The following is a 57,671-nucleotide window of genomic DNA, read 5'->3' as shown; positions in this document are numbered from 1 at the left end:
TACGCCACTTACCAGGAATTCCAGGAACGACGGACGCGTCACGGTACGACTGGAGGCCTTGCACAGCCCGGAGAGCTGCAGACGTGCCACCGATCGGTGCACCGCGCTGGTGCTGGTGACCAGCGCTTCGGCCAGCGGCTCGTACCGCTCCTCGGGGACGAGAAGCAGACGCAGTGCCACGGCGATGTCAAATGGGCGAAGAGTCGGCTGCGACGGCACAGGCGTCGAGGAGTTGAAGTGGCGAGCCACCGGGCGGGCGGTTCGCCTTAGCGGATGGGAATGATTGCTGGCAGCAGATGAGATCGCTGCCAGCTTCTGGAAATTCTAATGCGTGTTGTCCCTGACGGCGACCCGATCCACGGGTCAGGGCCGGATGGGCGGCGTTCCCCACGTATTGTTCGCGCGATCGATGTCGAGCAGCCGCTGCTCCGGGTCAAGCTCGATGCGGATGAGCGTCTTGTTGGGAAACGCATACTGGCGTGCGTAGTGGCGACTGTCGGTGCTCCACACTTCGGCGGGGTAGATGAACTCCTCGCTCGTTCCATCGGCAAAGCTGAAGCGCGCACGCACGGGCAAGACGCCACGCTCGCGATTGCCGAACAGCACCGCGACCCGCGTGGTGTCCCCGTCTTTCTTCACGATGACCGAGTCGATGCTCTGGTCAAATCGTGAGTTCTCGACAAACCATTCGCGCCAGAACCAGTCCAGCCGTCGTCCACCCACATCTTCCATGGTGCGGAAGAAGTCGCCAGGTGTGGGATGCTTGTACGCCCAGCGACGAATGTAGGTACGAAAGGCATCATCGAACGCCTGCGGGCCCATGATTTCCTGTCGCAGCAGCTGCAGCCCGACACTGGGCTTCACATACGACGCCTCGCCCAGCAGACGCGGATTGATGCGGTCAGGATTCATGTTCACCGGCTTGTCCGCGCCGCCGACCATGAACTGCTCCACCATGCGCCGCTCCTCGGCCGCACGCGCCATCTGGTCCCCCTTCTCCGGATAGCGCCGTCCCTCGGAGAAGGTGTTGATGAAGGTATTGAAGCCTTCATCCTGCCACATGTACACGCGTTCGTTACTGCCGACGATCATCGGGAACCACATGTGTCCGATCTCGTGCGTCACCACGTTGTACAAGTCGTACACATCGGCACTCTTGTTCTCCATGGCGATCATGGGGTATTCCATGCCGCTGATCGGTCCTTCCACCGCCGAGATGTGCGGCCAGGGATACGGGAACCACCGCTCGGAATACTCCATGATGGACATGCGCGACTGGTCGGCCGCATCGTGCCAGTTGACGGCGGCACTGGGGCGATAGTACGCGTAGGCCATGATGCCCTTCCAACTGGACGCATCCCACTGGAACTCCGGCGACGCGGCCCACACGGCGTCGCGCACATTCTTTGCCGCGAACTTCCAGGTGAGCATGCCGGTGGCTTTCGGTCGCGCCGATCCGTTCTTGAGTTCTTCGGCCGTGACCAGACGTACGGTGGTGTCGGACTTGGCCGCCACCGCGTGACGGCTGATTTGCGTGGGCGTAAGCACGTCGCGCGGATTCTGCAGCGCGCCGGTGGCGGCCACGATGTATCCCGCCGGCACGGTCACCGACAGCGTGTAATCGCCATAGTCGACGTAGAACTCGCCCTGCCCCAGATACGGCTCGATGTTCCAGCCACGCACATCGTCGTACACGGCGGCGCGCGGGAACCACTGGGCGATTTCGTACAACGAGCCTTCACGACCCATGCGATCGGCGCCGTGCTCAGGCACCGGGAACGTCCAGGTTGCCTCAATCGTCGCGGTGCGCCCGGGGGCCAACGGCGTCGCCAGATCGACTTTCATCATCGTCTCGTTGGGCCGACGCGCCAGCGCCACGCGCTTCGCGGCCGCGCCGGACACCGCCGGCATCACCTGATCCATCTTGGTGAATGCGTATCCCCCCTCGAAGCCCCGTGCGCCGAAACGCGAGTCCTGCGGAAAGATGTACGAGTTCAGTGACTTGTCGCGAAAGGCATTCTGTTCCACCTGCAGCCAAATGAAATGCAGCGTGTCCGGCGAGGCATTGGTGTAGCGCAGGGTCATCTCGCCGCGCAGCGTGTGCGTGGCCGTGTCCAGCGTGGCGGAAAGCGCGTAGTCGGCGCGATTCTGCCAATAGCGTGAGCCGGGCGCGCCACTGCCGGCGCGCTGCTCGTTGGCCGTGGGCAGGACCAGCGGCGCGAACACCGACGTGTCGCCCACGGACAGCGGACGAGGTCGCGGCGGCGCGGCCTGCGCGTGCACGGTTGTCGCGCCGAGGAGCGCGGTGGCGATCAGCACGGCGAAGGCCGGCGCCGGAACGGCGCACCGAGGGGAGCGAGAGGAGTATGACATCATGAAAATGTAGCGACTCGGCTGGCGCACGACCCGAGGGTCGAACACTTTTCGCCGATGACATCCAGCACCTCACCGTTTGACGCCGTGCCGGTCTTTCCAAAAGGGTTCCGCTGCGCCAGCCGCAACGTGGGCCTCAAGCCGTCGGCGCGCGACCTGACCCTGTTTGCCAGCGACGTGGACGCCACGGCCGCGGCCGTCTTCACGCGCAACCATTTCCCGGGCGCGCCAGTCATCCTCGGTCGCGAAACCATTCGTGGCGGCCGGCTGCGCGCGATCATCGCCAACAGCAAGGTGAGCAATGTGGCCACCGGGCGGCTTGGCGTGGAGCATGCGCGCCGGATGGCTGCCGCGGCTGCCGCCGAGCTGGGGACCACGGCCGACCGTGTGCTGGTCAGCTCCACCGGCGTGATTGGCGTCCCGTTGCCGATTGAAAAGATTGAAGCCGGTGTGGTGGGTATGGCGGGCGACCTGCAGGGCGACCCGATGATCGGCGCCGAAGGCATCATGACCACTGACACGCATCCCAAGGCGCTCTCGGCGCGCGTCGGCAATGCCACCATCACCTGGGTGGCAAAAGGGTCGGGGATGATCGAGCCCAACATGGCCACGATGCTGTCGTACATTTTCACCGACGCCGCCTTCGATGCCGCGACACTCGATAAACTGCTGCGCGATGCGGTGGCGCCGTCGTTCAATGCGCTGTCGGTGGACACGGATACCAGCACGTCGGATACGTGCGCCATGCTGGCCAACGGACTGGCCGGCGAGGTTGACGAGGCGGCATTCGCGGTGGTATTGCGCGCCGGCTGCATCCGCATGACGGAGATTCTCGCGCGCGATGGCGAGGGCGCCACGCGACTGATCCGCGTGTCGGTGCGCGGCGCGCTCACCGACGGTGAGGCGCACACTGTTGCCAAGTCCATCGTGAATTCGCCGCTCATCAAAACCATGGTGCATGGCGCCGATCCCAATGTCGGCCGCCTGCTGATGGCCATCGGCAAGTGCTTCGACTGCACCATCAATCCGGCAACCACGTCGGCGTCGATCAACGGCTTTCCGGTGGTTGCCGGCGGAGAACGGTTGCACTTTGACGATGCCGTGGTGCGGGATACGCTGTCGCGCGACGCCGTGGATCTGGACGTCGAGCTTGGCGTGGGCGACGGCAGCGCGCGTGCCTTTGGCTGCGATCTCACGAATGGGTATGTCGAGGAGAACGCCGCGTACTACAGCAGTTGATCGCGGCGTTCCGGGGCAGTCCTGCACGTCACGGGCTTGGCGCTGACTTCATCAGTGGTCATCGCGGTCTTCACCGCGCGAGGTGCTGGCAGTGCGTGCCCCCGTGCTATCGGTGTACGCCGACGCCGCACCATACCGGTACACGAGCTGTCCGCCGGAATGCCCAACCCGCCAGCCGGCCACCAGCAAGGCGACGGTTGCCACGGATGCCGCCGCTCGCGCGGCCGTGCCGATCTGGTCTTTGCGCAACCCCACCAGCGCGATCACCAGGGCGCCCACCGAGAGCGCGAGGAACGTCTCCGCGGCTTCCTCATGCGACTCGACCGGTGCCTCGGCCACCACGTTCTCGACTTTCTCTCCGGCCTGATCACCCGTGGCCAACGAGGCCCACGCACTCAGGGCCAGCATGGCGTGCAGCGCGGCAGCCACGCCCCACACCTTGATCGGCGCGGCGCCACGACGAATGGACCAGAGGGCCACGATGGCAGTCATCGGCAGGAGTATCACCAGCGCCATCGGAAGATGGACAATGGCGGGGTGCAACGGATTGGGAATGATGGATGTCCACATGCGAGACTCCGGCGTCGGTTGTGCGGTGCGCCCTGGGGCGGCTGGCGGAATGCCCTCCGATTGGCGACGCGATCACGTTCACCAGGGCCCGACCGCATTGATATCCGGCAAGTGTCCCGCTTGTGATGGCGCGATGACGCTCCGACATTTGCCGGAGGTCGAATCACGACACACTTCCTGCTCCCATGGCTGAAACACCTCGCCCGCTTTCGCTGCTCCTGATAATCGTTCTCAGCCTTGTCGTGGTGGGCGGCGCTCTCGATGTGTGGTCTGATGGACCCGATCGATGGTGGACGCTGCACGTGGCGCTGGAGCTCACGCTGATCGCCTTGAGTACCGGATGTCTGGTGTACTTCTGGCGCGCGTGGCGCGCGTCAGCGCTGGAGACGATGATGATCCGCTCGGCGCTCACGCAATCCGAGCGTACCCTGGCTGAGCGTCAGCGTGAGCGTGATCAGTGGCGGGCGAGCGCCGAGCAATCGCTGGCCGGACTGGGTCGCGCGATCGACGCGCAGTTCACCGCCTGGTCGCTCACGCCGACGGAGCGCGAAGTGGCGCTCCAATTGCTGCGCGGTGTTGGCCACAAACAGATTGCCGGACACAGCGGGCGCAGTGAACGCACCGTGCGTCAGCACGCCGTGGCGGTGTACGGCAAGGCTGGCGTGAGCGGCCGCGCCGAGCTGGCGGCGTTCTTCCTGCAGGACTTGACGCTTCCAACGATGACGGTCGAAGGTCGTTCACCGTCGTAGCCTTCGGGTCAGGCCGTCAGCAGGGTGGCGGTCACCATTTCCACAAACGCGCGCAATTCGATGGGCTTTTCAATGATCATGGTGACTTTCGCCCGGTCGCGCATTTCGGACGACGCGCCTGCGGCAAACCCGGTGACCATGATGGCCGGCACATCCACACCGGCCTCGCGGGCGCGCACCAGCAGGTCGATGCCGTTCAGCTCCGGCATCGCGAAATCCGTGACGATGCAGTCGCACTCGACCGTGCGATGTGTCAGCGCCGCGAGTGCTTCGCCGGCCGACGTGAAGAGCGTGACGTGATAGTGGGCGCGCTGCAGCGCCATCTGCAACAGTCGTCCAACCGCCGGTTCGTCATCCACCACCACCACGTGTCGGACCTGGGCGGGCATCGGATCGCCCGCAGGCCGGGCACTCTCAGCGCGCAGGTCGAGCTGAGGCAACAGCACCGTGACCGTAGTGCCCACGTGTTCCGCACTTTCCAGTGTCACGATGCCGCCGGCAGCGGTGACGATGCCGTGCACGACACTGAGTCCCAGTCCCGTGCCCTCGCCCACCGCCTTGGTGGTAAAGAAGGGCTCAAAGACCCGCGCCACGGCGTCCGGTGCGATTCCGCTGCCGTTATCGGAGATGCGCAAGCGCACGTAGTGCCCCGGCAGCAGGCCATGCGACGGCGCCATCTGTTCATCGAGGAGTATCGACGCGAGGTGCAGCATCACCTCGCCGCCGCGCTCTCGTACGGCATCCACGCTGTTGGTACACAGATTGAGCAACACCCGCTGCAACTGCCCGGCGTCTCCCAGCACAACCCGCGCCGCAGTCTCATCTTCCAGTTGCAGGCGGACGTTCGACGGCAATGTTGGCTGCATGAGTCGCGCCGTGGCCTCGGCCAGTTGCCGCAGGTCCACCGCACTGCGACGCGGCTCCTCAGGTCGACTGAAGGCCAGGATCTCCCGTACGATCTCGCGCGCCCGACGCGCCGCGTCGATGACCTGTCCCAGGTGCGCCGCCGCCGTTGAGTCGGCGGGCACTTCCTCGGCGGCCAGTTGGGCGTAGCCCATCATCGCCGCCACCAGATTGTTGAAGTCATGCGCGATGCCACCCGCCAGCGTTCCCAATGCGTTCATCTTCGAGTCGTGCTGCAACTTGGTTTGCAGCGCACGGTGCTCCGTGACATCGGACAACGTGCCGGCCAGCAGCTGTGGAACGCCTGCCTCGTTCCGTACGGCGCGCCCTCGCAACCGGAACCACCGCACGCCACGCACCGGCGTTCGCAGCGGCATTTCCAGATCCAGCGGCGCACCCTGACCCAGGTGTCGACGCACGGCATCCTTCAGCAACTCCAAGTCGTTCTCAGGCACCACCGTGGACACCCAATCGGTACTGACCGACGACTCATTGTGCGGACGACCGAGCAATTCCAGCAGCCGGGGCGACACCTCGGTGACGCGCGTGTGCATATCGTAGTGCCAGATCCCGTCGCTGGTGCCCTGCACGGCCAGCGCGTAGCGCTCTTCACTGCGACGGACACGCTCGGACAGGACCGACTGCTCGGTGATATCCTGGGCGGTTCCGACGAGACGAACGATCGTGCCGTGCTCGTCGCGGAGCGCGCCACCGTGGCTGCGAATCCGACGGTGTTGTCCATCGCGCAGCACGACGGCGTGTTCCAACGTGTACGTGGTTCCGTCGGCCAGAGCCCGTTCAATCGCGGTCAGAAGCGTCGGCCGATCCGCTTCTACAATGCGCCCAAGGTATTCGTCAAACGCGGGTCCCTGTCGCCCGCCTGCCTCGATGTCAAAGATGCGGAACAGCTCATCGGTCCAGACGATTTCGTTGGTGGCCGGCGCCCACGACCAACTGCCGATGCCCGCGATACGTTGCGCCTGCGCCAGTCGCCATTCCGACTCGCGCAGGGCGTCCATCTGTCGGCGGGCATCGGTAACATCATGCAGCACGCCAATCAGTCGCACGGCGCGCCCATGCTCGTTGCGGAACACCCGGGCGCGTGTTTCGATCAGCCGCCATTCCGTGGAACCCACGGGCCGGGCGCGCGCGTTCCAGGCCACGCGACCGTTCACCTCGGGCAGATTCCACGGCCTGAGCGCACCCTCCCGATCGTCGGGGTGCATCTGGGCAATGGTGGTCCGCACATCAATCGGCCCGTCAGGCAGGCCCAGCGCCGTTCGAAACCGCAACGAGCCGTACAGAATTCCAGTCGTCAGGTCGCAGTCAAAGACACCAGCGTCCGCCGCATCCAAGGCCAAGTCGGCGCGCTCCTCGCTGAGACGCAACGCTTCGCGCAAAGCCGCATCGGAGGCTGACGCGACGTCCATCAGCTCAATGTCCTTTGGTCTCGCGACGGCCCAGTACAGCGAAATCCTTGCCCCCTTCCCCGTCTGCGATGAGCGTGTCCATGCGCTGCGCCAGTGCCCGGAGCAGTGGCACCGGCTGCGCACTGGCCGTTTCCAGCATCAGACGGACGTCCTTGCGCGCGACATCGAGCGCGAAATTCGTGTCGAACTGATTGTCGCGCATCATGGCCCCCCGAAACGCCATCGCGCCCGCCGGATTCGTTTTGGCCAGCATGTCCATCGCCCCGCTGCGAGGCACACCGGCACTGTCCACCAGATGCATGATATCGGCGACCGTGCCTATCAGGCTCAGCACCATCGCGTTCCCCACCAACTTGTAGACGGCGGCGAGATCGGCCCGTTCGCCCACATGCCACAACTCACCAGTCATCGCGGACAGCCCGTCGTGGACACGCGCGACACGCTCGTTGGATCCCGCCACCAGCATCATTCCTTTGGCCGAGCGGGCTGCGGGCGGACCCATCATCACCGGGGCATGCAGATACGCCACGCCGACCGCGTCAAGCGCGGCGACGCGTGCCGCCGTTCGTGCCGGCAGCGTGGTGGTGTGATCGATGATCACGGCGTTCGGTGAGAGTCCCGGTCGCAGCTCGGCAATCGTGGCATCCACGGCATCGTCATCAAGCAGCACGAGATGCACCCGATCGGCGCCGCGCACGGCATCGCTCGGTGTGTCGGCAATGCGCGCGCCGAGCGCGGCCAGTGGTTCCGCCTTGCCGCGCGTGCGGTTCCACACGGTGACCGAGGATCCACCGCGCGAGAGCAAGCCCTCTGCGAAGGCGCTGCCGAGGAGGCCGGTACCGAGAACTGTTACGGAGGACATGGTAGACTGAGTAGAAAGTAGGGCGTACTGAGTACTTGGTACTTGGTACTTAGTACTTAGTACTTAGTCCTGAGTACTGGTTCCCGTCGGTGCTTCGTGGCCTGTTCAAAATCAAACGCCAGCGCGATCAGGCGTCCCTCGCTCCATGGCCGTCCGAAGAACGTCATGCCTGCCGGTAACCGCTGTTCGCGGGTGTAGCCCATCGGCACCGTGATCGCCGGGAATCCCGTGCTCGGCGAGAACAGCTGGCTGTTGTCGCCGTGGGGCGTATTCAGGTCGCCAATCAGTCGCGGCGGGTTGCTCCACGTCGGGTAGACCAGCGCGTCCAGTTTCAACGAGTCCATCAGTTGCACCACGGCCACGCGGAGTGCGGCGCGTACGCGTTCGCGACTCTGACAACCGGCGCTTTGCTCGGGTGACTCGGTGACCAGCGACGCGTCACGCAGGCGCTGTTCCACCGTGGGATGGAACTTGCGACTGCGCAGGATCTCGTCGATGGTCTTCACCGGTGCATTCGGACCACGCGCGGCGAAGTAGCGCTCCAAATCGGCGCGGAAGCGATTGCACCCGCCCTGCTGTCGTCGCTGAATGGCGTCGAGCGAATCCACACGGGCCGTATCGATGATCGTCGCACCGGCGGTGCGCAGCGCGCCAACCGCGCGCTCGAACACGGCCTTTACCTCAGGGTCCAACGTGGTGCGTTCGTACGCCTGCCGGAGAATGCCAATACGCGCACCGGCCAACGACCCGCGACGGAGGAACACGCGGTAGTCCGGCTCACGCTTCGCGTCGGCAGGCGCGGTGACGGTGTCCGCTGGGTCGCTGCCCACCACGACGTTGAACACCGCCACGGCGTCAGCGACCGTGCGCGCCATGGGGCCGGCGATGTCGGCCACGGCATTGAGCGGCACCACCCCGGCGCGCGACGTGAGTCCCATCGTGGAGCGGATGCCCACCAGCGCCTGATGCGCCGACGGCCCGCGAATGGAGTTGCCCGTGTCCGAACCCAAGCCTACTTCACCGAAGTTGGCGGCGACGGCCGCCGCGGTTCCGCCGCTGGAGCCGGCGGTGACACGATCGAGCGCATACGGATTGCGCGTGTAGCCCGGCAGAATAGAGCTCACCGTTTCGTACGGTGTGAACGCCCACTCGGCCAGATTCGACTTGGCCAGCACGATCGCGCCGGCGTCACGGATCTTGCGCACCATCGTGGCGTCCTGCGGCGGACGCCACCCTTCGAGGGCCAGTGATCCAGCAGTCGTTTGCAGATCGGTGGTTTCGAAATTGTCCTTGACGATCATGGGGATGCAATGCAGCGGCCCCACGGGTCCGGACTTCGCATAGCGCGTGTCGAGCGAATCGGCGACAGTGAGCGCCGACGGATTGATGGTCACCAACGCGTTGATGGCCGGACCGCGCTTGTCATACGCGGCGATGCGGTCGAGGTACCGCTGCACCAGGGCGTGGCAGGTCAGCGTACGGGCGCGGAACGCGGCGTGCACACTGGCGATGGTGGTTTCTTCAAGGCGGAACGCGGCGCGGGCGCGGGTGGGTTGCGCGGTCGCCGGCGCGACGGCCACGGACACCGCGGCCATCCACACGAACGCGACGAGTCGAGGCGATAGGCTGGGCATGCCCGAATCTAGTCCAGTGTTTCCGAAGTGTCTTGACATATCGCTGAGGGGGGAGCGGTGAGGGTCTGGAGGGGTGAGCAACAGAAGCGTAGAGCGTGAGAGGGGTGAGCCGGTGAGGGCAGATTCAGGTTCTGCCCTCGGCGGCTCACCCCTCGAGCGCTCAGCGCTTCTGTTGCTCACCCCTCCGGCCCCTCAGCGCTCCAACCTCGCCAGCAGCATGGAACATCACGCCATGGCGAATTGCGAATCCGGAATTTCACAACCCGTTGGAAGCACCCTCGACAACAGCGTGCAGGGTGAAAGGATGACGCGCTCCGACTGGCGCGTCACCACGCGCCCCTGCGTCAGGGCACGCCGCTCCACACGTTGTCCTTGGCATCCCGGTCCGGGAACCGTCCGTTCGGATCAAGCGTGAGTTTCTCGATTTTGCGGCCACCGAATACCAGATCGGCGGTGAATGTGCGCTTCCCCGAGAACCACACGTCCACCGGCCAGGTCATGACGGCCGTCACGCTGTCGGTCATCACCGCGTTCTTCATCGGCCGTATTGCCGGCCCCTTGGCGGCAAACTTCACCTCCAGCACCACCGGCGACGGCATCTGTCCGTCTTGCGCCACGGTGACCGTCGTGCGCATGCCCGCGGTCTTCACACTGGCAATGCGCCCATCCACGCTTTCCGTGGTGAACAGCCAGGAGTTCCAGAACCATCCCAGATCGCGACCCAGCGCCTTGCTCATGAAAAACATGTAGTCCCACGGCGAAGGATGCTTGAACAGCCACGCATTGGCCCATTCGCGATGCGCGCGCTGCACGGCGGTGTCACCGACAATGCCACCCAGCATCGACAACATCAGCGGTGTCTTCTGGTACGTGGTGAAGCCGTAAAAGCCCGGACCGGCGTAGTTGGCGTTCCACATCATCGGTGGCTCGGCTTCGTTGCCACTGGTGCGACCGTACGATTGCCCTGCGCCATTGAATGACGGCGCGCGCTTGGCGTTGTCGGCGTCGGACAACACGTTCATGTATTGATTGAATCCCTCGTCCATCCAGCCGTACCACGTTTCGTTGTTGCTCACCACCATCGGCCACCACTGGTGCCCCGTTTCGTGGTCGGCAGCGCCCTGGTTGGAGTTGATCACCATCGGGTATTCCATACCGGCGCTGGGACCGTCCTGCAGCGTGAGCTGCGGGAACTGATACGGGAACCACAATGCCGAATAGAACTCCAGCGCGTGGCGTGACAACTCGCCGGCACGCGCAAAGCTGGCAGCGCGTCCGGGCAGGAAATACATGTGAACAGGCACAACACCCTTGCCGGGAATGGTGGCGCGCGTGGTTTGCCACACGAACTTCTTCGCCGTAGCCCAGGCAAAGTCGTTCACGGTGTCGGCGTGAAACTTCCATGTCAGGCGACCGTTCGCACCACCCGCGGCGGTGGCCTGCCCGGGTCCTACTTCGTCGGGACCCACAATGGTGGTATTGGCGTTGCTGCCGAGTGCCTGCGACAGACGTTGCCGCGCCTGCGGTGTGAGCACCTCGTTGGGATTTTGCAGCACACCGGTGCCACTGACAATCCAGCCGGCCGGCACATCGATGCTCACGTCAAACGTGCCGAAGTTGTTGTAGAATTCCGACGGGCCGAGATACAGTTCGCTGTCCCACCCGCGCAGGTCGTCATACACCGAGACGCGTGGGTACCACTGTGTAGGCTGGAACAACGTGTCGGCCCACCGCTGCACCATGCGATGATTGGCCCCTGGTCCGCCGGGGATCTTGTGCGACCAATCGATGTCCAGTACCGCCGTCGCATTGGGCGCAATCGGTGCCGGCAGTCGAATGCGCGCCACCGTGGACTGCGGGTTCTGCAACACGGGCTCGGTTGGCGGCGGGGCGTTGGCGGCTCCACGTCCACCACCGGCCGCCGGAGGTGCGTTCAGATTGGCGGCCTTGCCATCCACTGCCAATCGTCTGATCACCATTCCATCCGTGACTTCCGCCGGCACCCACGGTGCGGCGTGCGGGGCATTGCCCAGAAAATGATTCGGGTCGAGTCGCAATCCAATCACCGACAGCGCGTCGGGGCTGTTGTTGTGAATCGTGATGTGCGCCGTACCGGTCAGACGCTGCGTGGACGGCTCAAGCGACACGGTGATGCGATAGTCGGTTCGCAACTGCCAGTACGCGCGCCCCGGGCGTCCCGTGGAATCGCGCGTGCCGGCGGCGTACGCACGCCGAATGGCATTGGTGATCGGGATGTCGCGACGAATGGCGCGATCCGGCGCGACAGCCGCGGCCGGTGCCACCTGCGCGAGCAACAGGCCAATCGGCGTGGACAGGCCGATCAACGCGCCCAACAGCAGCTGACGTGGCGCGCGCGACGCAAGACAAGACTTGGACATACGAGGACGTTCCTGAGCGGAAGGGGAAGATCCTCGAAATATGCCTCAGCTGCGGGGTTTCGTCAGCAGGAAATACATGGTTGGCGTGGCAATCAGTGACAGCACCACGGAAATGGTCAGCGCGCCTATGACCGCAATGGCCAGCGGCTGCAGCATGTCGGCCCCCGACCCGATGCCCCACGCCAGTGGCAGCATGCCCAACGCGGCCGCCAGTGACGTCATGAGCACCGGACGCAGCCGACGCCGGCCCGAGCGCACCAGCGCTTCGGCCAGGTCGACACCGTCGGCCCGGAGATGCTTCACAAAATCGAGCATCAGAATGCCGTTCTTGGCCACGATGCCCACACCGATGATGGCACCCAGGAACGACACCACATTGAACGACGTGCCGGTCAGCCACAGCGCCAGGACCGTACCGAACAACGCCAGCACCGCGCCAAAGACAATCGCAACGGGTTCCGCAAACGATCCGAACTCGAACAGCAGCACCGTGAACACCAACCCCACGGCCATCAACAGCACCACCAGCAGGTTCCGGAACGACTCCTGCTGCTGCTGATACAACCCCCCGAATTCCACCACACCGGCCGGGATCGTACTGTCGGCGGCGATGGCCTGACGAATCTCCGCGACGGCGCTGCCCATGTCGCGCCCTTCGGTGCGCGCCGTGACCGCCACATCCTGACGACTGTCCTCGCGACGCAGTTCCAATTGACCGGGCTCCTTCACCACATCAACCACCTGTGACAGCTTGACCAGCATGCCCGTCGATGTGCGGATGGGCAGGTTCATGATCTGCTCGACGGTCGCCAGGCGCGCTGTGTCCATCTTCACGCGGATGTCCACGATGCGATCGCCTTCCAGCACCGAAGATGCGGCGCGACCCAACACGGCGGCATTCACCGTGGCGGCGATATCATCCGATGACAATCCAAACCGGCGCGCATCGACCGCGCGCGCGTGCAGCGCCACCGTCGGTCCCGTGTACACCAATCCGTCAAACACATCCACGACGCCCGCAATCTTCTCGACCCGCGCCGCGATTTCCGGCGCCTTCTTCTTGAGCCACTCCTGATCGGTGGAGAACAACCGCACTTCAATCGGTTTGGGCGCCCACATCAGATCGCCAATCAAATCGCCCAGGACCTTGGGAAATTCCCACTCGGCGCCCGGCAACTCGGTGTTGAAGCGTTGCCGCAGCGCTGAAATCACGTCGTCCGTGGACCGCGCGCGATCGCGCTTCAACTTGACCAGGAAGTCGCCGGTGTTGGGCTCCGCGATCGCCAACGCCAACCGGGCACCGGTGCGTCGCGAGTAGCTGTCCACCTCCGGTATCGTCTGGATGATCGCTTCGGCCGCCAGCAATTGCCGATCGGTCTCCTCGAGACTCGTCCCGGCCGGCGTGACGTAGTCGATCACGAATCCACCCTCATCCATCACCGGCAGGAATTCGCTGTCGAGGCGACCATAGAGGAATACTCCCGCACCCAGAATTGCGGCGCAGATTCCCATCACGGCCCACGGTTGCCGCAACGCCGGACGTAGCGCGCTTTCATACAGCGCAATGGTCGCCTGCAACAGGCGGCCCACCGTCTCCTCGTGCACCGGTTCGTCGCCCGTCGTCCGCTCGCGCAACAGGTTGGCCGACAGCGCCGGAATCAGCGTCACCGCCAACACGAGCGAGGTGAGCAGCGCAACGACCATGGTGAGCGCCAGCGCGCGGAAGAACACGCCGGTCAGTCCGTCCAGCAGTGCCAGTGGCAGGAACACCACCACGGGCGTCAGCGTGGACCCGATGAGCGGGCGAATGATATCGCTGATTCCCGCTTCGACCGCGGCGACGGCGCCAAGGCCGCTCATGATCCGATGATGAATCGACTCCACCACCACGATCGCGTCGTCGATGACCAGCCCGATCGCCGCCGCGATACCGCCCAACGTCATCAGGTTGAACGTCAGGCCCATCAACCGCATGGCCACCAGGGTGGCGAGCACGGTCACCGGGATGACCGTGGTGGCGACCAACGTGGTGCGCCAGTTGCGCAGGAACGCATACAGAATGAGCAAGGACAGCAGGAGACCGAACACGATGGCTTCCCACACACTGGCCACCGAGGCGCGCACGATTTCCGACTGATCGTAGAAAAACGCCAGCTTCGTGTCAGGCGGCAGGTCACGCCGCAGTTCACTCACCTGTGCGCGAAGCGCCGTGGCAATGTCCAGAGTGCTGCCGTCGGGCTGACTGCGCACGTTCAACAGCACCGCCGGATGTCCATCGGCGGTGACCTTGTTGAACACCGGTTCCGGCGCGCGACGCACGACGGCGAAATCGCGCACCTGCACCGGATGCCCGTTGGGTGCCGACACCACGAAGTGCTCGATGTCGCGCAGCGACCGAATGCGTCCATCGACCATCGTCAGGTACAACGTGTGGTCTTCCTCGTGCAATCCCGCCGACGCGACAAGGTTGTTGGCTTCGAGCGCCAGCGCCACGTCACTCAGGCTGAGGCCGGCCGCCGTGAGCCGGATGGGATCAACGATGATGTGATATTCGGGCGTCCGGCCTCCCACGAGATCGACGCGCGCTACGCCGGGAATCTGCAGGAACTTCGGTTTGATGCGGTACCGCGCGGTCTCCCACAACTCGGTGATGTCACGCGTGTCGCTGACCAGGCTTACGCCAATGATCGGGAACGCTGCGAACGTCAGCCGCTGCACCCGCGTGTCCGCAGTGGCCGGGAGTGTGCTGCGAATCTGGGAGAGTCGGCCCAGCACGTACAGCTCGGACTGCACCATATCCACGGTCCACGTGAAGAACACGTTGATTTCGGCCGAGCCGCGACCGGTGGCCGACTTCACGGTCACGGCGCCCGGAATGTCCTTCATCGCTTCTTCGATGGGGCGCGTGATGCGCGCCATCATCTCGTCGGTCGGCATGATGCCGTTGTCGACCAAGATCACCACCCGCGGAAAGTTCGTCATGGGGAACACCGACGACGACAACGTCCAGGCGGCGGCGATCCCGGCAAAGCAGAGCGCCACACACAGGAAGATGATCGAGAGCGACGAGCGCGTCGCGAGCTTGCCGAGCACGCGCTAGCGCCGGATGATGTGCACGCGCGTTTTCTCGGGCAGGCTGTAGGCTTCGATGGTCACCACCAGCATGCCCTCCCGCAGCCCGTCGCCGGTGACTTCTATCAGGTCGCCATCGCGGATGCCCACGGTGACCGGAAGTCGTGAGGCCTGGTCGCCGTCGACCACCATGATCCACTGCCCTTCCCCCGGTCGAGTTACCACGCTGGCCACGGGAACGACCATGGCCTGGGGTTGCTCGTGCGTAACGATACGCAGATCGGTGAACTGGCCCGGCGCCAGTCCGCTGCCCGCGGGCAGTGACGCCTGCAGGCGATTCGTGCCGGTACGCGCATCCACTTCGCGGCTCACGACAGTCACCACGCCACGGCGCGCCGTACTGTCCATGCCGATCAACACCCGCTGGCCCGCCTTGAGCTGCGCGGCCTCGGCCACCGGGACATCGGCGGCAATCACCAGTCGATTCAAATCGACCAGTCGCGCCAGCACGGTGGCCGCATCAACCGACTGTCCAACCCGTGCCGAGAGACCCACCACGGTGCCGGATAATGGCGCCACCACCTCGAGGTAGGCGCGCGCGGTTTGCGCCGACGCCAGCGCGCTTCTGGCCTCATTCAGACGCTGCTCCGCTTCCTGAACCGCACGCGCTGACGTCCCGTCACTGGGCAGCAGCTGCCGTTGCCGCTGGGCCACCTGTTCGGCGAAGGCCATATCGCGCTCGGCCTTTTGCACGGCCACATCCGCCATGCGGCTTTCCAGGCGAAACAGCACGGCACCCTGACGCACCGACTGTCCTTCGCTGATCAGGATGGCCGTCAACACACCCGCCGCCTGCGGCGAGACCGTCGCACCGGCCGCGTTGACGCCGGCACGCATTGGCGCCGCCTCCACATAGCCGTAGGCCGTGACATACTGATGAAGCGTGGCACGTGTGACCGGCGCGGTGTGTACCGCGACGTCGGTCACGATGTCTGCTTCGGTGGGCTCGGCGCGACGCATGTATACGACGGCACTCACCGCCGCGACCACGGCGAACAGGCCCACCACCACACGCTTGCTCATGACGGCTGATCCTTCGCTGGGAGAGTGGTGGCACCACCACGGTTGGGCGTGGCAATTATCCACGGTTCGAGATCAAACGTTGACTGCATGGCATCCTCCAGCGCCCCCACCGTGAGTTGGGCGCGCGACACCACGTCAATACGCGCCAGCGCCGCGCTGACCAGTTCCAACTGCACACCAAGCAGTTGCAGTTTGGACAGTTCACCGGCGCGATACCCCGCCTCGGTGCTCCGCTGCTGGCGCCCTAGCGACGTGGTAATGCTGTCGGCCACGGACACCTGCAATCGCGTGAGTGCGGAGGCTGCGACCGCGCGATCCACCTCGACAATCACGCGGGCCTGCAGCGCGAGGAAGCGCGCCGCCATTTCCTCGCGACGCGCGCGCGCCTCGGCGATGGGGCCCTGATTGCGATTCAACAGCGCCACCGGCAACGACAACGACAGGCTCCACTTCACATCGGTCTGGTCCAACTGATACCCCGGGCCGAGGGTCAGGTCGGGATACTGGTTGCGGATTTCGAGTTTGAGGTTGGCCTGACTCACGTCGTAGTCGGCCAACGCGGCACGCACATCGGCGCGCTGCAGCAGCGCGACGCGCCGCACCTCGCGGTCGGGCACCAACGGCGCGGGCCGCGCGAACTCGTCGAACGTGAATCTCGTGGCGTCGAGCGCGACCGTGCTGACGCCGACAGCGGCCGCCAGCGCACTGCGGGCCTCCACGTGCCGCTGCTGCGCTGACAAGGCGGCGATGCGCGCGTCGGCCAGCGCCAGGCGAGCCTGCGTCACGTCAAACACCGCCACGTCACCGACGGCACGCTGGGCCTCGAGAATGCGCACCACCTCCGCCGCCAGTGACTGCCGCGTGGATTGCAGGGAGTCGATCGCGGTGGCGGCAAACAGCTCGACGTAGGCTTCACGCACGGCGCGGCGCACCTGCCAGGCGGTGGTCAGCACATTGAAGTGCGCCACCTCCGCCTGGGCGCGGGCCCGATCAACTCGTACGCCCCGCTTGCCAGCCATCTCGATTGGCAGGGCAAGAGACACCTGGGGCATCCACGGACTGATCTGCGTGGCTGGCGTGGTGGCGTCGAATCCCTCTCCAGCGCTCAGGGTGGGGTTCGGGCGCCCGCCGGCCGTAATGACGCCGCCCTGCGCTGACTGCCACTGGGCGCGGGCCACGTCGAGGGAGGGCGAGTAGAAAAAGGCCGCGAGGCTGAGCTGCCGCAGGTTCCATGTCGACAACGGCCAGGCTTCGACCGCGCGCCCGGCTTTCAGGAACTCACCAACCGCCGGCGCATCGAGACGTCGCGCTTCGAGGTCATCCAGCGTGCGCGAGGCCGAAAGCGGCACCGACACATAGTGCGCGCAGCCGGCCGAGAGCGACAGCAACGTCAGTACGATGCGAGCGGCACGCGCGAGGCACACACGATTCGTCAGCGGCAATCCGGAAGGCATCCCGAATCATACATCGCCGAACCTGACAGCACGCTGACAGCGACCGCCTACTCTTCGCTGCCGGCCACCTCGATCGGATGCCCGATTCCCCGCAGCTTCACGGCCATGTCCTTCTTTTCGACCGCGCGCACGTAGGCCTCCTCGGGCTCCACCTGGCGTGTCTTGACCAGCGTCAACAGGGCGTCGTTGAGCGTTTCCATTCCCAGCTTGCGCTGCGTCTGGATGATGTTGGGAATCTGCATGGTCTTGCCTTCCCGGATCATCGAACTGACGGCCTTGTTCACCAGCAGGATCTCACGCGCCGCGATGCGGCCACCGCCGATCTTCTTGCACAGGGTCTGTGAGATGACGCCCTTCAGCGATTCCGCCAGCATGATGCGGATCTGTTCCTGGCGGTCCGCCGGGAACTGGTCGACAATGCGGTTGATCGTGGAGGCCGCGGTGGACGTGTGCAGCGTGCCGAACACCAGATGCCCCGTTTCGGCCGTTTCAATGGCAATGGCAATGGTTTCCAGGTCACGGAGTTCGCCCACCAGCACGATGTCCGGATCTTCACGCAATGCGGCGCGCAAGGCGCTCTTGAATGACTGCGTGTGCACGCCCACCTGGCGCTGCGTGATCAGGCACTTCTTGCTCTGGTGCACAAACTCGATCGGATCTTCGATGGTGATGATGTGATCGCACCGGGTGCGATTGATCAGGTCGACGAGCGCGCACAACGTGGTGGACTTGCCGGATCCGGTGGGACCTGTCACCAGCACGAGGCCCTTGGTGAGATTGCACAGCGCCTGCACTTCCGGCGTGATCCCCATCTGCTCCACAGTGACCGTTCCCGTGGCGATGGTCCGAATGACGGCCGCCACGCCGTGCCGGTCGCGCAACACGTTCACCCGAAAGCGCGAGACACCGGCGATTTCGTAGGCGAAGTCGGTGTCCCAGTTTTCGTCGAACTCGCCTTTGTTCTTGTCGGGCATGATGGACCAGAGCATGCCGGAGATTTCCTCGCTCTCCACCGGCGCTTCACCATCGATGCGCAGCAGATCGCCACCGAGCCGGAGAATGGGCGGTTCACCCGTGCGCAGATGCAGGTCGGCCGCGCCGCGTTCCACCTGCAGACGCAGCAGCCGCTCCAGGGCGTCTCGGGCCGGTGATTCACCGTCGAACGAGCCATAGGGTCGGTCGGTGGCGCGACGCTTCAGGTGTCGTTGCGTGGTGGGGGCTTCCGGGTCGCGGGGACCTGCTTTGTCCACCCACTTGCGGATCATCAGCTTGAGCGTGGGCGACTCGTTGTCCTGCGCCACCAGATAGCGCTGCGCATTCCAGGTATACAGCAACCGAATGCCCTGCGCTTCGGCCACCCATTCGCGTTCATCGGGTGCCGCGACCTCCGACACCAGGGCGAGGACCTGCTGTCGGGTGAGGGCCTGTTGCGTCACCGCCTGCAGCCCCGTGGGGGTCTGGCAGCGGATCGGTTCGTCGGCTTCGAGGATGACGTGAGTGGCGGCACCGGCTTCAAGGCGCGGCAGCACACGGTCGAGTTGGGGCACGGCAGTTGAATGAAATGAGCCAGATCAGTGACGGTGGGCGACGCGTGCCAGTAGCGAAACGGCGCCCTTCCTCTCACCGTACTAGACGACGATCGGTGATCTGCGTTACACCGAGGGCCTTCGGCGTGACGCTCGTGCCGGAAAGGCCGCTGACCTGCCGTGCTTCCCGACCCTCGCATACTCCGGACCCTGTGGACTCAGACACGCCGCTGTCACCCGTTGCCGCCGCCGGACGCGTCTTTCCCTGTCGCCAGTGCGGGGCGTCGCTGCGCTTCGCGCCGTCTGTCGGCCAGTTGACCTGCGACAGTTGCGGCACGGTCAACGAACGGCCGGTTGTCGACGACGCGGCGCAATCGGCCACGCATGAAGAGCTGGACTATCTCGGATACCTGCGATTGCAGGCGGGCAACGAACCGGAGATCACGCCGCAGTTGGTGGATTGCCCGCAGTGCGGGGCGCAAACGCAGTTTGAACCGAATGTGGTGGCCGCGGTGTGCGCCTTCTGCGCCACGCCGTTGGTGTCGGCAGCGGCGCATGCGGAGCGCCGCATTCGCCCGCGGGCCGTAGTGCCGTTCGCCCTCGAGCCCAAGGGCGCGCAGGACGTGTTCCGACGCTGGATCGAGGGACGGTGGTTTGCCCCGAACGCGCTCAAGCAGAGCGTGCGCGCCGTCAACGGCGTGCGCGGCGTGTATCTGCCGTGCTGGACGTTCGATGCGCGCACCACCAGTGAGTATCAGGGTCAACGCGGTGTCGACCGCATCGTGCAGGATACGAAACGTGATGCGCAGGGGAACACCGTGGTCGTCCAGCGCACGGTGACCGATTGGTATGCCGCGTCGGGTACCGTGGCGTTGTCGTTTGACGACACGCTGGTGCCCGCCTCACGCAGCATTCCGGCGCACCTGGCCGATGTGCTGACGGATTGGGACGTGTCGGGCATGCAGCCCTTCTCCGACGACTTTGTCGCGGGCTTCACGGTGGAGGCCTATCAGCTGGGGCTGGAACCGGCGTTCGAGGAGGCCAAGAGCATTTTCGGCGCGGCCATTCTCGGCGCCGTCAAGCAGGACATCGGCGGCAATCACCAGCGGGTATCGAACATCGCGACACGCTACGACGACGTGAAATTCAAGCACATCCTGCTGCCCGTGTGGATCTGCTCGTATCAATTCAACGGGAGATCCTGGCGCGTGGTGGTGAATGGACAGACGGGCGCGGTCAAGGGCGATCGGCCGTGGTCGGCGTGGAAGATCGGGTTCGCGGTGGCGGCGGCACTGGCGGTGGCGGCGGTGATCTACCTCCTCAATCAAGGCTGAATCGCGCGCAGCGCGAGGATTGACATATCAATATTTATTGGTGTATTATGTTCGCATGCTGACCGCGCCACCTCCCCGATCAAGCCGCCTGACCGCCCGCCACCGCGCCCGCGCGGTCACGCTCTTCCACGCCCTGTCCGACGAAACACGTCTGGAAATCCTCGACATGCTGCGCGACGGGGAGCGCTGCGTGTGTGACCTGCAAGGCGCGCTGGATGCGGCCCAGTCGCGACTGTCGTTTCATCTGAAGGTCTTGCGGGAGGCCGGTCTGGTCAGCGACCGCAAGGAAGGCCGCTGGTCGTATTATGCCATCGTTCCAAACGCACTGGCAGAAGTGCATGACCTCGTGGTCGCGCAGCGCCCGACAACCATTCCGGGGCGGGCCAGGTTACCGGTGATCGGGCGGTGCTGCGGCTGACCGGCCGACACCCAGGATCAACGGTGTAGTTCGCCTACCCGCCGCACATCCCTCACGCGTTTTATCCATCAACGTTTGTTGATCAAAAGGAGATCGATATGTCCACTGTGCTGCCCATCGCCACCAGCCCTGCCGCCGAATCGGCGAACCTCACCCAAATCGTTCAGGACCGTTACGGTGCCGCCGCCCGCCGCGTGCTGGACAGCGCCACATCCGGCGGCTGTGGCCCCGCCAGTTCGTGCTGTGGAGGCGCCGCGTTCAACGGCAGTGTCGATCCCATCACATCCAACCTGTACGTGAACGGCGAGACCAGTGAACTGCCAACGGCCGCCGTGCTCGCATCGCTCGGGTGCGGGAATCCCACGGCGTTGCTGGAGCTGCACGAGGGGCAGGTCGTGCTCGACCTGGGCTCGGGCGGTGGCATCGACGTCATCTTGTCGGCCCGACGCGTTGGCGCGACCGGCAAGGCGTACGGACTGGACATGACCGACGACATGCTGGCGTTGGCCCGACAGAACGCCGCCGAAGCGAAGGTGCACAATGTCGAGTTTCTCAAGGGGCATATCGAATCCATCCCGCTGCCCGACAACTCCGTCGACGTGATCATTTCCAACTGCGTCATCAACCTGTCGGGCGACAAAGCGCAGGTATTGCGCGAAGCGTTTCGCGTGCTCAAGCCCGGTGGTCGATTCGCGGTGAGCGATGTCGTGGTGCGGGGTGACGTCCCCGCCGATGTGCGGCGCAGCATGGAGTTGTGGGTAGGGTGTGTGGCCGGCGCGCTGGAAGAGTCCGAGTTCACGTCGCTCCTGCAGCAGGCAGGGTTTACCGATATCGACATCGAGCCCACGCGCATCTACCGCAGTGAGGATGCCCGGCAGTTCCTAGCCGAGGCCGGACTCGAGTCGTCGACGCTGGAAGCGATCGAAGGCAAGTTCATGGCCGCGTTTGTGCGGGGCACCAAGCCAACCGCGGCACCCTGCTGTGGTCCGGGCTGCTGTACCTGACGCCAGGACATTCGCGGTGCGTCACGACGGGCTCTCGCTATTCCCGTGATATGTTGGGACATTATGGGGTGGCACGTCGATGGAACGCGCCCTCACCCGTCCCTGCCATGATCATGCGTCGCTCGTTCTTCGCGCTCGCCGCCGTACTTGTCGCTGCCTCACTGGCTGTCGTCACCAGCGCCAGCGCACAGGCACCTGCCATTCCGCGCGAGCAGCGTGAGGCGCGGGACATCCTGCGCGAGTTGGTGAACATCAACTCCACGTCCGGCACCCCTGGCGTCGGGCGCGCTGCGCGCGCCATGGCCCTGCGACTGCGCACGGCAGGGTATCCGGCGGCCGATGTGCAACTGTTGGGTCCGACCCCGCAAATGACCGCGTTGGTGGCGCGGCTGCGCGGTCGCAAAATGGGACTCAAGCCCATTCTGTTGATGGCGCATCTCGATGTCGTGGCCGCCAACCGCGCCGACTGGCCGTTCGATCCATTCACCATGGTGGAGAAGGACGGGTGGTATTACGGACGCGGCGCGGAAGACAACAAAGCGGGCGTGGGCACCATCATCGCGAACTTCGTGCGCTGGAAGCGCGAGGGGTGGGTGCCGGACCGGGACATCATCGCCGTGCTCTCGGCCGACGAGGAAACTGACGGCAATTCCATCGCTTGGTTGCTGAAGAATCACCGGGTGTTGATTGACGCCGAGTACGCGCTGAACACCGACGGCGGCGGCGGTTCGCTGGACAAGGGCAAGGCCGTGTCGAACTCGGTGCAGGCCAGCGAAAAGATGTTCGCCAACTTCCGCATTGAAGTCACCAACCCCGGCGGGCACAGCTCCGTCCCGCGGCGCGACAACGCCATTTATGAACTGAGCGCGCGATTGGCGGCGTTTGGGGCGTTCGAGTATCCGCGCCGATTGAACGAGGTGTCGCGCGCCTACTTCGTGCAGAGCGCGCCCACGCAAGCGCCCGACATCGCGGCGCTCATGCGCGCCGTCGCGGCCGAGCCGATGGATACGGCGGCCGCCACCAAGTTGTCGGCGGCCAATCCGTACTGGAACTCCATCATGCGCACCACGTGCGTGGCCACGCGACTGGAGGCCGGTCACGCCGACAATGCGCTGGCGCAACGGGCCTCGGCATTGGTGAACTGCCGCATTCTTCCCGACGAATCGATTGACTCGGTGCAGGCCACGATGCAACGCGTGGTGGGCCCGGGTGCCAAGGTGATGAAGGCGTGGGACGCGATCGTCAGCCCACCGTCACCGCTCCGCAAGGACGTGATGGATGTGGTCACCACGCTCACGACGGAGCGCTTTCCGGGCGCGGTGGTGGTGCCCGAGATGTCCACCGGTGCCACCGATGGGTTGTTCACCCGTAACGCGGGCATCCCCACCTATGGTATCGGCGCCGTGTTTTTCGAGCAGGCCGAACCCAGTCGCGCGCATGGACAGGAGGAGCGTGTGGGCGTCAAGGCGTATCACGATGCGGTGGCGTTCTGGTACAGCATGGTGAAGCGACTGGGAACCAATACCGTCGTGCCGTGACGTGCCAATGACGGCGTTGCGGCATCGCCGGGTCGGCGCCGCGCCCCTGGTTGCGCTGTTCGGGTTGCTCGTGCTGGCGCGCCCGGCCGATTCACAGAGTTGTGCACCACTGCGGACCGGCTTGGTCCTGTCCGGCGGCGGCGCCAGAGGGTTTGCGCACGTCGGCGTGTTCAAGATCCTCGATTCGCTGCACATCCGGCCGGACTTCATCGTCGGTTCATCCATTGGCGCCATCGCTGGCGCCCTGTATGCCAGTGGCTATAGCGGGAATGAGATCGATTCGATCACGCGGGCACTGCCGCTGCAACGTGTGATCCGCACGTATAGCCCGACGGCCCCCCGTATCATGGAGTTCCCGGCCCCGCTGGCCGTATGGGAAAGTGACGGGCGCGGCCTGATGCTGCAAACCGGCTCGGTGCGCGAGGCGGAGGTGAACGCACTCATGTCCGCCATGATGTTGCGTGGAAATCTCCTCGCCCGTGGTGACTTTGATCGATTGCCGATCCCGTTGCGCGTCGTCAGTACCAGATTGTCCACGCGGGAAACTGTGGTGCTCCGTGGCGGTGACCTGGCACAGGCCCTGCGCGCGTCCTTCGCCATTCCGCTCATCTTCGCGCCCAGCGTGATCGGCGACGACGTGCTGGTCGATGGGGGGGTATCCGACAACATCCCGGTGGCCGCCGCGCGCGCCATGGGCGCGCAACGTCTCATCATCTCCACGTTGCCCAATGCCGTGGCCGCCGACAACCTGCAGGGCGATCCCATCAAGGTGGCACTGCAATTGGCGGATTTCCTCTTTCGCAACGACACGACCACGTTCCGGCCACAGGACGTGATCATCCGCAACCGGACGTCAGAGTTCGGCTCCCTCGACTTCTCCCAGGCCACGCTCGATTCCCTCGTGCGAGGTGGAATGCACGTCGCACGTGAGGCATTCGCCAAATCCGACTGTATCCGTACGGTGCGCGACGCCAGCCCCGCTCCGGACGTCCGCGCATCCGCCGTTCCCCGGGTGATGACCGAGCTGCGCATCAACACGACGCGCCGTATGGAGGCCCAGACGCTCCGACTCGCCCTCGGTCTGTCTCCCGCGCGCCCGTTCCGGGAGGACAGTCTGCGCGTCCGATTGCTTCGACTGGGCGAGAGCGACGACTATCGTGCGTTGTGGTTGGAACCTTCGGGTCGCGATTCCAGCGTGAGTTTCAGCATCGCGCCGGTGTACAGTGCCAAACAGGTCGTCGCCGTTGGTCTGGCATACGACAATGATCTCGGCGGGCGGATGTGGGGTGGCATCGCCTGGCGCGACCTGCTCAACGCGGCCGTTGAAGCGTCCTCGGCGGTCGACTTCGGCAAGTTCCGTCAGGAATGGCGCGCGGGTATGCGACGACAGATTCCCGCCTTCGCGAATGTCGTGCCCCTCATCGCCAATGTTCGTGCGGTGTCGGAGGACATCCTGCTGTATTCCGACAACAGCGAACGCGATGTGATCGGGACCCGCGAGCTGTCGATCGCCATGGGCGTGAGTCGCCGGCTTCGCGGAGGATTCCGGGTGGACGTGGCACCAACCGCACGGTGGTGGCGCGTGGCGCAGGAGACCGCGGTGAACGCCGTGGGACTGCATGTGCTCCTCGCCGATGGTGCGCATGCGGCCGACACGCGGACCATTGTTGAGGGCGAAGCGAACACCCGCTTTCTGCGACTCCATGCCGAAAGCAACATGGTCTGGCGATTGGGGGCGTTTCGTATCGTTCCCAAGGCCCGGGTGAGCTGGTCACGTCGTGCACCGCTTCAGGAGCAGTTCTTTCTGGGTGGCTACGACGGCTTTGGCGGACTGCGCACCACTGAATTGCGCGCCGAACAGGAGGCCATGGTCGGTCTCTCGCTGGCGCGCATTATTGTCGGTCCGATCCGCGCGCTTGGCGAGATTTCCGCGGGCTCAATGGGCAGCGGAGCCGGCTTCCTGCGGCCACACGCGGGCACCGCGTACGGCCAGCTCATACGCGGTGGTCGTATCGGCGGCGAGGTTCGCGCTGGGGCATTCAATGTGCTGATCCAGCGAGGCTTCAATTCCGAGGGCGGCGACCTGTGGTTCGTGCGCATAGGACAGTGGTTCTGACGCGCTGACGTTGAGCAGCAGGCGCAGTCCCCAACCGGTCAGTGGCACTTCCCGCCGCTGGCATCCCAGATCCGGCCGCCGACTTCGAGGAATGCGGACCGGTACTCCGCACCGCCGAGCACGAGGAGCAGCACCCCGGGACGTCCGGCAATCCGTGCGACACTGTTGGGCACAGGCGCGTTGAAGTTTCGAAACTCACCACCGCCCGTGCCGGCAACAATCTGGGTCAGGCCCTTGAGCGTATCCACGACGCCCTCCGGGGTCATGGGGCGGAATCGCTCATAGTCGTGATCATGGCCGTTGAGCACGAGCTCGACGTTGTGGTCAATCAGCAGCTGCCAGAGCGGAATGAACTTGCGATTGCTCCCGTGCCATCCCGAGCTGAAGCGCGGATTGTGCCAATAGGCCACCGTGCACGTGGCCTTGCTGGCCTTGAGGTCCTTCTCCACCCACGCCATCTGGGCCGCTCTGGCCGCATCGTTGAACGACGGGTTCACAATGATTTCGCTGTTGAGCGCCAGCACATGCCATGTCCCGACATCGTAGCTGTAGTAGCCTGAAATGTCGTTGCCCGCGGCTTTGCCGAAATACTTGAAGTATGGTGCGGCGCCGGAGCTGTAATACTCATGGTTGCCGGGGGTTGTCCGAATATTTCGCATGATCCGCTTGTTGGGATCACCCCATGTGGGCGTGAAGCAATTGGCGAACTCCGCTTCCGTGCCGGACTCATAGACATTGTCGCCAAGCGTAAACGCAACATCCGGCACCTTGGCGATGCTGTCCGCGCGCAACACGCTATCCACCAGATGCGCCGTGGCTTCACCCGTTCGCAACGAACAGCTGGCGATGTCCCCGACGCCAATCATGACGGCCGCGCCGCTGGCTGCGACTGCCCAGGCCGGTGATGCCGCGGGTGGCGGGGTGAGCTCGACGGCGCTGGCACACGACAACACGGCGCCAAGCGCCGGAACGGATGTAATGAGATGAAGACGTCGCATGAAATTCCTGAGAGTGTTTCGGGTACTGCCCGCCGGACGCGCACTCCGGAGCGATGATGAGGCTAGAAATTGAGTCCGAATCTGAGTGACGGCCCGCGGTGCCCTGGTTCGGTCGTGCTGGCAAGGGTCACAACGGGTGATGCATACCCGCGCCCGAACCACACCCCGGCACCCACGCGGGTATGCCAGCCACCGGGCGAACGGCCGTCGTCGTACACACGACCAGCCTCGGCGAGCCCCAGCGCGCCCATGCGTATGGGCAGCAGGAAATTGAAGTGTGCCAGCGGGATGCGAAGCTCGGAGGTGGCGTACACGGCCGCGTCGCCGGCATAGCGCTGCGGATCCATGTAGCGCGTCGTGCCGCCCCCACCAATGGTCGCGGCCTCGTAGAACGGGAAGTCGCCGAAGAGCTTCCTGCTGCCGGCACGCACAACGAAGAGCGGCTGCAGCGGGATCGGCAGCGTCACCGATGTTCCCATCGTGACGCCGACGGCACTGTACGCCGAACGCACATCGAGCATGGCTGGCGTGACCGTTCCATCGAACACCAGCAGCACCTGATGATGCGTATGTTCCGCCTTATCGGGAAGCGAGCGCCATTCAAAGCGGGTCTCGAGCTGCGCGCCGGCCTGAGAGAACCGACCAATGCCATAGGCCGCGGTGGCCGCCACATATGGGCTCCGTGCCGCATCGGTGTTCGAGTACTGGATCACCGGGCCCAATGACACGTCCCATTTCGACCCCAGCGCCAAAGCAATCGCCGGACGGAACGTGGACTGTCTCTGATGGATGGCGGTCAGCGCACTCCGGCTTCCCGAGTCGATGGTCGCATTCCCCATCCCGTTGAAGTTGATCATCTGGATGTCGGACACCTGGCCGAACGCGAGGAAATGGAGCGGGGATGCCTCTCGCCGTTGGTCGACGGCCATGGACAGGCGCGCGCCACCAAACCGCATCGCGTACTCCGCGCCGACCTTCACCATCGTGGCATACGGGCGACGATCGAACCCATAGCGGTATCGGACGAACTGCACGGACGGTGTGAGGCCCAGACCGCGGTGTTCACTGAGACCTACGCGCGGCCGCAGGCTGCTGCCGTTATCGGGTTGGTGCGGAACCAACACACCGCCTTCCGTTTCGTACGGTCGCCGATTGAACATGGTATCCGGCCCATACGATATCCCGCTGATTCGTCCCGCGTCGTAGAGGTGCGTCGGGTGTGTCTCTCCCGCGACCGTCGACGAATCGAGCAGGCGATTGGTTCCGTTGCCGCCGATGATGCGCACGAGGATGCTGTTGGGCACCCGGCCCGTGACCAGCGCGGTGTCGTCTCCACCATGCAGGTACACGAGGATCTCGCGAGTGTCGCGCGCATCGAATCGCCGGGAGAAGCTCGGTCTGCCCTGCGACGCCAGCCGCACGGTGACGAACGCCTCGCTCTCGCGCGTGACCATCAGGTGATCGGCGGCATCAGTGCCCTGCACCTGCACTCGCGCCGCCAGCAGGCGGTAGAACTGCGAGGCGGCGGCGGCGAGCGCGTCACGCCGTTTCCGCAACGTGGCCTCCAGTCGTGGCGCGCCCGCCCGATACTCCACCGGCATCGCCAGGGCGGCGTCGTGGACCACCGCGTCGGTGATGCGCGTCTGCAGTGCGCTGACCACCGAATCCCACACGAACCGGTCAAGGCCGGCCAGCAACCGCGCATCGATCAGTCCGGGAGCGGTCAGTGCGGCGACGTTCGGTGTGTCATTCATTTCGACAAGCAGAGGCGACCACCATCGCGACATCCGCATGATCACGCCGCCGAATGATACGAATGCGTGGTCACGGTCGCGGGCAATCGGCACCCATGGTTCATCGGGCCTGTCACCCCTTCGCGCCCATTTCCAGTTGCCGGGGTGTCGATCGTTGTCGTTGATCAGGAAGTCCAACAGTCGCGCCGCCAGAAATTCACGGGCATTCACCTGCTCGCTGGCATCGTGGTTCAGCCGACGCAGCAAGGAATCACTGTCGATAATGGATGTTGCGCCGCCAAACCCTGCCCCCTTCGTGGGCACATTGGGGAACCGCTCCAGCATGCCGAGCCGCCCGGCGAACTCCGCCCGCGACTCGCCGAGCATCGAGTCATCCGGAAGCACCATGAGGACGGCCGTAGGATGCAGGACGCCGCTGGCGGCGGCCAGCGGCGCGGTCATCACCGCCGCTGCCGGGTGCATGGCGCTGACCTGATCCTGCAGCACGTGCTCCAGCACGGTGTGCCGCAAGACCTCCGGCATGGTGTTGACCGTCTTGTCGGACAGTCTGAACACGTACTCCGCGCCATCGGCCGACTCGAATCGAAGGGACTTGGTCTGCAGTCCACCGCCGGTCTTTGTCAGTCGCAGACCACCCGCATACGTCTCCAGGTTGAGCACGGGCACCCGAATGGGGGTGCCCCACAGCACGCGGTTGGAGCTACCCACCAACCATTGGTAGAACGCCCCCGCCCTATAGTCGACGCTTGCGGCGACCGTGACGCTGTCGGCCTGCCGCGATGCCGCGAGTGGTGTCTTCCACGGCTCTTGCGCCAGGGCTGGTGGCCCCAGCCACAGGAGCGAGGCCGCCACGGCCAGTGTCACGCGAGTCGATGACTTTCGTTTGCACATCTACGGCCACCGATACAGCGTGATGAGGGCGGGCCCTTTCACGGCTTCATCACTCACCAGGAACAATCCGTCCTTGGTCACCGCGAGGCCTTCCGGCTGTTCGTGCTGTTCGTGCTGTTCGGGAAGCGAACGGGCGAACACCGCTCCGCCAGTCGGTGTGATGGCAACAATCGCCCGCTCCTTCGATGCCAGCAGCACATAGTTGCCCGTCTGCGGATCGACGGTGATGTCCGCAATCTGCAGGCTGTTCCAACCATTTGAACCTCGCACGCTTGCGACCGGCACGACCACGCGCGACACGCGTCCCGCGGAGTCGGGTTTCAGGCTCCACCGGTAAATGACGATCGCATTCCGTTCCTGCTTGTCTCGGATGTTCTTGCACGCCAACAACAGCGCGTTGATGGTCGCATCATAGGCCACACCCTCGAATTCGCACGCCTTCGTGAGCCCCGTGTCATGCTTGCGGACCTCCACGTGCGCGCTCTCAATGCCCTCGCGAAATTCATACAGCATGCCATTGCTCGCCAGCAGCCAGAGGACGTCATTGGCAACGGTGATGCCTTCGAAGTCGGCTTTGATGGCTCCGGCACCAATCGAGAATCGTTTCAGCAGCAGGCCCCGGCGATAGTCGATTTCCCAAACCTGCCCGTCCTCGTCCCCGTGCACGAAGAGCCGACCGTCGCTGGTGAGCGCCAGGCCGGAGATTTCACTTAACGCCTTCGGAAGCACCCATCGCGCCAGTGGCGCGTCGGGATCGCCGACCGAGTCTGCGTCGGCCATGGCGCTGATCAACCGAGCCTCGCGTGCCACAGCCGTCGGGCTCCCCAGCATCTCGGCGACGGCCTTCCCGGGCGAATCCCCACAGGCTACCGCGGCAGTCACCATAAGCACCACACCGGCGCCACACCACGCGCGTGTCATGTCGGTTGCTCTTCCAACTTGCGCTCGGCGCGAAGCTCGCCCGACTCGCGCGCCAGCGCATCGCCGACTTCGACGTCCGCTTCCCCGATCAGGCCGGCACAACTGGCGCGAATGGCCGTCAGCATCGCATCGCGACTCACGGACTTGCGTGTGCGCACCAGATAGTACATCTCGGAGGGCTTGCCGGAATTGGTCACGACTTCATCCAGTATCCAGCGCTTGGTGATGAGGTCGAGTGCCCGTTCGACGTGTGCCTGGGTTTCCGTGAGCTGGCTGGTGGTGAGTGTGACAATGGCATCGAACCGCGGCTTCTTCCCGTTCGATCCGATGATGTCGTGTACCCGGGCGAATCGTTCCGCGAGGGCCTCGGCCTTTCTGGGCGTCAACGCCAACACGAGATCTCGGTCGGGGATGGCGTGGCCGCCTTCGTCCTTTCCCGCCAGGTCCTGCAGCGGCGCGGCCCACTGCGAGGCTGCCGTCGGCTCCAGCACGGTGCGGCCGAAATCGTACCGCCAGATCAGCACCAGCACGAAGTTGAAAATGATGGTCAGCAGCAGCGCCACCATCACCACCTGCACGCCGGCGGCGAACCCCACCGCGATGGACAGGAAGATGAAGACGATGTCACGGGCATCGGTCAGATTGGTGCGGAATCGCACGGCAGCGACCACACCGCCCAGACTGAACGCCAACGCCAGGCTGTTGCTGACGATCAGCACGATTCCGGCCACGATCATCGGCAATACGATCAGCACTTGCACGATGGATTGGTTGTGGCCCTGGGCGTTCTTCGCGGACATATACACCCACGTGACCGGCAGCATCAGCACCAACGTGCTGACCAGCACGAAGATGATGCGGAGCGCGAAACCCACTCGCGACGCGAGGTCCGCCAGTGGTGCCGGCACTTGCCCGCTGGCCAACCCATCCTGCAGGAAGGCGGGTGTTCTGGCGAGTTGTTCCAGCGGCTCGCTGGACAGCAGGCGGTCAACGCCAGGGACGAAGTAGTACAGGGCCGCGCCCACCAGCCCGAGCACCGTATAATATGCCGCCAGTCGCCGCATGGGCCGTTGCGAGCCCAGCGTGAGCAGATTGATGAGTTGGCTGACGTATCCCATTGTGCACTCTCGATTGTGATACCGACGGTTCGTCGTTGCCCCCTGATCAACGCATTCCGAACGCCTTGCCTGCACCTTAGTGCGTTTCCGGCGACGGCACCATCGCCCGTAGGAGTGAGTTGCGCCGTTCCTCCCGCAACGAGAAACAGAGCGGGCGACGAATTCGTCGCGCGCTCCGTCTCCCCGTCATCGATCATTCGCTCCGCTCAGTCCACACGCATTCAGTCAATCGATCACTATCATTACACGGTCACAGCGCATTCGTTTCAAGGATTACCGAGGCATTATCCGTCACTGATTGTCGCGTCATTCGGCACGTGCCGCGCCACTTCACTCAGAGTTTTTCAGACGTATTGCTGCGCATTGACATTCGGGTCTCGAATTCCTGCACTTCCCGGTCAACCACGTCGACCGCCTTGCCATACCGTTCCTGAATCTTGCCAATCAATTGATCGCGCTCACCTGCAATGACATCGACATCATCATCCGTCAGCTTGCCCCAGGTCTCGCGGACCGCGCCCTTTATCTGCATCCAATTGCCCTTGATCGTTTGTGTGTTCATCAGTGCGTTCTCCGGTGGAGGGGTATGGAGTGCCGGTCGGCATGACCAGCGGCGAATCGAAGTGCTCCGGAGTGACCAACCGCAATCCGCCGCGCGAGGTCCGTCGGCGCATCGAAAAACGAAGATCCGTGGACCGCGGCCGGGCGGTGTGACGAGACCACGCCGGGGACGGCTGCAGTGTTCCGTTGGCGGCCAATGACTCACCAGTGTAGTCGGCAGCTATCGGAACCCCCGTGAGCAACACCTGCTTGGCGAGCGCCATGGCCAACTGATAGGCACGACGGCTTTCCAGAATGGCGGTTACCAGCGAACGCGTGCAGACGCCGGAGGCAGTTTCAAGGCTCAGATCATTGCTCGACATGCTCTGTTACTCCGCTGGCAGGCTGTTTTGATGTCCGCATGTGCCGGTCATCATGCATCGTGTTCGTGAGGGAATAGTCGTGCCTACCAGATGGGCGCACCATCGCTCGGGAGGTTGATCTTTTGGCTCACCCGAGCGAGCGAGGCGCTCATCCTCCGGGGGGGATAGGTCTGGAGCGGTGCATCCCAGATGCCTGCGCATGTACGGTTGAGAGATTGTGAGTGGTGAGGGACCGAGGGGTGAGCAACGGAAGCGTCGAGCGCGTGAGGGGCCAGCCGGCGAGGGGAGTACCAAGTCCTGCCCTCACCGGCTCACCGCTCTGGCGCTCGACGCTTCCGTTGCTCACCCCTCGGTCCCTCACCGCTCACCGCCTCTCCCGACCAATTCCAGATCGCGGATCAGGGCAACAGACCAAGTCGGCCGACCTGTCGCCCCGATACGGCAAGCAATTTCAAACGCACTACACTAGCGCATGTAGCGATACAGGCCGACAAGGCCGATCACCGCGCCACCGACCGCCACGGCGTGACCGCCGTCCCCGCCAATGAGCAATCCGACGACGACACCCGCGGCGCCAACACCCATCAGCGCGAGATTCGGGCCGACGTTGGCGCCGGGATCGCGCGGCACTGGTGCGTCGTCAAGTGGCGACGTCCGGTTGGCGGACACCAACGCCGCCGGCGCAATACGCGGACCGGCCAGCGGGGCGCTGATGGCAATCGTCGGTGATGGGGCCTCGGTACTCCCGCTGTTCGCGGTACGCGCGTTGGAGTCGGTGGAAATGGCTGTGGTATTCGACTGTGCCAACATGGTTGCCGGGAGGGCACACGCCGCCAGCATGAGAGCGATGCGCGCGCAGGTGGAGCGGAAGCGATGTGTGTTCATGGTCTCGAGTCTCGCGGCCGCTGGTAAGGGCGGCCGACCTGGGTGGATGACGGGCAACCGTGCCAGGGATGGCGTTGCCGTCGGGGGATCGCAACGCCGAGCGCGCAGCGACTATCGCGACGCCGTGCGCGCGCTGGCGTTGGCAAAGATGGCCACCTCGATGCGTCGGTTCGTCTGTCGGCCTGCCTCGGTTTCGTTGGACGCGACTGCTTCCAGCTCGCCTTTGCCGGCGGTGCGCAGCCGCGTCGATCCGACGCCTTGGCCGGCGAGATAGCGCGACGCCGCATTGGCGCGCCGCATCGACAGATCCTGGTTGTACGTCGTGCTGCCCAGGGCGTCCGTGTGTCCGACAATCAACAGGTCGGTCTTGGGATACTTATTGAGGCTGATGGCCAGATTGCGGAGATTCTGCGCCGACTCCGCGCGAATGGCATCGGAATCGAAGTCGAACAACAGGCCCGAGGCAAACGTGACCTGAATGCCTTCACCAACGCGCTCGACGGTGGCGCCTGGAATCTCGACTTTGAGCTCTTTCGCCTGCTGGTCCATCTGATGGCCAATGATGGCGCCGGCGGCCCCGCCGACGACGGCGCCAATGATGGCGCCCCGCGCCGTCGAGCCGGTGTTATTGCCGATCACGCCGCCGACGGCACCGCCGGCGGCCGCGCCAATCACGGCGCCCTGCTGTTTCTTGCTCATGGATGCGCAACCGCCAACCAACAGGGCCAGCGTTGCCGTTGCGGTCACGAATTGCAGAGAGCGGGAGCGCGAGAATATTGAAACACGTGTTGAGGTACGCATGGGGATCTCGATGTTAGAGCGAAATGACGCGTGACCACCAGTCGTGATCACGGGGAACGATGGGCCGGCGCGTGCGAGGCGCCGACGGCTTGCGGTGCGGGCCGCCCGGTCTGCCAGATGCCCACGCGGCGCAGCATGTGCGACAGGGTTCTGGTCATCAGCCTGAGCACGGCCGACTCCATGGGACGCGAAGCGGGTGTCTGGGAGCTCGACATGGGTTATGCCTTGCGGCGCACACCTGCCACAACCAGCACCACACCGCCCAGAATGGCCGCTCCGGCCACCCACGGCGCGATGGGATGCGACTCGTTGGCAGTCACCTTCAGGTCACCGACCTTCAACACATCCCGACGGGTGGTGAAGCTCCCGCCCTGGAAGAACAAAAAGCCGCCAACGGCAATGAGGACAATGCCGACAATGGTCGAAGCTCGCATATCGACTCCCAGCAAGTGTGAATGGGGACCGCACCCTCCCACATGGAGAGTAGAGAATTCGTCCCGCGCGAACCATCGCCCGAATGGCGCATTTCCGTCGCGCCGAAGGAATGAGCCGCGGGCAAAGAGACCAGCCGAAAAATCGTTCTTTCGGACGATGTCCACGGCGACCCGCAGGCGACATACTGCATCGTTGAAGCAGATTGAGGCATTCAACCGTTCGGGGACGCGGAGCGCAGCGGACCGACGGCGTCCAATGCAATTCCCCATACCGAGTCCTGACAATGAAGAAATCCACCCAATTCGTACTGGCCATAGCCACCGTGCTTACGGCCGTCGCATGCAAAAAAGGATGACGCCGTCATCAAGACCACCAGCAGCGGCGAGACCAATCTCTCCGCGTCGGCCGACTCCGTCGATGCGCGCGGCCATTCGATGGTCCGCATTGTCAACGTCGGGAACAGCGGCAAGGACGTGATGCTGCAACTGGGCGATCAGACGCTGTTCGACAACGTCAAGGCCTCCTCAGTCACGGACTATCGCGAAGTCGCCGCCAATCTGGCCAAGTTCTCGGCCCGTGCGCCCGGCTCGTCCGATACCGCAGCACTGGCGCAGAATGATCAGATCCTGATGGATGGCAATCGCTACACCGTCTTCCTGATCGCCGAGGATCTCTCGCGGAATACCCTGCGCATCGCCAGGACGAAGTGATTCCCGATAGCGGCATGACCCGCATTCGCGTGATACACGCCGCACCCGGCGGACCGGAGTTGGACATCAGCGTGGCGAACGCCACGGACAAGCTCTTTTCCGGCGTGAATTTCAAGAGCGAGGCCGGGTACAAGGACATCGAACCCGCCAAGGTGGTGCTGGAAGTGCGGGCGAAGGACGAGGCGAAGGTGTTACTGCGCCTTCCCGCCATGGAGCTCAAGCGTGGGACGGCCACGACAGTGGTGATTACCGGCGCGAGCAAACTGGCGTTCTTCACGTTTACCGATGCCATGGTGCCGGCACCCAAGATGTAGCTGGCGTCGCCATGGATGCGATAGCAGGAGGCTCATGCGAACGACGCACTCGATTCTTGAGTGCGTCGTTTGGCGTTCGGCGAACAGCAGGAATACCGAGTCGTCAGATGATCTTTCGTCCCTGGATGAGCCGCACGAGAACGACAATCACCGCCACTACCAGCAGCACATGAATGAGCCCGCCCATCGTGTACGCGCTGACCATACCCAGCAACCACAGCACGATCAGCACGATAGCAACTGTCATCAGCATGAGATTCTCCAGTTCAAATACCGTCAACTGCAATTGGCGGCAAGCGCCGCAGGACTTCGTCGATCAGGATCCGACGCACTGCCTAATCCTCGTTACAGACTGTCGTTGACCCGCTATCCACCCCGGGGTGACAGTTCGACAATCTCCAGCCAATACCGGTCGAGCACATTCATCGCCTCCAAGAACCCAGGTAATGTGACCGGTTTCTGCATGAAGGCCGTCACGCCGAGTTCCAGACTCTCAATCACGTCCTTGCCCAGCCGGGACGTTGTCAGCACTACGATGGGAATGGTGCTGAGCGTGGGGTCCTGCTTGATGAGCTTCAGCGCCTCGCGCCCATCGAGATTGGGCATGTTGAGGTCCATCAGGATCAGCCGGGGCGCGGCGCCAGCCCCATCTCGCCGGCATACTCCCCGCGCTGATAGAGATAGTCCAGCAATTGGGCGCCATCCTGGACGAATTGGAGGGCGTTCGAAATGTGCGCGCCTTCCAGCGCCAGCTTGGTGAGCATCCGGTCATCTTCGTCATCGTCGCAGACGAGAATCGTGATCGGAATCTTGTGCAACCCACCGTCTTTGGTCATGGACTGCAAGGACATCGCGACATGAGAAGCCGTTTCATGAGTGCACCAACTACGGCGAACGGCGACCGGTCGCGCGCCTGTGTCGTGAGCGTTGGGATTTCCCACAGATTACGACGAAGGCAGCCGACCCGTGCCGGACCTCACAATCCCCCAAAAAGGATGAGTTCCGTGCTGCAGTGACGGGGCGTGGTACCCGCGCGGAGGACGCAGTTGCCGAGTGCCTCTCCCCGATGCAGCTTTGAAGACGCGCCGACGATGAAATCACCTTTTGAGACGCCTTTGATTCCCAGCGAGACCATTCGGGTCGCAATCGTCGATGACAATCGCCTGGTGCGCGAAGCACTCACGGCGATGCTCGACCGACTGCCAGATGTCCGTGTGGTACCGTCACGCGACCTCGACATGTTGCCGCTGGCGGAACAGCGACCGCATGTCGTGTTGCTGGACGTGGGTCTCCGCGATCAGGACAGTCTGGCCGCCGCGTCGGCGCTCATCAAGGCGATGCCGTTCGCCAAGGTGATTGTCATGGATCTCCTGCCCGTGAACGAGGAGATCGTCGAGTTTGTGAACGCCGGCGTTTCGGGATTCGTGCTCAAGGACGCCAGCTTCGACGAGTTCGTGGCCACCATACGGCTGGTGGCCGGCGGAGAGAAAGTGCTGCCGCCCCGCATGACGGAAACCCTGTTCGCCCAGATCGCCAAGGAAGCCGTGACTCGCGGTGTCCAAGAGGTCATCGATGACGTGCGCCTGACCCGTCGCGAGCGAGAGGTGATCGACCTCATTGGTGAAGGATTGAGCAACAAGGAAATTGCGCAGCGCCTCAACATCGCCACGCATACCGTCAAGAGCCATGTCCGCAACGTGATGGAAAAGCTCACGTTGCACACGCGGTTGCAGATCTCCGCGTATCACCATCGGGAAGGTCCCGCGTAGTACTTTTTTCATCCATTCGGGCGATGGATGCGGCGTGTCGGCAATTCTAGTCTCCATGCACAGGTCTGGGGCGCGTTGACGGCACGTGTATTGACGGGGTGACTGGTGACATCCACAACAGCGCGGGTGCGCCGTGGTGCGAATGGCAGGCTCGGACCCAGTTGGGTGACGCGTCAGGGCCGTGCATCCTGAGTTGCGCGTCCCTGCTCGGGTGTGCCCGCATCGATGCCGCGCCGCGGTTGTCAGTGACTGAGCATCCGTCCGCCGTCTTCGAGCCACCGGCGGTGGATTCCACCCCGGGCACGTACGATGCCGTGATGGCCCAGCGCGGGCAGGCGCAATTCGTGAGGAACTGTGCGCGGTGTCACAGCAAGCCCAGTCGCCGCCGCCCCTCACAAAGCTGCGCGTCCCCGCCGACTCCCGCGCCCGCGACGCCGGAGCTCGCGGCCCGCTCAGCCCGCAGGGCGACTGGCCCCCTCCCGTCCGCAGCCCGAACCATGCCAACCTCCTGCCCGCCGCTCCGACCGAAACTCGCGCGCGCCGCCGCGCCGGCCCCCCCCCCCCCCCCCCCAAACCGACCTCCCGCTGGCACCCCGCGACCCCCCCGCGCCGCCGTGCCACCGCCGAGGATCCAAGCAGAATGCTGATTCGCGACGCCAGCAACTGATCTGGTTGACGCGAAACCGGGCAACGCGATCCGCGACCGGACGCAGCTTTCGCCCCCGTACGCGACAGCTCAGGCCGCCTGAGCACCGCCCCCACAGGACCGCACCGAATCGAAACTGGAGTTGTCAACGCTGATCCTTCCCCTGCCGGACGCCCTGCGGAACGGAAGGCAGGCGGCTGATGGTTCGCCGTCCTGATCCGCGATTTCACCGACATCGAAACCCACCCAGCCGAGGCGGTATTCGCCCGGACCGCGCAACGTTCATTGGCATTACCGGGGGTGATGGCGATGCTGTCCGCCCGCGACAACGCACCCGGCAGGATCTCGGGCGTGCGGGAAACGCCGCTGACGGCCAGGAAGACGTGAGCGCGCAATTGCGAATAGCGAATCTCACATTGGGCGAAGAACGACTGTCGGTGACGCTGAGCTCTATCGGCGATGCCGTCATGACCACAGACGCTCAGGCGCGCGTGGTCCGCTTGAATCCGGTAGCCGAGCGTCTCACGGGCTGGACGTGGCAGGAGGCAGCCGGCCAACCGATGTCTTTCATATCGTGAACAAGGACACGCGCCAGTTGGCGACCATTCCGGTGGCACAGACGCTGGAGCACGGCACCGTGCAGGCGCAATCCCGTCGCCGCGATGGCGCGGTGCGACATCGCCGACGCGCCCCATTCGCAGTCGCGTGGCGCTGGCCGTGCTGGGTTCGCGACGGACGAGTCCACAGGGCCCCCCTCACACGGTGCTTTCACGCCAGCGATGGCACGGTGGCCAAGGCCAACCCGGCGGCTGAGCGCATTTTCGGCTACACCACGCAAGAGCTCCAGCGTTTCGCCGGCCCGGAACTGGCGACCGGGTGAGTACTACAAACCCAGCGACGAGGCCCGCCCCTGACAGGTGGGGGTCGCAAGAACAAGAGCGGTGCCCTCGAGATTGCCGTCGGCATGACCTGCACGGTTTCCGGCATCGTGCGCGACATCCGCCGCAGCGTAGCGCCCCAGGCCGCAGAACGCCTCTTCAAGCGCCACTCCGCCCCACCGACGCCAAGGGCGTCATCCGATTCACGTCCAACCGCCAACAAGATCACGCCGCATCCGCCCGCGGCCGCGCCAAGGCGTTGAGCGACGAACTCGGCACCCCCATCACGCCGGGCTTTGAAGCGTTGGTGTTCAAGGCGTCGCGCGGGATCGAAGATATTTACGAACTCACCACACCGCAGGACGAGCCGCCGCTGCCCCCCCCCCCCGATTGGTACGGACAACACAGCGCCAACTGTGAAGCCGAGCAGCCTGATCAACGCCCACCAGCAGTCTCCGCGCCGCGATCGAATCGAATAGCGATGCCATCATGACCACCGATCCAGCGGGCATCATCACCGACGTCAACAAGCAGATGGAGGCGCTGACCGGATGCACGCGCGACGAGTTGATTGGCGCGCCCTTCAAGGACTGCTTCACCGATCCGGAACGGGCCGAGGCGGCCATCAAGCTGGTGCTCAATGAGAAGACGGTGTCCGACTTCGAGTTGACGCGCGGGCACGCGATGGCAAGACCACGGTGTCCTACAACGCCACCACGTTCTACGATCGATCGCGAACGCTACAGGGTGTTTTCGCGGCGGCGCGTGACGTGACGGAGCGCAAGCGGGTGGAAGTGGAACTCAAGAAGGCCAAAGCGGCGGCGGAAAGCGCCAGCCGGACCAAATCGGAGTTTCTGGCCAGCATGAGTCACGAAATCCGCACGCCGATGAATGCCATCATGGGCATCGCCGACCTGCTGGCGAAAACCCCGCTGTCGGATGAGCAGGACCGGTTTGTCCAGATTTTCCGTCGCGCCGGTGACAACCTGCTCAATCTGATCAACGATATTCTCGACCTCTCCAAAGTCGAGGCCTCGCAGTTGGAACTGGAACAGACCGGGTTTCCGATTCGTGACCTCGTGGGGAAGATTATCGAGATGGTCGCCGCGCGAGCGCAGGAGAATGGGCTGACGCTGGTGAGCGACGTGGCCGCCGACGTGCCAGCGGATCTCATCGGCGATCCCACGCGACTGCAACAAGTGCTGCTCAACTTGCTGGGCAATGCCATCAAGTTCACGGAGTCGGGCACCGTGACGCTTCGCGTTGGCACTGATGGAAGCAAGGCAGTCCCCACGGCGTTGCGCTTCACCGTGAGCGACACCGGCATTGGGATTCCCGACGAAAAGTTGAGCCGCGTGTTTGAGCGGTTTACGCAGGCCGATTCCTCCACCACGCGACGGTTCGGCGGCTCCGGACTGGGGTTGACCATCTCCAAGCGACTGGTGGAACTGATGGGCGGCCGGATCTGGGCGGAAAGCACGGTCGGCGTGGGAAGCATCTTTGCGTTTGCCGCACCGTTCGAATTGTGGATGGACGAGGAAGGCCACATGTCAATCCCGATCAGCGCTGAACCGGATGCCCCGCTGCTGCCGCTTCGCATCCTGCTGGTGGAGGATTCGATCGACAATTGCACGATCACCATTGCCTACTTGTCGGACACGCCCTACAAGGTGGAGGTGGCCGCGAACGGCGCGATCGCCTTCGACATGTTCGTGGCCGGGCACTACGATCTGGTCCTCATGGACCGCCAGATGCCCGTCATGGACGGCCTGACGTCAACCCGTGCCATTCGCGCGTGGGAACACGCCAACCATCGCCCCGCCACGCCCATCGTGGCCCTCACGGCGTCGGCGCTCAAAGGGGATCGGGAGCAATGCCTGGCCGCGGGGTGCACGGCCTTCCTCACCAAGCCCATCCGTCAGGACGTGCTGCTGCGCGCCATTGCCAACCGGGCGTCTGTCGCGCGCGCGCAATCGCGCGAAGAGCGCATCCAGAGCCTGGAGCGCGTGGTGCCGGAGAACCCGCAGATTGCCGAACGCGTGCCGACCTTTCTCCAGAACCGGCGCAACGACGTCGCCACCATGCGGGACGCCTTGACGCGGGATGACCTGCAGGCGGCCGAACGACTCGGGCACAATATGCGCGGCACGGGCGCGAGTTATGGATTTCAGGCAATCACGGATATCGGTTTCGCGATTGAGGAGGAGGCCGGTCGGGGCGACGTGCGCGCCACGCGACATTGGGTTGATGAGTTATCGGTGTACCTGGAGCGGATGGAGCGCGACGGCGCGACGGCCTGATCCGGGCCATCGCCGGTGAATCACTCGTATGGGCGATTGCGCGGGGCGTGGCGTTCCCGCGTATTCAATGGAGACACAGGCTCCTCAGTCCCCGCGTCGCCCCGTTGCGGGCGCGTCGGACTTCCATTGATCGGGCGACTCACATGACAATCCGGACGCAATTCATGATTCCCGCAGCGGCCACGGTGTGCGTGCTGCTGCTGAGTGCGGCGGCCACCCCGGGACTGGCGCAGCCGTCCGCGGCATCGACCGTCAGCATCGGTCAGCATCAGGCAGTGGTCCTGGCCAGTGCGGACAGTCTCGCGGCGGCCGCGCGGGCGCTCCAGCAACAAGCCAGTGGGTCGAAGTTCGCCAACCTGGGACAGGCGCGCTCGACAGTGGCCGAAATGCGCCGCCTCTTCGCACTCATGCAGCAACACCATCAGGCGCAGGTGGCCCTGCTGGGAGAAGACATGAAGTCCATGATGGGCGATGACATGACGCAACCGAAATCGGCAGCGACAAAGCCCATGAAGCCCGCAGTGACGATGATGCAGCAGACCGAGGTGCAACTCACCGCGCTCAAGGATCATCTCGGCGAGTTGGAAGTCCGCCGTGAACGCCACATCACCGTCGCCTTCGAACGTGTCGGTGCGGCCGGGTTGGTTCGCTCGCCCGTGCCAACTGTGGCTTCGTACGGGTAAGGCGCCGCCGTCCCCCGGCACCTGCGCGGCTTTCGACCCAGCGCTGGCTTTCATGTCGGCCCCCAGATGATGGCCCAGATAGTCGGTGCGCGTCTGAATGGCGCCACTCTCCAGGATCATGACGTCGTCCGCGAGCATCGACACCGCGCGTACGGAATCGGCCGCCCCGCCTGCCCGTCTCTGCGTCGGTGTTGCTCAGGACTGCATCGCAAACCGCTGTCTCCGCCCCCCCTGGGGATACCGTGCGTTGCCCGTCACAGCAAGCGCACCTCGCGCCTTCCACAGCGAATACACCGCCGGAATCACGATCAACGTCAGCACGGTGCTGGAAATCATCCCGCCCACCATGGGCGCCGCGATGCGCTTCATCACGCTGGCGCCGGTGCCGTTCCCCCAGAGAATTGGCAGCAGTCCCGCCATGATGGCCGTCACCGTCATCAGCTTGGGACGCACCCGGTCCACGGCGCCCTCCACGACGGCTTCGTACAGGTCGTGAACAGATGGCGTCACGCCGCGCGCCACGCGCGCCTGCCAGGCCTGATCGAGGTAGATCAGCATCACCACGCCGGTTTCGGCGGCCACACCCGCCAGCGCAATGAATCCAATCGCCACCGCCACCGACCAGTTGAAGTCCAGCGCCCACACAAACCATACGCCGCCCACAAGAGCGAAGGGCAGCGACAGCATCACGATGAGCGTTTCCCCAACACTCTTGAAGTTGAAGTAGAGCAGCAGGAAGATGATGGCCAGCGTGGCCGGAATTACCAGTTTCATCGTTTCTTTGGCACGCTGCATGTACTCGTACTGGCCGCTCCACACAATCGTGTAGCCCGGCGGCAACGTGATCATGTCGCCCACCATCTTCTGCGCCTCTTGCACATAGCTGCCAATGTCGCGGCCCACCACGTCCACGTATACCCACGCGGTTGGTGTGGCACCTTCCGTACGCACCACCATAGGCCCGGCTACCTGCCGGATAGTGGCCAATTGACCCAGCGGCACCTGCGCCGCGCCAGACGCCGCGTTGCCACCCGGCATGCCGCTGCCGCCCATCGAAGGCGCCGCGGTGACGCCGGTCGTTGCAGTCCCCACGTCATGATTGATCGGCACCAGCACAGAAGCCAAGCGCTCGGGCGTATCGCGCAACTCCTGCGGATAGCGCACCCGCACGCCGTAGCGTTCACGGCCTTCCACCGTTTGCGTGATGGTCATGCCGCCAATCGCCGTGGCAATCACGATCTGCACATCGGCCACGTTCACGCCATGCCGCGCCGCGGCGGCGCGATCGATGTCGATGTCCAGGTAGTAGCCGGACATGGCGCGTTCCGCGAAGGCGCTCCGCGTGCCGGGAATCATCTGCACCGCACTTTCCACCGCCTTCCCGATGCGCTCCAATTCCGCCAGATCGGGACCAAAAATCTTGATACCTACCGGTGTGCGAATGCCGGTGGCCAGCATGTCGATACGCCCCTTGATGGGCATGGTCCAGGCGTTCGTCACACCCGGCATGCGCACCGCCGAGTCCATCTGATTCACCAGCGCGTCGTACGTGAGGCCGTCGCGCCACTGCGCTTTCGGCTTGAGCGTGATCGTGGTCTCGAACATGTCGAGACCGGCGGGATCGGTGGCCGTCTCGGCGCGTCCAGCCTTGCCCCACACGTGCTCCACTTCGGGAAACGTCTTGAGGATTGCATCCTGTTGGCGCAGCACTTCGCGCGCCCGCGCCACGGGAATGCCGGGGAGCGTGGTGGGCATGAACAGGATCGTGCCCTCTTCCATGGGCGGCATGAACTCGCTGCCAAGGCGCGTCCAGGGAATCCACGACAGCACCAGCGTGACCACGGCCGCCATGATCACCGGGCCACGGTGCGCCAGTACGAAGTGAATGACCGGGCGATAGAGCGCAACCAGTGCGCGATTGAGCGGGTTGCTGCGTTCGCGGTATATCGTGCCGCGAATGAACAGCCCCATCGTTACCGGCACCAGTGTGAGAGACAGCAGGCTGGCCGCCGCCATGGAAAACGTTTTCGTGAAGGCCAGCGGCTTGAACAAACGGCCCTCCTGCCCTTCCAGCGCGAACACGGGAAGGAACGACACGGTGATGATGAGCAGCGAGAAGAACAGTGCCGGCCCAACCTCCATGGACGACTCGACGACCACGCGCCAGCGTTCGCCCGGCGTCAGCACTGAGGCGTTGAAGGACTTCCCTGCGCGCGCTTCAGCGCCCTGCTTGGCATCAACGGCGCGCTCCAGATGCTTGTGCATGTTTTCGATCATCACAATGGCCGCGTCAATCATGGCGCCAATGGCAATGGCGATGCCCCCCAACGACATGATGTCCGCGCCCACCCCAATGGTGCGCATGGCGATGAACGCCATCAGGATGCCAATGGGCAGCGTGAGAATGGCCACCAACGCCGAACTGGCATGCAGCAGAAACACGATGCACACCACCGCGACAATGATCGATTCCTCCAGCAGCTTGCCCCGCAGATTGTCGATGGCGCGTTCAATGAGATCGCTGCGGTCGTACACCGGGCGCACCACCACACCGGGTGGCAGTCCCTTGGCGGCTGCCGCCAGCGCCACCTTGATGCGGTTGATGGTGGTCAAGGCATTCTGGCCGAAACGCATGACCACAATGCCGCCCACCGCGTCGCCGCGTCCGTCCAGGTCAGTCACACCGCGTCGAATGGCCGGTCCCACTGACACGCGCCCCAACTCCGCCACGCGGATCGGTGTCCCCTGCGCCGTGGCGCCCACCACGATGCTCTCGATGTCAGCGATGGATTTGAGATAGCCAAGTCCGCGCACCATGTACTCGCGCTCGGACAACTCCATGGTCATGGCGCCCACATCGTTGTTGGCGGACTGAATGGCGCTCATCACGCGCGTGACCGGAATGCCGTAGGCCAGCAGACGCGCCGGGTCGATGTCCACCTGATACTGTTTTTCAAATCCACCCACCGACGCCACTTCCGACACGCCGGGCACGGCCGTGAGCGCGTACCGCAGATACCAGTCCTGCAGACCGCGCAGTTGCGCCAGATCGAGTCGGCCGCTGGTGTCTTCCAGCGCGTACTGATACACCCAGCCGAGCCCGGTGGCATCGGGACCCAGGGTGGGCTTCACGGTGGAGGGCAATTTGCCTTGCACGCCATTCAGGTATTCCAGCACCCGCGAGCGCGCCCAATACAAATCGGTGCCGTCGGCAAAGATGACGTACACGAATGACACACCAAAGAACGAATAGCCGCGCACCACGCGCGCGCCGGGCACCTTGAGCATCTCGGCGGCAATGGGATACGTGACCTGATCCTCGACAATGCGCGGCGCCTGCTCGTTGTAATTCGCCTGCACTATCACCTGGACATCGGACAGATCCGGCAGGGCTTCCAGTGGTGTGCGCTGCACGGCATACACACCGCCAACAGCAGCGGCTGCCGTGAACAGCAGCACCAGCAGTCGGTTCGCCACGGCCCATGCGATGATTCGTCTGGGCATGATGACTACTCCTTCCCTTTGGGCAACGGTTTCGGGGCCGTGGTCATGTCCATGCCCGGCATGTTGCCCATGCCACCCAACGCCTTGCCCAGATTGGATTCGGCGTCCACCAGGAACGTGGCCGATGCCACCACGGTCTCACCGGCCGTGAGTCCGCGCAGAATCTCGATGCGCTCGTCGGTGGACACGCCCAGGGCCACTTCGCGCGGAGTCAGCATGCCGCTCGCATCGCGCACGAACACCATGCTGCGTTCCCCAGTGGACAGCACGGCCGAACGGGGCACCGTGAGCACGGCGCGGCGCTGCGTCCCGGTAATCAGCAACGTGGCGTACATCCCCGGCTTGAGTTGGATACCCGGGTTGGGCAGCACCACTCGCACGCGCACAGTTCGGGTGGTGGGGTTGAGTGTGGGATACACATACGAGATACGGCCCGTGCGCGTATCGCCCGGGAGCGCCTGAAACTCGGAACGCACCTCGGCGCCAACGCGCACCGACGCGAGATCCTGTTCGAACACTTCGCCTTCAATCCACACCGTGCTCAGATCCGCCAGCTTGAACAGCGCGTCGCCGCTCATGATCTTCTGGCCGGCGAGGACGTTCTTTTCCAGGACATACCCGCCCGACGACGCGCGAATCGTCATCGTCTTGCGCACAACGCCCAGTCGTTCGATGTCGGCAATCACGCTGTCGGGGATGTCCCAGTACGCCAGGCGGCGGCGCGCCGACACCAACAAGTCGCTGGTGCGTTGACGGGTGTCACCGGTGGCGCCGGCCACGTCGTGCTCCAGTCGTTTGGCCAGCAGCAGTTCTTCCTGCGCCGACACCAGCATTGGCGCGTAGAGCGTCAGCAGTGGCTGCCCCGCCACCACCAACTGCCCGGTGGCGTTGACAATCAACTGCTCCACCCAGCCGTCAATCTTCGGCGCGATGGTATGAATGCGCGTTTCGTCGAAGGTCACCTGCCCGACCGTGCGCACGTCGCGACCCAGCGGGCCGACCGTTGCCACGGCATACGTCACCCCAATGCGCTGCGCCTCACTGGCGGTGAGCATCACGGGCTGGGCGGCGCCGGCGCCGCTTGCGCCCGCCATGGCCGCGTGATCGTGCCCCGATGCGGCCGGCGTCGCCTTGGACGTCGCCGTGGATGTCGCCGTGGGTGCTGCGTCAGGCCGTCTGACGACGTACACGCCAGCAACGGTCACCGCCAGCACAGCAGTATATGCGGCCAGACGAACCAGTCGTGAGGCGTTCATGGCGTGTCTCCGGATGACGCATCGCGGTCTTTGGCGACGCCGTTGGGGGTGATCAGGGTGCGTCCAACCAACATTTCGAGTTCGGCCCACGCCTTGCCCTGCTCCGCTTCAAGCGCGTGCAGCTGCTGGCGGTACTGATTCACCGTCATGCGATCATCGAGGACCGTCATGAAATCCACGCCGCCCACGCGATACGTCGACAGCGCGGACGCCGCCGCCGCTTCAGCCTGCGGGATCACGGTGGTGCGATACAACTGCATCAGCCGGCGCGCGCGCGTGAGCGCGGCATAGGCTTCACCAATCTTGCCCCGCGTCTCGGCGCGCATGGCCGTCAGCTCGGCCTGCGCCATCTGTCGCATTGCACTGGTCTCGTCGCGCATGCGGAGTTGCCGCGACCGCGCAAACACCGGGACTGACACGCCAAGCATCAGGCTGCCCATGCGCTCCGTGCCGCCCATGGCGCCACCTTGCTGTCCGTATTGGACCCCCACCGTGAGATCGGGGATGATCTCCTTCTGCGAGAGGCGCTCCGTCGCTTCAGCAGCGCGTACGTCCTCAACACCGGCCCTGATCATCGGGCGGTTGCCCACAGCGACGGAGTCGAGCCAGCGGCGCGTCGGCACACTGTCCGGAAACTCGGGCAGCACCGGTGTGCCGACCGTCGCGTCCGCGTCGTGGTCGTTCAAGGCGTTGATCGCGGCCTCGGCAACCTCTCGCATCGCCTGCATGCGCAGGGTGTCCTCCTCCATTCTGGCCAGCGCCACCTGCGCGCGCAGCACATCGGCCTGCCGACCATCGCCCACGCGATACATCGATTCCGCGGTGCGGGCAATGTCCGCAAGCAAACGAAGAGTCTCACGCGCCACGTCGAGACCGCGATCGGTGACGTGCAGATCGTAGAACATCATCGCCGCACGCGTGCGCGCGTCCCACCCCGCATCGTCGGAGCGCGCATTGGCGGCCGACGCCTGCACGCGGGCCACGCGTCCGGACCAGCCGAGTTTTCCCGACAGCGGGATCATCTGCATGACTTGCACCTGCGTCATGCCCAACACGGGCATCGGCGCCAGGTTTGGCAGCGTGCGGTTCATGAATCCCAGCTGCAGTTGCGGATCGGGAGGTCTGGACGCACCGGGTATGCGCGCCTGTGCGGCCTGGGCCAATGCCCGTGCCGCCGATGCCCGCGGGTTGTTCCGCGCGACCTGGGCATACAGCTCATCGAGGGTCAACGGCGAAGGAGCCGTCGAGAGGCGCTGCGCGATGACTGGCGCGGTGGACGCCGCCAGCAACAGGCCGGCCGTCGACAACGGCCGACAAGCGATGCGGGCGAACGTGCCAAGGCGGCAACGTGCGACACGTAGCTTCAACATGTTCATGATATGGATGCCTCTGGGGGTGCGTTCGGGTCACGGCCGGAACGCGATGCCTACGCTCGACTCACCGATCGGTGAGGAGCTTCACGCGAGTCTAGGCTCGCGGAGGGAGAGAATCGGGCGAGGCGTCGATGCCGGACGGCAACGCGAGTGGTTCGGGCATGCGCGCCCGCACAACGTGAACGTCCGACACCGAAACCAGTGCGACGGTCACCAGCGGCGGCGACGCGCACGAGCCCATGGCGGCGCAGCCGTCGGGCATGTTTGGCCCGTCGCACGAGCGCCCACTGCCCGGGGTGTCGCAACGTTCGGCGGGAGCATCTGACGGATCGGTGGGTGCCGATGCGGCCATATCCATCGGCATCGTCTCATCGCCAGCCATGGATGCCATGACGTGCGGTGCGCCGCGATCCGACGCATCACCTTCGCCAACCAGGGTCGCCCCACAGCCAATCCCGCTGGCCAGCAGCGACGGCTGCAGCAGCAGGGACAGGGACAACATGGCCATGGCTTGGCGAAATCTTCGCATCTCGGACCGGTTCAGCGTTGTGTCAGAACCACCAGTGGCTCAGATGGCACCACAAAGAGAGTATGCCGCGGTCGGTCAATCGGGTAGTCGGCGTATCCGGATGTCTTGGTAGGGTATTCGCCGACAGGCCTCGTGGGTCTCCTGAGCAAAACGGGCGGACCTCCGTGGGGAGATCCGCCCGTTCTCGACTCCCCCGCCCTCCCTACTTCACCGCATTCACCATGTCGAAGATCGGCAGGTACATCGCCACGATCATGCCGCCCACCACCACGCCAAGGAATACGATCATGATGGGTTCGAGCAGCGACAGCAGCGCGCTCACGGCCGCATCGACTTCGTCATCGTAGAAGTCGGCAATCTTGGTGAGCATCTCGTCCAGGCCACCCGTCTGTTCACCCACGGCAATCATGCTGATGACCATGGGCGGAAACACGGCCGATTTCTGCAAGGGACCGGCAATGGTTTCACCGCCGGCGATGCTGGCGCGACTGCCCATGATGGCATCCTGCACCACGCGGTTGCCCGACGTGCGCGCCGTGATTTCCAGGCCGTCCAGAATGCTCACGCCGGACGAAATCAGCGTGCCCAGCGTGCGGGTGAAGCGCGACACGGCCGACTTGCGCAGCACGTCGCCCAGCACCGGCACGTGCAACAGGAAGCGGTCGATGACCAACTGCCCGTTATTGGTGGCGTAGTACTGCTTGATGAAGTATCCGAAACCGGCGATACCCAGGATGCATGCCCACCAGTACGCGTTGAGGAACCCTGACATCCCGATCACGACGCGGGTAGGCAAGGGCAATTCCATGCCGACGCTGCCGAACATGCTGGCGAACACCGGGATGACCTTCCACAACAGAATGACCACGCACAACGCGGCCACGCACATGATGACCGTGGGGTAGATCATCGCGCCCTTCACCTTGCGAACGAGGGCGTCGTTCTTTTCCATGAAGATGGCCAGGCGATTCAGGATGGTGTCGAGAATACCACCCGCTTCACCGGCCGCCACCATGTTGGTGTACAGGTCGGAGAAGGCCTTGGGATGCTTCTTCATGGCATCGGCCACGGTGTTGCCCGATTCGACGTCAAACACCACTTCACGCACCACCGCCTGCAGCGCCTTGTTCTCGGATTGCCGCGCGAGAATATCCAGCGCCTGCACCAGCGGCAAGCCGGCGTTGATCATCGTCGAGAACTGTCGCGTGAAGATCACGATGTCGCGCATCTTGATCGACCCGAGACTCTTCTTCGGCGTCGACTTGGACTCGTCGACCTTGATGATGGTCAGCCGCTGCCGCCGCAACTGCGCAACGGCCTCGTCGCGACTGGGCGCGTCGATCGTCGCCGTTTTCAGCTCGCCGCTGCCATTGCGGGCGGTATAGGTAAAGGTCGCCATCGATGACTCCTGAAGGATGAATGCAAACTCAGTACTCAGTACCGAGTACTCAGTACTTGGTACTTGGTACTTGGTACTCCCCCTATTTCCTGCCTCCCACCAACCGCTCAGACCCTCGTCGCTCCGGCGCGGCTCCGCTCACGTCTTCCCCCGGCCCCTTGCCAATCATCCGCAGGAACTCATTCGGATCACTGGAAGAGCGCACGCATTCATCGGCCGTCACGATGCGTGTCACGTACAGTTGGTACAACGCATCATTCAGGGTCTGCATGCCGAACTTCTTGCCCGACTGCATCGAGGAGTAGATCTGGTGCACCTTGTCATCGCGAATGAGCGCGCGAATGGCCGGCGTCACCACCAGGATTTCGGCGGCCATGGCCCGACCCTTCCCCGACGTCTTGGGCAGCAGCACCTGCGTAATGATCCCTTCCAGCACGAAGGCCAGCTGGGCCCGCACCTGGCTCTGTTGGTGTGCCGGGAACACGTCGATGATGCGGTTGATCGCTTCCGCGGCGCTGTTGGTGTGCAGCGTGGCGAACACCAGGTGACCCGTTTCAGCAATCGTCAGCGCCGCCTGGATGGTTTCCAGGTCGCGCATTTCGCCAATCAGAATGACATCGGGGTCTTCGCGCAACGCGTACTTGAGCGCCGAGGCGAAGCTCTTGGTGTCGGCGCCGACTTCGCGCTGATTGATGATGCAGTTGCGGTGACGGTGGATGAACTCGATGGGATCTTCCACCGTGATGATATGCCCGCGCCGCTCGGTGTTGATCTTGTCGATCATCGCCGCCAGCGTCGTGCTCTTGCCCGATCCGGTGGGCCCGGTCACCAGCACCAGGCCTCGCGGACGCTCGGCGAAGGTGGCAATCACCGGCGCCAGTTGCAGGTCGGCAAAGGTCTTGATCTGGAACGGAATCTGCCGGATGACCATGCTCACACAGCCGCGCTGCTTGAACACGTTGCCGCGGAAACGGGACAGGTTCGCAATGCCGAACGAGAAGTCCAGCTCGTCCTCCATTTCGAACCGCTTCTTCTGGTTTTCCGTGAGTACCGAATACGCCAGCTGCAGCGTGTCCCGCGGCGTCAGCACGTGCTCGATGGTGGCGTTGATGATATCGCCGTCCACGCGCAGCTTCGGCCGGTCGCCGGCGGAGATGTGCAGGTCGGACGCATCGCGCTCGATCATTTCATCGAGCAGCGTGCGGAGCGAGACGGGAGATTGGACGGGAGGTGTCATCGGGGCGTGTTGAACGGGGCGGGGTGCAGGTGGCCCCGGTTCATCCGGTGAAGGACGAACGGCAGGGAGCGAGGATACCCACCGTCACACCAGATCAACTTGATGTTTCACGGATGACCTGATCGAGCGTCGTGACGCCCTTCAGGACCTTGAGCCAGCCATCCATGCGGAGGGTCAGCATCCCCTCGCTGATGGCCCCTTCTCGCAGGACCTGCACGTCGCAGTTCTGCATGACCAGCTTCTTGATGGTCGGGGTCAGGAACATGACTTCGTACAATCCCTGGCGACCCTTGAGTCCCGTTCCGCCGCACGTGTCACACCCATGACCCTTGAAGTAGGGCAACTCGCCTACGGTTGTATCCAGCGACAGGTTGGCCAGGAACGGGGCGGCATGTGACGTCGCCCCAGCTTTGGCATCGGCCAGCACTTGCTCAGTGAAGCGGAGTTCGCGCAGGGTGGTGGTGCGCTTGACCTTGGCGCCCGCCAGCTCGGCGTCATCCGGCTCGTACTTGACCTTGCAGTTCGAGCAGACCCGACGCACCAGGCGTTGCGCCAGAATCAGGTTGAGCGCCGAAGCCACGTTGAACGGCTCGAGCCCCATGTCCAGCAACCGCGTGATGGTTTCCGGCGCGGAATTCGTGTGCAGCGTGCTCATCACCATGTGGCCGGTGAGCGCCGCCTTGATGGCGATGCCGCCCGTCTCCAGGTCCCGGATTTCGCCCACCATGATGACGTTGGGGTCCTGACGCAGGAACGCCTTCAGCGCGGCCGCGAACGACATGCCGATTTCGGTGCGCACCTGCACCTGATTGATGCCGAACAGGTTGTATTCCACCGGATCTTCGGCGGTCATGATATTGACGTCGCCGTTGTTGATCTTGGACAGGGCGGAATACAGTGTGGTCGTCTTGCCCGATCCGGTGGGCCCGGTCACCAGCACCATGCCGTACGGGTTGGAGATCGCCTCCATCAGCTCGCGTTCGGCGCGCGGTTCGATGCCGAACTTCTCGAGCTCCAGGGTCAGGTTGCCCTTGTCGAGAATTCGCAGCACGATCTTTTCGCCGAACAGCGTAGGCAGCGAACTGACGCGGAAGTCGATGACCTTGCGTCCGACTTTCAGCTTGATGCGCCCGTCCTGCGGCACGCGCCGTTCGGCGATATTCAGCTGCGCCATGATTTTGAAGCGCGAGATGAGCGCCGCGCGCATCTTGAGGGGCGGCTTCATGACTTCGCTGAGCGCGCCGTCAATGCGATACCGCACCCGCAGTTCGTGCTCGAAGCACTCGAAGTGAATGTCCGATGCGCCCTTGTTCACGGCGTTGGTCAGGATCGCGTTGATGAGCTTGACGACGGGCGCCTCATCAACCTGGGCCGCCAGCACATTCGCATCGACGACATCGTCCTGCGTTTCCAGCACCTCCACATCGTCATCGTCCGCCGCGATATCCTGCAGCAGCGTCTGCATCTGGATTTCATTTGCTTCGTAGTGCTTTTCGATGGCCGCGCGCATCGAGAACTCGCCGGCCAGCACCGGGACAATATCGTAGCGCGTGATGAACTTGAGGTCGTCCACCACGCCCATCGCCGTGGGATCGGCAATCGCCACCGTCAACTGGCGACCATCGCGCTTGAGCGGCAGCACGGTGTGCTTGGACGCCAACTCGGCCGGGATCAGCTTGAGCAGCCGGGTATCGATTTCAAAACGCGACAGGTCGACCGCGGGCATCCGATATTGGCGCGCCAGCATGCGCACCACCTCGGTCTCCGGCACCATTCCCAACTTGACCACGGTCAGGCCGAGTCGCTGACCGGGGTTCTGCGCCTGCTCCTGGAGGGCCTTTGCCAGCTGCTCACGAGTGAGCAGGCCCTCACGCACGAGCATGTCGCCAAGCCGTTCAGTGGCCCGGCTTTGAAGGGGAGCGGGAGCAGCCATACTGGGAAGGGATCGTCAGGGCATGAAGCGCGCGGTGTCATGAGACGCGGAGTACGCCTCACACTGGAATGGACGGTGCCAGCCTCAAAACGTCACCGCCGGCGCCAGCAAGGCGGCGGTGGCCGGTCCGATGCCGCGCACGTGACGGAGGTCTTCCAGCGACCGGAACGGGCCGTGTTGCTCCCGCCAGCTGATGATCCGACCCGCGAGGGCCGGCCCGACTCGCGGGAGCCGCTCGAGTTCCGCCTGCGTGGCGCGGTTCACATCCACCGACACCGGCGGCTGTGGCGACACTGTCCGGTTGGAGATTCTCGGCATCTCACCGGCGGAACTGGACTCTGGCCCGGACGCCTCCGGGCGCCGCGTTCGGCCGGGACGGGACGCGCGGGTGCCCTTCGCCGCGCGGGCCGAATCGATGGCCGCAATTTGCGACGCCAGGGCACGATCGCCCACCGACGCACTGGGCGCGCCTCCCACCATGCGTTCGGCCCCGTCGATCTCCCGGGCGAAACGCGATGTGCCCGCCATGCGGACCCCGCCACCCACCAGGGCGACGGTGGCCAGAAACAGCAAGGCGTTGCGTTCGGCGACGGTTGGCATCGCGCAGGATAGCCTGACGACGCTCAACCACTGTCACCGATTCATTGCGGGCGGGTCTGCCGTAGTGCAAGTCGTGCGGGGCTACTTCAACTCCCCCGCAAAGAACCGCAATCGAAACACTACGCTCAGTACCATGTTGGACAGCCGACGATTGTAGTTCCGGTCGAATGTCAGGATCTGCGACCCCGTCAGACTGAACGTGAGCAGCTCCGACAAATCGGTATCGGCATTCAGGTTGAACGCCCGGCGACCGTTGTTGGTCAGCACCGAAAACGTGGGCTCCGTGGCCAGCGCGGCATCGGTCGCGCCGCCCACCGTCGCCACCGTCTCCTCACTCTGGTACGACATGCGTAGGCGCATCTTGCCGGTGCGCGTGTTCCACTTCTTGGGCAGCGGGACGTTGCGCGCGAGATCGAACGACATCTTCCGGGTATCGCTCAACGTGAGTGAGCCTGGGCGCGCATCCTCGCTATGCGTGCGGTCCATGGACCCGTTGGTGGTGAGGTCGCCAAGAAACTTCCATGTGATCGATCCAAAGATTGGCTGACTCCGCGAGGTCGTCCGACTCCGGTCCGCCAGACCGCCTGTTTCGTTCGGCACCATGGTTTCCTGCTCGCTCACCACGTAACGGCCGTTGATCGACACCATGGATATCACCTTGGTGAAGTGCGTGGGTCGCCATGACCACCGTACATTCACGTCCGGATAGGTGCGACGTTTGCTGGTAATGAGCGCCTGAAATCCGTCCAGTACCCGCCGCGTCCATGTTTCCGTGGTACCACGCTCGAATCGCGACTGCACGTTGATGGACAGCGGCAGGTTGAGCGCACCAATGGCGCTGAAGCTCTGCACACGCCCCGCCGTGGACGCCAACCGGTTGTTGGTGAGCCCCCGGAACGATTCGATCCCACCCAATCCCAACTGATAGCCCAGCCCCGGGTCGTATACCGTGTTGTCGTAGTTGGACGTGATATCGCGCTGCCACGTGAGGTCCGCCGGCGCAAACATCTTCCCGAATTTGTGCACCAGCGACTTGTCGCTGCCGCGCGCCATCAACAGTCGACCCAACTGCAGTTGCGTGCCGGCCGTCAGGCTTTGCACCGCACCAAGACGCTGTGGCAAACGAAACGCACCGGTGGAATCGCCTTCACGCAACAGCGCACGCGCGTTGGGATCTTTGGATAGCCGGAACGTCGATCGGAAATCCAACCGAGGCTGCACCCACGACGACGTCTGCGGCTGAAACAGGATGCCGCTGGTCAGTGTGCGCTCCTGTTCCAGCCCCACCGACGCGCCCAGCACCCGCAGGCGTTCGGCCGCGGCCGCCTGACGACGATCGGTGCTGTCGGCGCCCAACGCCAGGCTCCGATAGTCGCGCAGGTCAAGCACCTGCCGCGCGTCCACACTGCCGGTCAATCCCACGGTGGGCCGGAATTCCAGTCGCGCCGCGTTCACCCAAACGTGATTCAGCCCCGTGATCACCCGCCCCGTATCCGACAGCGCCGTCGCCGCCTTGGTGAAACTGGTGGTGGAATTGGCGTTGCGCGCCAGCGAACTGGTGAGCCGGAATTGTGTGGGTTGCCAGCGGTAGCTCTGACCTCGCAGTCCCTTCACCGCATTGCTCTCGCGCATGAATTTCGGCAGGACGCCGAAGAACCGGTCGACAATGCGTGGGAGATGCCCCTCGCGACGATCATCGCTCAGGTCCAGTGTGGCGCCCATGACGTAGTTGGACTGGCTGCCGGTTTGGAATGCGCTCTGCGTTTGCCCCGCCGACCAGGCACCCGACAGCGCGAGTCCGTTCAGTACCGGCGCATACCACCCTCGCGTGAGCGGCGCCGCCCGACGCAGCGCCACCGAGTAGTTCATGCGCTTGTCCCGTGGATTGCGCAGCCCCTCGATACCGCTGGCGCGGATGTCGGATCGATTGATGAACAGTTGATCGATCCCGGCACCGGCATAGTCGATATTGAACGGCATCACCAGCCCGAGCTTGGCCGGCAGCATGCGCTCCAGATGCAACGTCGTGCCGATGCTCACCCCACTGGTGGTGAGAAAGCTGGGATTCTCGCCAAGCTGCCGAAAATTGGGATCGCGCCGACTCATGTTCACGCGAACATCAGCCAGGTCGCCCACGTTCATCGACATGCCCACTTCGCCTGCAAAACCCACGGCGTCAACCACATCGGCAAGCCGCACATCATTCACCCACAGTTCCAGCGTATCATTGGGCAGAATGCCTGCGCCGCCACGAGGTACACTGTCCACGCGCACAATACCCACGGCAAGTTCCTGCACGCCGGCCAGATTGGGCGGTGTCACGCTGGGGTCGGCGCTGTACACGATGTATCCGTCCTGACACACCGCGTAGCGTCGCACGGTGAGTCCACGTGGCAACCCCGAGCGTCGGATGAGTTCCAGATCGGTGCCGCTGCACGCCAATGAATCGGCCGAGCCTTTCAGGAAGTTGTTTTCCAGTTGAGCGCGCAGGAACTGAAAGCGGGTCAGATCGACGCGCACCTCCGGGTCCCACGCACTCTGCGCCGGGCCGACGTTCACCGGTGTGCGGTACATATAGAAGTTGTGCTCGTCCCGCCCGATCTTCACGTAACCATTCAGCTCACCCGACGGGCCCCATCCATTACCGCGACCGCGCATCCACAGGCGCAGCGTCTTGTACCCCATGAAGGACTTGGTGCCCTCAGGAAACCGAAAGAACGCCTCGGCGCGATCGAACGTGCGGAACTGCTGTCCCGGTATGCCCGTCTGCAACCGCAATGCCCGCTCGTTGATCTGTACGCGGGTGTTTTCGTAGCCGGACAACCGGTTCTCCGGCGCTTCGATGACACCCGGCGGCGGTGTGTACGGCAATACAGCCGAGGAATCGAGCGTGCCCACCACACTGGCAATCACGTAGCCATTGGTGAGCGCGCTGGAGTCGCCGGCCGCGCCGCTGATGGGGCGATCGGCCCGCTTGAGCCACGGCGCGCCCACGAGCTTGAACCTGGCCAGCGCCACGCGCGCGAAATCATCGTCCAGCGATTGGGCGCTGGACACCATCGTCAGGCGCATCGCGCGCATGCGGCGCTCATTGGGATTGTTGAGCTCTTCCAGCGGCGCGCGCCAGTTGAGACGCACCTGGACCCAGCACACGCTGTCGGCGACAATGGTGCCGGATGACGAGTCTGACTGCGCGAAACACTTGCCCGTGCGCGTCCAATTGCGCCTGTCGCTCAAGTCAACGGCGAATCGCCGGAACTGTTCGTTGTCGATGCTGGACGACGGCAGATTGAGCTGTCCGTCCAGATCGATATCCTCTTCATCCAGCCGGTTGTTGCGGGCCGAGCAAACGGCGCGGCTGTCGCCCAGCACCTGCACCACCGACACCGCCTGTGTGCAGAGCGCAATCTTGTTGGCCGTCGTGGTGATCGGACTCGCACCGGTCCGATCGACAATGACCAGGGTATCGGCCACGTCTCCCGCCAGCCCCTTGTCGTTTTCCACGGCGTTGAACGCGCGCGAGAACGGATCGCGTTCGGAGTCGAACCGATCGTAGCCCACCAGGCGTTTCCCGCGATAGGTGGAATCGACAGGCAGCCCGTTGCGTAACGGTGGCTTGATGGTCAGCGTCTCTGGCGCGAATGCCACGCTATTCTCGCTGATCTCACCGAAGTCGAACACCAGGGTGGGATTGCGTCGCAGCTTGCTCTGTTCGGACTGCACCAGCACGAAGAACTCGATGTTCTCGATGCGCGACAGATCAGCGCCGCTGGGATTGAGCACCGTCCGGATCGAGCGCCAGCGTCGACCGGTGGGCGTCGTGCCCAACAGGGAGTTGTCGCCAACGGTCCACGCGAAACGTCGTTTGCTGGTGCCCGGCTCGAAATCGAAAATGCCTCCCGTGTGCAATGGATACAGCGTCATCCACAGCAACTGTTCGGCCGACTGAAAACCACCGCCCGTATCGCGCACGGCCGGGTCAATCTGGTTGATGCTGTACTGCACATAGTTGCCGACGCCGTCCACGCCGTTGTTCTGATAGGCGATGGTGCCGGCCCGATTGAGATTGAGCGTGGAGGCGCCAATGAGCCCCGGCAGCACGCTGCCCAG

42 protein-coding genes and 2 pseudogenes (2 of these 44 running past the window's edge) are annotated in these 57,671 nt (G+C 64.2%); 14 read left to right on the top strand and 30 right to left on the bottom strand.

Going from position 1 to position 57,671, the window contains the following annotated elements:
* Positions 1 to 186 carry the beginning of a MarR family transcriptional regulator gene (locus IPP90_05675; protein ID MBL0170212.1) on the bottom strand. Its footprint begins 312 nt before the window's first position, so 186 of the gene's 498 nt are visible here — the first part of the coding sequence; its start codon is at positions 184 to 186; its stop codon lies off the left edge, out of view.
* Positions 187 to 363: 177 nt separating this feature from the next.
* A complete protein-coding gene (locus IPP90_05670) occupies positions 364 to 2,373 on the bottom strand; it encodes a M1 family metallopeptidase (protein ID MBL0170211.1) in 2,010 nt (669 codons plus the stop codon).
* A gap of 57 nt (positions 2,374 to 2,430) precedes the next feature.
* On the opposite strand from IPP90_05670, the gene argJ reads away from it, so the two are divergent.
* The gene (argJ, locus tag IPP90_05665) at positions 2,431 to 3,612 is read left to right on the top strand and encodes a bifunctional glutamate N-acetyltransferase/amino-acid acetyltransferase ArgJ (GenBank protein ID MBL0170210.1); all 1,182 of its coding nucleotides are present in this window, start codon (positions 2,431 to 2,433) and stop codon (positions 3,610 to 3,612) included.
* Positions 3,613 to 3,663: 51 nt separating this feature from the next.
* On the opposite strand, the gene IPP90_05660 is transcribed toward argJ, so the two are convergent.
* Positions 3,664 to 4,182, bottom strand: a complete 519-nt coding sequence (locus tag IPP90_05660; protein MBL0170209.1) for a hypothetical protein — start codon at positions 4,180 to 4,182, stop codon at positions 3,664 to 3,666.
* Positions 4,183 to 4,367: 185 nt separating this feature from the next.
* Here IPP90_05660 and IPP90_05655 point away from each other — a divergent pair, with 185 nt between their 5' ends.
* Positions 4,368 to 4,931, top strand: coding sequence for a LuxR family transcriptional regulator (locus IPP90_05655; protein ID MBL0170208.1), 564 nt, complete (start codon positions 4,368 to 4,370; stop codon positions 4,929 to 4,931).
* An 8-nt stretch (positions 4,932 to 4,939) separates the two neighbouring features.
* Here the strand turns inward: IPP90_05655 and IPP90_05650 are convergent, their stop codons facing one another.
* The 8 genes from IPP90_05650 to IPP90_05615 all read right to left on the bottom strand — a co-directional run bounded on the left by IPP90_05650 (position 4,940) and on the right by IPP90_05615 (position 19,033).
* A complete protein-coding gene (locus tag IPP90_05650) occupies positions 4,940 to 7,264 on the bottom strand; it encodes a PAS domain-containing protein (protein ID MBL0170207.1) in 2,325 nt (774 codons plus the stop codon).
* A 4-nt stretch (positions 7,265 to 7,268) separates the two neighbouring features.
* Entirely contained in the window at positions 7,269 to 8,126 is an 858-nt protein-coding gene (locus IPP90_05645) for an NAD(P)-dependent oxidoreductase (protein ID MBL0170206.1), read from the bottom strand.
* A gap of 56 nt (positions 8,127 to 8,182) precedes the next feature.
* A complete protein-coding gene (locus IPP90_05640; GenBank protein MBL0170205.1) occupies positions 8,183 to 9,721 on the bottom strand; it encodes an amidase in 1,539 nt (512 codons plus the stop codon).
* Between the two features lie 383 nt (positions 9,722 to 10,104).
* Complete coding sequence (locus IPP90_05635) at positions 10,105 to 12,159, bottom strand: M1 family metallopeptidase (GenBank protein ID MBL0170204.1); 2,055 nt, start codon at positions 12,157 to 12,159, stop codon at positions 10,105 to 10,107.
* A gap of 45 nt (positions 12,160 to 12,204) precedes the next feature.
* The gene (locus tag IPP90_05630; protein ID MBL0170203.1) at positions 12,205 to 15,252 is read right to left on the bottom strand and encodes an efflux RND transporter permease subunit; all 3,048 of its coding nucleotides are present in this window, start codon (positions 15,250 to 15,252) and stop codon (positions 12,205 to 12,207) included.
* 3 nt (positions 15,253 to 15,255) lie between these two features.
* Positions 15,256 to 16,314, bottom strand: coding sequence for an efflux RND transporter periplasmic adaptor subunit (locus tag IPP90_05625; GenBank protein ID MBL0170202.1), 1,059 nt, complete (start codon positions 16,312 to 16,314; stop codon positions 15,256 to 15,258).
* A complete protein-coding gene (locus IPP90_05620) occupies positions 16,311 to 17,768 on the bottom strand; it encodes a TolC family protein (protein MBL0170201.1) in 1,458 nt (485 codons plus the stop codon). The genes IPP90_05625 and IPP90_05620 overlap by 4 nt, the downstream gene beginning before the upstream one ends.
* 47 nt (positions 17,769 to 17,815) lie before the next feature.
* Positions 17,816 to 19,033: a type IV pilus twitching motility protein PilT gene (locus IPP90_05615; protein MBL0170200.1), complete on the bottom strand. Its 1,218-nt coding sequence runs from the start codon at positions 19,031 to 19,033 to the stop codon at positions 17,816 to 17,818.
* Positions 19,034 to 19,506: 473 nt separating this feature from the next.
* Here IPP90_05615 and IPP90_05610 point away from each other — a divergent pair, with 473 nt between their 5' ends.
* The 5 genes from IPP90_05610 (at position 19,507) to IPP90_05590 (ending at position 25,704) form a co-directional block, all read left to right on the top strand.
* Positions 19,507 to 20,628 carry a primosomal protein N' (replication factor Y) - superfamily II helicase gene (locus IPP90_05610; GenBank protein ID MBL0170199.1) on the top strand — a complete coding sequence of 374 codons (1,122 nt, stop codon included), beginning with the start codon at positions 19,507 to 19,509 and terminating at the stop codon, positions 20,626 to 20,628.
* A 55-nt stretch (positions 20,629 to 20,683) separates the two neighbouring features.
* Complete coding sequence (locus tag IPP90_05605) at positions 20,684 to 21,046, top strand: metalloregulator ArsR/SmtB family transcription factor (GenBank protein ID MBL0170198.1); 363 nt, start codon at positions 20,684 to 20,686, stop codon at positions 21,044 to 21,046.
* A 98-nt stretch (positions 21,047 to 21,144) separates the two neighbouring features.
* Positions 21,145 to 22,050: an arsenite methyltransferase gene (locus tag IPP90_05600; protein MBL0170197.1), complete on the top strand. Its 906-nt coding sequence runs from the start codon at positions 21,145 to 21,147 to the stop codon at positions 22,048 to 22,050.
* A gap of 107 nt (positions 22,051 to 22,157) precedes the next feature.
* Positions 22,158 to 23,588, top strand: a complete 1,431-nt coding sequence (locus IPP90_05595) for a M20/M25/M40 family metallo-hydrolase (protein ID MBL0170196.1) — start codon at positions 22,158 to 22,160, stop codon at positions 23,586 to 23,588.
* Between the two features lie 7 nt (positions 23,589 to 23,595).
* Complete coding sequence (locus IPP90_05590; protein MBL0170195.1) at positions 23,596 to 25,704, top strand: patatin-like phospholipase family protein; 2,109 nt, start codon at positions 23,596 to 23,598, stop codon at positions 25,702 to 25,704.
* A gap of 38 nt (positions 25,705 to 25,742) precedes the next feature.
* On the opposite strand, the gene IPP90_05585 is transcribed toward IPP90_05590, so the two are convergent.
* The 8 genes from IPP90_05585 to IPP90_05550 form a co-directional block, all read right to left on the bottom strand.
* Positions 25,743 to 26,702 (bottom strand): metallophosphoesterase, encoded by a 960-nt coding sequence (locus tag IPP90_05585; protein ID MBL0170194.1) that lies wholly within the window; start codon positions 26,700 to 26,702, stop codon positions 25,743 to 25,745.
* A gap of 62 nt (positions 26,703 to 26,764) precedes the next feature.
* The gene (locus tag IPP90_05580) at positions 26,765 to 29,347 is read right to left on the bottom strand and encodes a hypothetical protein (protein ID MBL0170193.1); all 2,583 of its coding nucleotides are present in this window, start codon (positions 29,345 to 29,347) and stop codon (positions 26,765 to 26,767) included.
* The gene (locus IPP90_05575) at positions 29,348 to 30,268 is read right to left on the bottom strand and encodes an SdiA-regulated domain-containing protein (GenBank protein MBL0170192.1); all 921 of its coding nucleotides are present in this window, start codon (positions 30,266 to 30,268) and stop codon (positions 29,348 to 29,350) included. It lies immediately after the preceding gene.
* Entirely contained in the window at positions 30,265 to 31,386 is a 1,122-nt protein-coding gene (locus tag IPP90_05570) for a DUF4956 domain-containing protein (protein ID MBL0170191.1), read from the bottom strand. Before IPP90_05570 ends, IPP90_05575 begins: the two co-directional genes overlap by 4 nt.
* A 334-nt stretch (positions 31,387 to 31,720) precedes the next feature.
* The gene (locus IPP90_05565; protein MBL0170190.1) at positions 31,721 to 31,948 is read right to left on the bottom strand and encodes a CsbD family protein; all 228 of its coding nucleotides are present in this window, start codon (positions 31,946 to 31,948) and stop codon (positions 31,721 to 31,723) included.
* Between the two features lie 826 nt (positions 31,949 to 32,774).
* Positions 32,775 to 33,194, bottom strand: coding sequence for a hypothetical protein (locus tag IPP90_05560; protein MBL0170189.1), 420 nt, complete (start codon positions 33,192 to 33,194; stop codon positions 32,775 to 32,777).
* Between the two features lie 111 nt (positions 33,195 to 33,305).
* A complete protein-coding gene (locus tag IPP90_05555) occupies positions 33,306 to 33,995 on the bottom strand; it encodes an OmpA family protein (protein ID MBL0170188.1) in 690 nt (229 codons plus the stop codon).
* A 218-nt stretch (positions 33,996 to 34,213) separates the two neighbouring features.
* Entirely contained in the window at positions 34,214 to 34,429 is a 216-nt protein-coding gene (locus tag IPP90_05550) for a hypothetical protein (protein MBL0170187.1), read from the bottom strand.
* A gap of 435 nt (positions 34,430 to 34,864) precedes the next feature.
* Here IPP90_05550 and IPP90_05545 point away from each other — a divergent pair, with 435 nt between their 5' ends.
* Positions 34,865 to 35,140, top strand: coding sequence for a DUF4397 domain-containing protein (locus tag IPP90_05545; protein MBL0170186.1), 276 nt, complete (start codon positions 34,865 to 34,867; stop codon positions 35,138 to 35,140).
* Between the two features lie 14 nt (positions 35,141 to 35,154).
* On the top strand, positions 35,155 to 35,454 hold the full coding sequence (locus tag IPP90_05540) for a DUF4397 domain-containing protein (GenBank protein ID MBL0170185.1): 300 nt from the start codon (positions 35,155 to 35,157) through the stop codon (positions 35,452 to 35,454).
* A 103-nt stretch (positions 35,455 to 35,557) separates the two neighbouring features.
* On the opposite strand, the gene IPP90_05535 is transcribed toward IPP90_05540, so the two are convergent.
* Together IPP90_05535 and IPP90_05530 are read right to left on the bottom strand one after the other, a co-directional pair.
* A complete protein-coding gene (locus IPP90_05535) occupies positions 35,558 to 35,707 on the bottom strand; it encodes a lmo0937 family membrane protein (protein ID MBL0170184.1) in 150 nt (49 codons plus the stop codon).
* 113 nt (positions 35,708 to 35,820) lie between these two features.
* Positions 35,821 to 36,290, bottom strand: a pseudogene (locus tag IPP90_05530) (response regulator).
* Positions 36,291 to 36,545: 255 nt separating this feature from the next.
* Between IPP90_05530 and IPP90_05525 the strand changes: the two are divergent.
* The 5 genes and pseudogenes from IPP90_05525 (at position 36,546) to IPP90_05505 (ending at position 41,730) form a co-directional block, all read left to right on the top strand.
* On the top strand, positions 36,546 to 37,223 hold the full coding sequence (locus IPP90_05525; protein MBL0170183.1) for a response regulator transcription factor: 678 nt from the start codon (positions 36,546 to 36,548) through the stop codon (positions 37,221 to 37,223).
* Positions 37,224 to 38,069: 846 nt separating this feature from the next.
* Positions 38,070 to 38,749, top strand: a pseudogene (locus tag IPP90_05520) (PAS domain S-box protein).
* Positions 38,750 to 39,236: 487 nt separating this feature from the next.
* On the top strand, positions 39,237 to 39,521 hold the full coding sequence (locus IPP90_05515) for a PAS domain S-box protein (protein MBL0170182.1): 285 nt from the start codon (positions 39,237 to 39,239) through the stop codon (positions 39,519 to 39,521).
* The gene (locus IPP90_05510; GenBank protein MBL0170181.1) at positions 39,518 to 41,047 is read left to right on the top strand and encodes a response regulator; all 1,530 of its coding nucleotides are present in this window, start codon (positions 39,518 to 39,520) and stop codon (positions 41,045 to 41,047) included. Before IPP90_05515 ends, IPP90_05510 begins: the two co-directional genes overlap by 4 nt.
* A 143-nt stretch (positions 41,048 to 41,190) precedes the next feature.
* Positions 41,191 to 41,730 (top strand): hypothetical protein, encoded by a 540-nt coding sequence (locus tag IPP90_05505; GenBank protein MBL0170180.1) that lies wholly within the window; start codon positions 41,191 to 41,193, stop codon positions 41,728 to 41,730.
* Positions 41,731 to 41,925: 195 nt separating this feature from the next.
* On the opposite strand, the gene IPP90_05500 is transcribed toward IPP90_05505, so the two are convergent.
* The 9 genes from IPP90_05500 to sprA form a co-directional block, all read right to left on the bottom strand.
* Positions 41,926 to 45,234: an efflux RND transporter permease subunit gene (locus IPP90_05500; protein ID MBL0170179.1), complete on the bottom strand. Its 3,309-nt coding sequence runs from the start codon at positions 45,232 to 45,234 to the stop codon at positions 41,926 to 41,928.
* A 5-nt stretch (positions 45,235 to 45,239) separates the two neighbouring features.
* Positions 45,240 to 46,490, bottom strand: a complete 1,251-nt coding sequence (locus tag IPP90_05495; GenBank protein MBL0170178.1) for an efflux RND transporter periplasmic adaptor subunit — start codon at positions 46,488 to 46,490, stop codon at positions 45,240 to 45,242.
* Positions 46,487 to 47,866: a TolC family protein gene (locus IPP90_05490; GenBank protein ID MBL0170177.1), complete on the bottom strand. Its 1,380-nt coding sequence runs from the start codon at positions 47,864 to 47,866 to the stop codon at positions 46,487 to 46,489. Before IPP90_05490 ends, IPP90_05495 begins: the two co-directional genes overlap by 4 nt.
* Before the next feature lie 91 nt (positions 47,867 to 47,957).
* Positions 47,958 to 48,371: a hypothetical protein gene (locus IPP90_05485; GenBank protein ID MBL0170176.1), complete on the bottom strand. Its 414-nt coding sequence runs from the start codon at positions 48,369 to 48,371 to the stop codon at positions 47,958 to 47,960.
* A gap of 223 nt (positions 48,372 to 48,594) precedes the next feature.
* On the bottom strand, positions 48,595 to 49,791 hold the full coding sequence (locus tag IPP90_05480; protein MBL0170175.1) for a type II secretion system F family protein: 1,197 nt from the start codon (positions 49,789 to 49,791) through the stop codon (positions 48,595 to 48,597).
* Between the two features lie 82 nt (positions 49,792 to 49,873).
* Positions 49,874 to 51,028, bottom strand: coding sequence for a type IV pilus twitching motility protein PilT (locus IPP90_05475; GenBank protein ID MBL0170174.1), 1,155 nt, complete (start codon positions 51,026 to 51,028; stop codon positions 49,874 to 49,876).
* A 94-nt stretch (positions 51,029 to 51,122) separates the two neighbouring features.
* On the bottom strand, positions 51,123 to 52,961 hold the full coding sequence (tadA, locus tag IPP90_05470) for a Flp pilus assembly complex ATPase component TadA (GenBank protein MBL0170173.1): 1,839 nt from the start codon (positions 52,959 to 52,961) through the stop codon (positions 51,123 to 51,125).
* 84 nt (positions 52,962 to 53,045) lie between these two features.
* Entirely contained in the window at positions 53,046 to 53,441 is a 396-nt protein-coding gene (locus IPP90_05465; GenBank protein MBL0170172.1) for a helix-hairpin-helix domain-containing protein, read from the bottom strand.
* 201 nt (positions 53,442 to 53,642) lie between these two features.
* On the bottom strand, positions 53,643 to 57,671 hold the 3' portion of the coding sequence (sprA, locus tag IPP90_05460) for a cell surface protein SprA (GenBank protein MBL0170171.1). It continues 2,475 nt past the right edge of the window; 4,029 of the gene's 6,504 nt are visible here — the last part of the coding sequence; its start codon lies beyond the right edge, outside the window; it ends in the stop codon at positions 53,643 to 53,645.

This window comes from Gemmatimonadaceae bacterium, from assembly GCA_016720905.1.
In the GTDB taxonomy this organism is placed as follows: Bacteria; Gemmatimonadota; Gemmatimonadetes; order Gemmatimonadales; family Gemmatimonadaceae; genus Gemmatimonas.
This window is presented reverse-complemented; position numbering and strand designations above follow the sequence as displayed.

Bases quoted from the DNA above. Each gene is read 5' to 3' on its own strand.
- IPP90_05620 (MBL0170201.1), bottom strand. From the start codon at position 17,768: ATGCCTTCCGGATTGCCGCTGACGAATCGTGTGTGCCTCGCGCGTGCC.
- IPP90_05580 (MBL0170193.1), bottom strand. From the start codon at position 29,347: ATGTGCAAACGAAAGTCATCGACTCGCGTGACACTGGCCGTGGCGGCC.
- IPP90_05575 (MBL0170192.1), bottom strand. From the start codon at position 30,268: ATGACACGCGCGTGGTGTGGCGCCGGTGTGGTGCTTATGGTGACTGCC.
- IPP90_05595 (MBL0170196.1), top strand. From the start codon at position 22,158: ATGATCATGCGTCGCTCGTTCTTCGCGCTCGCCGCCGTACTTGTCGCT.
- IPP90_05490 (MBL0170177.1), bottom strand. From the start codon at position 47,866: ATGAACATGTTGAAGCTACGTGTCGCACGTTGCCGCCTTGGCACGTTC.
- IPP90_05465 (MBL0170172.1), bottom strand. From the start codon at position 53,441: ATGGTGGGAGGCGCGCCCAGTGCGTCGGTGGGCGATCGTGCCCTGGCG.
- IPP90_05515 (MBL0170182.1), top strand. From the start codon at position 39,237: ATGACCACCGATCCAGCGGGCATCATCACCGACGTCAACAAGCAGATG.
- IPP90_05525 (MBL0170183.1), top strand. From the start codon at position 36,546: ATGAAATCACCTTTTGAGACGCCTTTGATTCCCAGCGAGACCATTCGG.
- IPP90_05670 (MBL0170211.1), bottom strand. From the start codon at position 2,373: ATGTCATACTCCTCTCGCTCCCCTCGGTGCGCCGTTCCGGCGCCGGCC.
- IPP90_05590 (MBL0170195.1), top strand. From the start codon at position 23,596: ATGACGGCGTTGCGGCATCGCCGGGTCGGCGCCGCGCCCCTGGTTGCG.
- IPP90_05650 (MBL0170207.1), bottom strand. From the start codon at position 7,264: ATGGACGTCGCGTCAGCCTCCGATGCGGCTTTGCGCGAAGCGTTGCGT.
- IPP90_05535 (MBL0170184.1), bottom strand. From the start codon at position 35,707: ATGCTGATGACAGTTGCTATCGTGCTGATCGTGCTGTGGTTGCTGGGT.
- IPP90_05550 (MBL0170187.1), bottom strand. From the start codon at position 34,429: ATGCGAGCTTCGACCATTGTCGGCATTGTCCTCATTGCCGTTGGCGGC.
- IPP90_05475 (MBL0170174.1), bottom strand. From the start codon at position 51,028: ATGACACCTCCCGTCCAATCTCCCGTCTCGCTCCGCACGCTGCTCGAT.
- IPP90_05555 (MBL0170188.1), bottom strand. From the start codon at position 33,995: ATGCGTACCTCAACACGTGTTTCAATATTCTCGCGCTCCCGCTCTCTG.
- IPP90_05585 (MBL0170194.1), bottom strand. From the start codon at position 26,702: ATGCGACGTCTTCATCTCATTACATCCGTTCCGGCGCTTGGCGCCGTG.
- IPP90_05640 (MBL0170205.1), bottom strand. From the start codon at position 9,721: ATGGCCGCGGTGTCCGTGGCCGTCGCGCCGGCGACCGCGCAACCCACC.
- IPP90_05495 (MBL0170178.1), bottom strand. From the start codon at position 46,490: ATGAACGCCTCACGACTGGTTCGTCTGGCCGCATATACTGCTGTGCTG.
- IPP90_05480 (MBL0170175.1), bottom strand. From the start codon at position 49,791: ATGGCGACCTTTACCTATACCGCCCGCAATGGCAGCGGCGAGCTGAAA.
- IPP90_05505 (MBL0170180.1), top strand. From the start codon at position 41,191: ATGACAATCCGGACGCAATTCATGATTCCCGCAGCGGCCACGGTGTGC.
- IPP90_05605 (MBL0170198.1), top strand. From the start codon at position 20,684: ATGCTGACCGCGCCACCTCCCCGATCAAGCCGCCTGACCGCCCGCCAC.
- IPP90_05545 (MBL0170186.1), top strand. From the start codon at position 34,865: ATGGTCCGCATTGTCAACGTCGGGAACAGCGGCAAGGACGTGATGCTG.
- IPP90_05565 (MBL0170190.1), bottom strand. From the start codon at position 31,948: ATGAACACACAAACGATCAAGGGCAATTGGATGCAGATAAAGGGCGCG.
- IPP90_05600 (MBL0170197.1), top strand. From the start codon at position 21,145: ATGTCCACTGTGCTGCCCATCGCCACCAGCCCTGCCGCCGAATCGGCG.
- IPP90_05655 (MBL0170208.1), top strand. From the start codon at position 4,368: ATGGCTGAAACACCTCGCCCGCTTTCGCTGCTCCTGATAATCGTTCTC.
- IPP90_05615 (MBL0170200.1), bottom strand. From the start codon at position 19,033: ATGATCCGCAAGTGGGTGGACAAAGCAGGTCCCCGCGACCCGGAAGCC.
- IPP90_05625 (MBL0170202.1), bottom strand. From the start codon at position 16,314: ATGAGCAAGCGTGTGGTGGTGGGCCTGTTCGCCGTGGTCGCGGCGGTG.
- argJ (MBL0170210.1), top strand. From the start codon at position 2,431: ATGACATCCAGCACCTCACCGTTTGACGCCGTGCCGGTCTTTCCAAAA.
- IPP90_05660 (MBL0170209.1), bottom strand. From the start codon at position 4,182: ATGTGGACATCCATCATTCCCAATCCGTTGCACCCCGCCATTGTCCAT.
- tadA (MBL0170173.1), bottom strand. From the start codon at position 52,961: ATGGCTGCTCCCGCTCCCCTTCAAAGCCGGGCCACTGAACGGCTTGGC.
- IPP90_05540 (MBL0170185.1), top strand. From the start codon at position 35,155: ATGACCCGCATTCGCGTGATACACGCCGCACCCGGCGGACCGGAGTTG.
- IPP90_05645 (MBL0170206.1), bottom strand. From the start codon at position 8,126: ATGTCCTCCGTAACAGTTCTCGGTACCGGCCTCCTCGGCAGCGCCTTC.
- IPP90_05500 (MBL0170179.1), bottom strand. From the start codon at position 45,234: ATGCCCAGACGAATCATCGCATGGGCCGTGGCGAACCGACTGCTGGTG.
- IPP90_05560 (MBL0170189.1), bottom strand. From the start codon at position 33,194: ATGAACACACATCGCTTCCGCTCCACCTGCGCGCGCATCGCTCTCATG.
- IPP90_05485 (MBL0170176.1), bottom strand. From the start codon at position 48,371: ATGGCCATGTTGTCCCTGTCCCTGCTGCTGCAGCCGTCGCTGCTGGCC.
- IPP90_05635 (MBL0170204.1), bottom strand. From the start codon at position 12,159: ATGTCCAAGTCTTGTCTTGCGTCGCGCGCGCCACGTCAGCTGCTGTTG.
- IPP90_05570 (MBL0170191.1), bottom strand. From the start codon at position 31,386: ATGGGATACGTCAGCCAACTCATCAATCTGCTCACGCTGGGCTCGCAA.